The sequence below is a fragment of the Phenylobacterium sp. genome (assembly GCF_025934275.1).
GTDB lineage: Bacteria > Pseudomonadota > Alphaproteobacteria > Caulobacterales > Caulobacteraceae > Phenylobacterium.
On the sequence record NZ_JAICYI010000001.1, the window covers coordinates 1 to 53,241 of the forward strand.

Genomic DNA, 53,241 nt, shown 5'->3' on the forward strand with positions numbered 1-53,241 from the left:
ATCAAGGCGAACTTCCCGACCCGGATCTCCTTCCAGGTCACCTCCAAGATCGATTCCCGCACCATCCTGGGCGAGCAGGGCGCCGAGCAGCTGCTGGGCCAGGGCGACATGCTCTACATGGCCGGCGGCGGCCGCATCACCCGCCTGCACGGCCCGTTCGTCTCCGACGGCGAGGTCGAGGCGGTGGCGAAGTTCCTGCGCGAGCAAGGCCAGCCGTCCTACCTCGACGAGGTCACGGCCGGGGGCGAGGAAGACGCCGAGACGGGCGACTTCGCCTTCGGCGGCGACGCCGAGGGCAACGACCTCTACGACCGCGCGGTCGCCGTTGTCACCCGCGACGGCAAGGCCTCCACCAGCTACATCCAGCGCCGGCTGCAGATCGGCTACAACCGCGCCGCCTCGCTGATCGAGCGGATGGAGCAGGAAGGCGTCGTCGGCCCCGCCAACCACGCCGGCAAGCGCGAGATCCTGGTCTCCGCCGCCCCTTGACCTGCGCGGATTCAGCCCTATTGCCGCCGCCTGAGCCTGCAAGAACGCCCGCATGAGCCTCACCCGCCGCACGATCTCACTCAGCCTGGCCGCCGCCGTCCTGGGCTCCGGCGCCCTCGCCGCGCCCGCCCAGCTCCCGCCCGCCGACCAGGCCCTGGTCGACCAGGCGACGGCCTACCTTCAGGGCCTCGACGAGGCCAAGGCGCGGTTCACCCAGACCGACTCGGCGGGCCACGTCACCCGGGGGACCGTCTGGCTGAAGCGGCCCGGCAAGGCGCGATTCCAGTACGATCCGCCGTCCGAGCTGGTCGTGATCTCGGACGGCGCGGCGGTGACGGTGGCCGACTTCAGGCTGCGCTCCTTCACGCGCTATCCGCTCGGGGCCACGCCGCTGTCGCTGTTCCTGGCGCGCACCATCCGGCTTGACCGGGGCGTGGCGATCACCGCGGTCGACCACACCGCCGACGGGTTCACCATCGTGGCGCGCGACGGCCGCGGCAAGACGGCGGGGCGGCTCGCGCTCGACTTCGCCGAGTCGCCGCTGCGGCTGACCGGCTGGACGGTGATCGATGCGCAGGGCCGCACGACCCGCGTCCGCCTCGAGGGGCTGGCGCGAGTCTCCGGCCTGGATGCGGCGCTGTTCCTGCCGAAGAAACCGACCCCGACCGAGCGGCCGCTGTGAGACTCGATTGTGATAATATAGCAACAGGCAAGCCGCATAACGGAAGTCTTTGACTCCTGCGCGCCCGCGTGACGATAATGCCACTACGTCGTCTGTGCGGACTCCGCGCGGACGTCCCCGTGCCGGAACATCCCCTCCCGGCGGCGGCATGAGAGACGACTGACGCCCGGGCGGCCAACCGCCCGGGCTTCTTTTGCCGCGTTCCAGCGAGGCGCTGCGGCCGCTATTGGAACGCCATGCGCCTTCGTCTCTGCACGTGGAACGTCAACTCGATCCGCCTGCGGGCGGCGCAGGCGGCGAAGTTCGTCGCCGAGCAGGCGCCGGACGTGCTCTGCCTGCAGGAGATCAAGTGCCGGGAGGGCGAGTTTCCGGCCGAGGCCTTCGTCGAGATGGGGCTGCCGCACCTGCGGATCGCGGGCCAGAAGGGCTGGCACGGCGTGGCCATCGCCTCGCGCCTGCCGATCGAGGACGCGCCCAGGCTGGACGTCTGCCGCGAAGGCCACGCGCGCTGCGTCAGCGGCAAGGTCGCCGGCATCGAGATCCACAACTTCTATGTGCCGGCCGGCGGCGACCTGCCGGATCGGGCGGCGAACCCCAAGTTCGACCACAAGCTCGACTTCTACGAGAAGCTCACCGCCGAGCTGTCCGCCCGCGACCCGGCGGCGCCGCTGGCGGTCATGGGCGACCTCAACGTCGCGCCCGGCGAGCACGACGTCTGGAACCACAAGTTCATGTCGAAGGTGGTGAGCCATACGCCGGCGGAGGTGGCGGCCTTCGCTGCGCTGAAGGCCTCGCTCGGCTTCATCGACCTGCCGCGGGAGAGCCGGCCGGAGCCGGAGAAGATGTTCTCCTGGTGGAGCTACCGCGCGCTCGATTTCCGCGCCTCCAACCGCGGGCTAAGGCTCGACCATATCCTGGTGACGCCGGGCCTGAAGGAAGCCGCCTTCCGACTGGGCTGCGCAGCCGCGCGCGTGCACGACGACGTGCGCGCCTGGGAACGTCCCTCCGACCACGCCCCGGTGACCGCCGACCTGGTGCTGTAACCCCTCTCCTGCGAGGGAGCGGGTCGCTACGGCGCCAGCTTGTAGCCGCCGGCCTCGGTCAGCAGCAGCTTGGCGTTGGCGGGGTCGGTCTCGATCTTCTGGCGCAGGCGATAGACGTGGGTCTCCAGCGTGTGGGTGGTGACGCCGGCGTTGTAGCCCCAGACCTCGGCCAGGAGCTCCTCGCGGCTCACCGGCTTCTCGCCCGCCCGGTAAAGGTACTTGAGGATGTTGGTCTCCTTCTCGGTCAGGCGGACCTTCTTCTGGTTCTGGTCGATCAGCAGCTTGGCGGCGGGGCGGAACTCGTAGGTCCCCAGCCGGAAGACCGCGCCCTCCGAATGCTCGTGGCTGCGCAGCTGCGCGCGGATGCGGGCCAGGAGCACCGCGAACTTGTAGGGCTTGGTCACGTAGTCGTTGGCGCCGGCCTCGAGCCCCTGGACGGTGTCCTCGTCGGCGGTGGCGGCGGTCAGCATGATGATCGGCGCGGCGACGCCGGCGGCGCGCATCTGTCGGCAGGCCTCGCGGCCGTCGAGATCCGGCAGGTCGACGTCGAGCAGGACCAGGTCGGGCTTGCGGTCGCGGGCCGCCTCGACGCCGGCGCGGCCGGTCCCGGCCTCGAGCGTCGCGAAGTCTTCGGCCTGCAGCTGTTCGGCGACCGCTCCGCGAAGGTCCGCGTCATCGTCGACGATGAGGAGCGTCTTGCGTTGAGCCATCGGCAAGAACATGCACCGTATGACGGGGCGCGGGCAAAAGGATTTGAGGCGGGAAGTGAACTTCGTCGCCGCCGCTGACGGGACCTTCGAGCTGGCCGGCCGGCGGGTGCGCTGCGCCCTGGGCCGCGCCGGGGTGACGCCCGCTGCGCTCAAGCGCGAAGGCGACGGCGCCTCGCCGGCTGGCGTGTGGCCGATCCGCAAGGTGCTCTATCGTCCCGACAAGGGGCCGCCGGCGACGGCGCTCCCCGCCGAGCCCATCGCGCGCGACGAGATCTGGTGCGACGACCCGACCGACCCGGCCCGCTACAACCGCCCGGCCAAGCTCCCGTACCGCGGCTCGTTCGAGAAGCTCTGGCGCGACGACGACCTCTACGACGTGGTCGTGGTCCTGGGGCACAACGACGACCCGCCAGTGGCGGGCATGGGCTCGTGCATCTTCCTGCACCGGGCGCGGCCCGGCTACGAGCCGACCCTTGGCTGCGTGGCGCTCGGCTGGGACGACCTGCAGGCCTTTCTGGACGCCGCCAAGCCCGGCGACACCGTCGAGATCGCCGCCGCGCGCAGCTAGATGGCCGGGCGCGCGCCGAAGATCGCCGAGCCGACGCGCACGCTGGTGGCCCCGAACCGTATGGCGGTCTCGAAGTCGTCGCTCATCCCCATCGAGAGCCCCGAGAGGCCGTTGCGCGCAGCGATCCTGGCCAGCAGCGCGAAATGCGGGCCGGGCGGCTCGGCCACGGGCGGGATGCACATCAGCCCCTCGGGCTCGAGGCCGTAGACCCCGCGGCAGGCCGCGATGAAGGCGTCGGCTTCGGCCGGGGCGATCCCCGCCTTCTGCGGCTCCTCGCCGGTGTTCACCTGGACGTAGAGCCTGGGCCGCTTGCCCTGCCTGGCCATCTCCTCGGCGAGCACCCGGGCGAGCTTCTCGCGGTCCAGCGTCTCGATCACGTCGAAGAAGTCGACGGCTTCCTTCGCCTTGTTGGTCTGCAGGGGCCCGATGAGATGCAGCTCCAGCTCCTCGGTCTTGCCCGACCAGCGGGCTATCGCCTCCTGCACGCGGTTCTCGCCGAACACGCGCTGGCCGGCCGCCAACACCGGTTCGATCGCCGCCCGCGGCTGCAGCTTGGAGACCGCGACCAGGGTCACGGACGACGGCTCGCGGCCGCAGGCTTGCGCCGCGCGGGCGATCCGTGCTGCGACGTCGCGATAGCCCTGGGCGGTGTGGGAAGGCTCGGCCATTCCGATGAGCTTCTGGACCCTCGAGCGGACCGCGGCGGTGATAAATCGCGACGCCCGCGCGCGAAAGGGGCTTCCCTCGCTGCTGTTCTTCACCGATCCGGTCCGCACGCCGGACGCGGAGGCGCTGGCGGAGCGCCTCCCGCGCGGCGCGGCGATCGTCTTTCGGGCGTTCGGCGCGCCCGACGCCGCGGCCCAGGGCCTGCGGCTCGCCGCCATCGCCCGCCGTCGCGGGCTCGAGCTGCTGGCCGGCGCCGATCCGCGGCTGGCGGCGGCGATCGGCGCCCACGGCGTCCACCTGCCGGAGCGGCTGGGCCATCGGGCCGGCCCGCTGCGCCGGGCGCGCCCGGACTGGATCGTGACCGCCGCGGCGCACTCCCTTCGCGCCGCCCGGGCGGCCAAGGCCTCTGGGGCTCATGCGGCCGTGTTCTCGACGGTGTTTGCGAGCCGCAGCCCCTCGGGGGGCGCGCCGATCGGGCCGGTGCGACTCGCGCGGCTGGTCCGCCAGGCCGGCCTGCCGGTCTACGGACTGGGCGGGATCGACAACAAAACGGCCCGCCGTCTGCGGGACGCGGGCCTGGTCGGTCTGGCGGCGGTTGACGGGTTCAGAACTTGAACTGGGTCTCCAGCCGGACGCGCGGCTGACCCTCGTCTGGCGTCATCTTCTTCGGTCCGGTCTGCAGCTGCTGGTCGCCCAGCGCCACCGCCCCGCCGACCCGCAGCGAGGGCGTGATGTGGTAGTAGGCGCCGGCTTCGACGTCGTTCCAGTTGGATTCCCGGGTGTCCGGCTGCTGCAGGTTGAGCGTCACCCCCCAGCGGCCGCGGCGGGCGTCCAGCCTCAGGGCCTTGGGGCCCACCGGCGCGACGGCCGCGGCGGGGTCGGGGCGAACGGTGAAGTCGACCGGCTTGGCCGGGGCGTCGGCAGCCTGCGCGGCGCCGGCCGCCGCCGAAATCGCAGCAGCGCCGATCAGGATCGCGATCTGGCGGCTGTACATGCCCACTACCTTGTCCCTCGTGGCCCTAATGGCGGCTGAAGACAAAGGCTCCGCACAGGCCGGAGGTCGATTAAAATCCTGCTCCCGTCCGGGTCAACCGCAACTGGCGCTGCGGGCGGCCAGCGTGAGCATAAGGTTCCCGGCTGTGGCGATTGGGCCACGTGATTCCTGTTTGGCCTCGCCAACCGCATTGTTATAGAGGGCGCGGCGCGGGGGGCGCCGTGGCGGTTCCTGCCGGAAGCCGGCGGCCGCGGAAGAGATCTGTTGGAGACGGATGGATATGCCGTTTGTGCGCGGAGTCTGGATGCGGCGCGTGGCGGCCGGTGCGGGTCTCGTGGCCGCGGCGGGCCTGAGCGCCTGCTCGGCCCCCCGCCTGCTGGGGCGCGGCGCCCCGCCGGGTCCGGCGAGCGCGGCGACCGTGGCGGTGAACGGTTACCTGTGGCGCGCCAGCCTCGACACGCTTTCCTTCATGCCGCTGGCGTCGGCCGATCCGTACGGCGGGACGATCATCACCGACTGGTACATCAATCCGGAGAAGCCGGACGAGCGCTTCAAGTGCACCGTCTACATCCTGGATTCGCGGCTGCGCGCCGACGGGCTGAACGTCTCGGTGTTCAAGCAGACGAAGGACGCCTCCGGCAACTGGGTCGATTCCCCCACGGCCAGCCAGACCGAGATCGACCTGGAGAACGCCATCCTGACCCGCGCGCGGCAGCTTCGACTTTCGAACATCAAGGGCTGAGGCCCCGACTGCTCCCCCAAAGGGGGGGAGCTCCGCCGAAGGCGGTGAGAGGGTCTCCGCTCAGTCGCCGCGGATGAAACCCCCTCCGGTCCGTCGGACCGCCTGCCCCTCAGGGGGAGGAACGGTTGACCGGGCTCCCAACTCAAGTCCAAAGGCCGCCTGACATGGCCCGCTACGATCCCAAGGAAACCGAGCCCAAGTGGCGCCAGCGCTGGGAGGCTGCGCAGGCGTTCCGCGCCGAGCCGCGGGCCGGCCAGCCCAAGTACTACGTGCTGGAGATGTTCCCCTATCCGTCCGGGCGGCTGCACATGGGCCACGTGCGCAACTATTCCCTGGGCGACGTGATCGCCCGCTTCAAGCGCGCCCGCGGCTTCTCTGTGCTGCACCCGATGGGCTGGGACGCCTTCGGCCTGCCGGCCGAGAACGCCGCCATGGAGCGCGGCGTCGACCCGCGCGCCTGGACCTACGAGAACATCGATCGCATGCGCGGCGAGCTGAAACAGCTGGGCCTGGCGATCGACTGGTCACGGGAATTCGCGACCTGCGACGTCGAGTATTACGGCCAGCAGCAGGCGCTGTTCCTGGAGCTCTACAAGCGCGGCCTGGTCTACCGCCGCGAGGCGCTGGTGAACTGGGATCCGGTCGACCAGACGGTGCTGGCCAACGAGCAGGTCGTCGACGGCCTGGGCTGGCGCTCCGGCGCGGTGGTTGAGAAGCGCAAGCTGAACCAGTGGTTCTTCCGGATCACCGACTACGCCGACCAGCTGGTCGACGATCTCGAGGCGCTCGACCGCTGGCCCGAGAAGGTCAGGGTCATGCAGGAGAATTGGATCGGCCGGTCCAAGGGCCTGCGGCTCGCCTTCCGGTTCGCGGGCGCGCCGCCGGAGGGGTTCGAGCGCGGCCTGGAGGTCTACACCACCCGGCCCGACACCCTGTTCGGCGCCTCGTTCGTGGGCGTCGCGCCCGACCATCCGCTGGCCGAGCTGGCGGCGCGCTCGGATCCGAAGGCGGCCGCCTTCATCGAGAAATGCCGCCGCGGCGCGGTGTCGGAAGCCGACATCGAGACCCAGGAGAAGGAAGGCTACGCCACCGGCCTCTTCGTGGCCCATCCGTTCGATCCCGACTGGAAGCTGGAGGTCTGGATCGCGAACTTCATCCTGATGGACTACGGGACGGGGGCGATCTTCGCCTGCCCGGCGCACGATCAGCGCGACCTGGACTTCTCGCGGAAATACGGGCTGCCCGTGAAGCCGGTCGTCCTGCCCCCCGGAGCCGATCCCGCGACTTTCGAGGTGGCCGATGAGGCCTATGTGGGCCCAGGCACTATCTACAACTCCGGCTTCCTGGACGGCCTGGACGTGGAGGCCGCCAAGGCCGCCGCGGTCGCTCGGGTGGAAGCGCAGGGGCAGGGCGAAGGCGCGACGGTCTACCGGCTGCGCGACTGGGGCGTGGCGCGTCAGCGCGGCTGGGGCTGCCCGATCCCGGTGGTGCATTGCGCCCGGTGCGGCGTCGTCCCGCTGCCGACCAGCGCGCTGCCCATCGAGCTGCCCCGGGACCTGGATTTCGGCCGGCCGGGCAATGCGCTGGCGCGCCATCCGAGCTGGAAGCAGACGACCTGCCCGGGCTGCGGCGGCCCGGCGGAGCGCGAGACCGACACGCTCGACACCTTCGTCGACTCGTCCTGGTACTTCGCCCGCTTCACCGACCCGCACGCGGCCGAACCGATCGACAAGCAGGCCGCCGACTACTGGATGCCGGTCGATCAGTACATCGGCGGCATCGAACACGCCGTGCTGCACCTGCTCTACGCCCGCTTCATGGCCAAGGCGCTGGCCGACGAAGGGCGGCTGTCGATCCGCGAGCCGTTCGTGGGCCTGTTCACCCAGGGCATGGTCACCCACGAGACCTATCGCCGGCAGTCGGGGGAGTGGCTGGAGCCCTCGGAGATCGAGGTGATCGTGGAGGGCGGGACGCGGCGCGCCCGGCTGATCGCGTCCGGCGAGCCGGTGGTGATCGGCGACATCGAGAAGATGTCGAAGTCCAAGCGCAACACCGTCGCCCCGGAGGAGATCTTCGACGACTACGGCGTCGACGCCGCGCGGCTGTTCGTGCTCTCCGACTCGCCGCCGGAGCGCGACGCCCAATGGACGACCGGCGGCGTCCAGGGCGCCTGGCGGTTCGTCAATCGCGTCTGGGAGGAGTTCGACAGCCAGCCCCAGGACGCTTCCGGATCGGCCGCCGGCGACGAGGCCGCCGAGCGCCTGCGCATCGCCACCCACAAACTGATCAAGGCGGTGACGGAGGCGATCGAGACCTTCCACTTCAACTCCGGCATCGCGCGGTTCTACGAGTTCCTGAACCTGCTGAGGGCCCATCCGGCCGCCGGCGCGAGTCCCGGAGTGCAGGCCGCGCGGCAGGAAGCGCTATCGGCGTTCGCGCGGCTGATCGGCCCCTTCACGCCGCACCTGGCCGAGGAGTGCTGGGCGCGGATCGGTGGCGCGGGCATGGTGGTCGAGGCGTCCTGGCCGGAGTTCGATCCGGCGCTCACCGAGGACGCGCTGAAGGTGCTGCCCGTGCAGGTCAACGGCAAGCGGCGCGGCGAGATCACCGCGCCCGCCGGGGCCGAAGCCCACGAGATCGAAAAGATCGTGCTTGACGATCCCGACATCGCACGGCGCCTTGAAGGCCTGACCGTTCGCAAGGTGATTGTCGTGAAGGACCGCATCGTGAACATCGTGGCCGCCTGACATGCGCGCCGCGCAGATTGAAACCACGGATCGCACGGATGGATCACCGCCGCTGGTCCGTGGAATCCGGGGTTCCCTATTGACGCTCGCCGCCTGCGCGGCGCTGGCGGGCTGCGGGTTCGCGCCGCTCTACGCCCAGCCGGGCGTGGTCGGTAACCTGGCCGCCATCGACGTCGAGGCCCCGGAGGGCCGCACCGGGTTCCTGATCCGCGAGCACCTGGACGACGCGTTCGCCAAGAACCGCGCGGCGCCGGCGGCCTACCGCATGCACCTGCAGCTCTATGAGACGCGCTATCCGCGCGGCATCCGGGTCGACAACGTCGCCACGCGATTCGAATACGTGCTGACCGCCGACTACACCCTGACCTCGATCGCCTCCGGCGCGCCGGCCAAGAACGGCCGGGTGCGGGTCGAGCTGACCTACAATTCCGCCGACCAGCCCTACGCCTCGGTCACCGCCCAGCAGGACGCCCAGGACCGCGCCGCGGAAGAGGCCGCCCGCCGCATCCAGCTCGAGCTTGCGGCCTGGCTCGCCAACGGGGCGAAGCCCGGCGGGGCATGATCCTCGGCCGTCGCCAGGAGATCGAGCGCTTCCTGAAGGCGCCGCAAGCGGGCGTCCGCGCGGCGTTGATCTACGGCCGCGACCTGGGCGTGGTGCGCGAGCGCGCCCACGAGCTCGCCCAGCGGATCGCCAAGGACCCGGACGATCCGTTCGACGTCGCGCAGCTCACCGACGGCGACCTGGAGGCCGACCCTGCGCGGCTGGAGAGCGAGCTCGCCGCGCAGTCGCTGATGGGCGGTCGGCGGCTGGTGCGCCTGCGCCTCGGCGCCGACAAGGCGGGGCCGGACAAGGCCGCGGCCGAATCCCTCGCCCGGCATGCTGCGGGCGAGCTCAACCCCGACGCCTTCCTGCTCGTCGAGGCCGGTGCCCTCGGCCGCGATTCGGCGCTCCGGCGCTCGGCGGAGAAGGCCGAGGGCGCGGTCGCCATCCCCTGCTACGAGGACGAGCCCGGCGACGTCGCCCGCCTGGTCCGCGACAGCCTGGCCCGGGACAATGTCAGCCTCTCGAGCGAGGCTCTGACCCTGCTGGTCGCGCGGCTGCCCCGCGAGCGCGGCGTCGCCCGCCAGGAGATCGAGCGGCTGGCGTTGTTCCTCGGCCCCGGCAGCGGCGCGATCGGCTCGCCCGCCGACCTCGAGGCGTTCTTCGGCGTCGAGCCGGAAGCGTCGCTGGCCGACGCGGCGGCGGACGCCTTCGGCGGTCGGCTGGCCGAAGCGCAGGCGGGCCTGCGCCGCGCCGGGCAGGAAGGGGAGGGCGGTCCGGCGGCCGTGCGGGCGCTGGGCCTCCACCTCGGGCGCCTGCGTCGGACGCTGACGCTCGCGAAGGCCGGCGCCGGCCTGCAGGAGGCGGCCAAGGCCTCCGGTGTCTTCTGGAAGCAGGAGCGGGAGTTCCTCCGCCAGGCGCGCGCCTGGTCGCTGGACGAGATCGAGCGCCTGCAGCCGGAGATCCTCGCCGCCGACATCGCCTGCAAGACCACCGGCGCCCCGGATCAGCTCATCGCCCAGCGCCTGGCGCTGACCATCGCCGGCCGGGCGCGGCGGCTGGGGCTATGACCCCGTCCCGAGAGGGAGGGGGTTACCGCACCCGCGAATAGACCCAGACGTCGGGCGGGTCGGCGACGTCGGAGTAGCCGCCCTTGCGCAGGATTCCCTCGCGCGCGTAGCCGCAGGCCTCGGCCAGGCGCGCGGAGGCTTCGTTCCAGGTCTCGATGATCAGCTGCAGCCGATGGCAGCCGGGCCGCTCGGCGAACAGGTAGTCGCCGAGCAGGCGCAGCCCCTCCGAGGCGTAGCCTTTGCCGCGGTCGGCTTCGGAATGCAGGATGTAGCCGATCTCGTAGCCGTGGATGCAGGCGCCGGAGCGGTACAACTGCATGGTCCCGACCATCCGGCCCTCGGCCTCGACGACCACCGCGCCGGCGTCCTCGGTCCAGAACCCGGTCTGGTCGAAGACGTCGGTCAGTCGGGCGATCTGGGTCAGCGGCTCCAGGATCGAGAGCGTGTGCTGGAAGCCTGCCGCGCCCTCCAGGTCGCCCCGCTCGATGCGGCGCAGGCGCACCCGGTCGCCCTCGATCAGGGTCACGGCGCGCGAGTCAGGCGACGGCAGAGGTCGTCGAGCTGCTCCAGGGTGGCGTAGCGCACCTTGATCTCGCCGGCGCCGCCGCGGTCGTTGATCTCCACCCCCATGCCCAGCACCTCCTCCAGGTCGGCCTCCAGCGCCTGGGTGTCGGCGTCCTTGGCGCGGCGCGGCCCGGACGCCTTCTTCGGCCGCTCGGCCTTGGTCTTCGCCAGCGCCTCCGCCTCGCGCACCGAAAGCCCTTTCGCCACGACGACGTCGGCGAGCGCTTCGGGATTCTCGGCGGTGGCGATGGCGCGGGCGTGACCGGCGGTGAGCCGCCCCGCCATCAGGTGCTCCTGGATGCTCGGCGGCAGGGTCGCCAGGCGCAGGGTGTTGGCCACGTGGCTGCGGCTCTTGCCCACCACCTTGGCGGTCTCGTCCTGCGTGTACTGCATGCGCCCCATCAGGGCGCCGTAGGCCTTGGCCTCCTCCAGCGGGTTCAGGTCGGCGCGCTGGACGTTCTCGACGATGGCGATCTCGAAGGCCTGGTTGTCACCCATCTCGCGGATCAGCGCGGGGACCGAGCCGAGGCCGGCCGTCTGCGCCGCGCGCCAGCGCCGCTCGCCGGCGACGATCTGGTATTCGCCGGGCTGCAGGCGCGAGGGGCGCACCAGGATCGGCTGCAGCACGCCCTTCTCTCGGATCGAGTCCGCCAGCTCCGCGAGCTCGGCTTCCCGGAACAGGGTGCGGGGCTGCTCGGGGTTGCGGTGGATCAGCTCGATCGGGATCTCGCGGGCGCCCTCGCCGGACGACGCCGCGCCGGGCGCGCCCGCCTCGGCCTCGCCCAGCAGGGCCGAAAGGCCGCGTCCCAAGCCTCTGCGGTTCTCCGCCATCTCGCCTCCCTCAGGCCGCCGCGCGCCGCTCGCGCTCGCGCAGCACCACCTCGCGCGCGAGCTTTAGGTAGGCCTGGCTGCCTGCGCACTTCAGATCATAGACCAGGGCGGGCTTGCCGAACGAGGGCGCCTCGGAGACCCGGACGTTGCGAGGGATCACCGTCTGGTAGACCGTCTCGCCGAAGTGCGCGCGCACGTCGTTCGCCACCTGAGCGGAGAGCGAATTGCGGCGGTCGTACATGGTCAGCACCACGCCCTGGATCTCCAGCCGCGGATTGAGGCTCCCCTTGACCAGGTCGATGGTGCGCAGCAGCTGGCTCAGCCCCTCCAGCGCGAAGAACTCGCACTGCAGCGGCACCAGCACCGCGTCGGCCGCCGCCATGGCGTTGACCGTCAGGAGGTTGAGCGAGGGGGGGCAGTCGATCAGCACATAGGTGTACTCGCCCGGCTCGCGGATCGCGGAGAGGGCGTCGCGCAGCTTGTAGGATCGCCGCGGGGCGTGGCCGAGCTCCAGCTCGATGCCGGAGAGGTCCGGATCCGACGGCGTCAGGTCGAGCCCCGGCACGGCGGTGCGGACCACGGCCTCGCTGAGCCGCCGCTCGCCCATCAGCACGTCATAGAGGGTGGTGGTGCGCTGCGCGCGGCCGATCCCCAGGCCGGTCGAAGCGTTGCCCTGGGGGTCGGAATCGATCAGCAGCACGCGCTCGCCGACCGCGGCCAGCGCCGTGCCGAGGTTGATCGCCGTCGTCGTCTTTCCGACGCCGCCCTTCTGGTTGGCGACGACCAGGACGCGGAGGCCCCGGTCAGGCTCGGCGGGCACGGCGCAACCTCCTCAGCTTCACGATCCGGCCGCGCTCGTCGCTCAACGACGGCACGACCTCCGCCTCGAATTCCCAATATCTTGTAGCCTCTTCCAGCTCGGACGCAACATCTTGCCCTTTGAGGAACAGACCGATCGCGCCCTGCTGGAGATACGGCCGGGCGTAGCCGAGCAGGCGCGCAAGCGGGGCGCAAGCGCGCGCAGTGACGCTGTCCACCTTGAGGTCGAGGGCCTCGGCCCGCGCATGATGCACGGTGGCGGGGAGTCCGAGTTCGCGCACGGCCTCCGCCAGGAAGCGGCTGCGCTTGGCCCTGCTCTCCACGAGATGGACGTGGAAGCCCGCGCGGCCCTTGCCGAGCACGGCCAGGACGACGCCGGGCAGACCGGCGCCCGCGCCCAGATCGGCCCAGGTCAGCGCCTCGGGCGCCAGCCGCAGAAGCTGCGCGGAATCCCAGGCGTGGCGGTTCCAGAAGTCGGGCAGCGTGGCCGGCCCGACCAGGTTCATCCGCGCGTTCCACTCAGCGAGGAGCTGTCGGTAGCGCTCGAGCTCGCCGACCTGCGCCGCGGTCGCGCCGCTGACCGCGGCGAAGCTCCCGGCGTCGACGACCGGCGTCACCTCACGCTGCGCGGCGACGGACATGGGCCAGCAGGGCGGTGAGCGCGCCGGGGGTGACACCCTCGATTCTGGCCGCCTGGCCGAGCGTCAATGGCTTGATCTCACTCAGTTTTTCCCGCACCTCGTGGGACAGGCCGCCGACCTTGGCGTAGTCGAGCGCGGGCGGCAGGCGAAGATCCTCGTCGCGCCGGAAGGCCGCGGCGTCCGCCGCCTGCCGGTCGAGATAGCCGGCGTAGGCCGCGTCGATCTCGACCTGCTCGCGCACCTCCGGCGTCCAGGCGGAAAGCTCCGGCCAGAGGCGGGAGAGGTCATCGAAGCCGATCGATGGGTAGGCGAGGAGCTGCGTCAGGTCGCGTCGCTGGCCGTCGGCGTTCACCGGCAGGCCGGCCCGGGCCGCCTCGGCGGGCGTCAGGGAGAGCGCCCGCGCCCGCTCGCGCGCCGCCGCCAGCGCGTCCGCCTTGAGCGCAAAGACCCGCGCGCGCTCCGCGCCGACCAGGCCCAGCGCGAGCCCCCGCGGCGTCAGCCGCTGGTCGGCGTTGTCCGCGCGCAGGCTGAGGCGGAATTCCGCGCGCGAGGTGAACATGCGATAGGGCTCGGTGACGCCGCGGGTGACGAGGTCGTCGATCAGCACGCCGACATAGCCCTCGTCGCGGGCGAACACCGCCGGCTCCGCGCCGGAGGCCGCGCGCGCGGCGTTGAGGCCGGCGACCAGCCCCTGGGCGGCCGCCTCCTCGTAGCCGGTGGTGCCGTTGATCTGGCCGGCCAGGTAGAGGCCCGGCAGCCGCTTGGCCTCCAGCGTCGGGTAGAGCTCGCGCGGATCGACGTAGTCGTACTCGATGGCGTAGCCGTAGCGGCGCACCTCGGCCTGCTCGAGGCCCGGAATGGTGCGCAGGAAGGCGTCCTGGGTCTCGGCCGAGACCGAGGTGGAGATCCCGTTCGGATAGACGGTGTCGTCGTCGAGCCCCTCCGGCTCGAGGAAGATCTGGTGGCTCGCCTTGTCCTTGAAGCGAACCACCTTGTCCTCGATCGAGGGACAGTAGCGCGGTCCGCGACTCGTCACGCGCCCGCCATAAACCGCTGATTCGGCGAGCTTTTCGACGATGATCCGGTGCGTTTCCGCGGTCGTGTGGGTGACCCCGCAGGCGATCTGGGGGTTGCAGATCGCCGCCGTCAGGAACGAGAAGGGATAGGGTTCCGCATCAGCGTCCTGCCGTTCCACGCGGTCCCAGGCGATCGTCCGCCCGTCCAGCCGGGCGGGGGTGCCGGTCTTCAGCCGCCCCATCCGGAAGTCCAACCCGTAGAGCCGGTCGGAGAGGCCGACGGCCGGGGCGTCGCCGACGCGGCCGGCGGGAATCCGCTCGTCGCCGCGGTGGATGACGCCCTTCAGGAAGGTGCCGGTGGTGAGCACCACGCAGGCCGCGCGGTGCTCTTCGCCCGAGGCGCCCACGACCCCCACCGCCCGTCCGGCCTCGACGATCAGGTCCTCGACGGCTTCGGCCCTGACGGTGAGATTCGGCGTCGCGCCCATCTCGGCCTGCATGGCCGCGCGATAGATCCGGCGGTCGATCTGGCTGCGCGGGCCGCGCACGGCGGCGCCTTTCGAGCGGTTGAGCAGCCGGAACTGGATGCCCGCCCGGTCCGCGAGCCGGCCCATCACCCCGTCCAGCGCGTCGATCTCACGCACCAGGTGGCCCTTGCCCAGTCCGCCGATCGCCGGGTTGCAGCTCATCTCGCCGATCGTCTCGAGCTTGTGGGTGAGCAGCAGCGTGCGCGCGCCCAACCGAGCCGCCGCCGCGGCGGCCTCGCAGCCGGCGTGCCCGCCGCCGATGATGATCACGTCGAAGGTCGTCATGTGAGCGCGCTCATATAGAGGATCGGCAGCGGTGTTTCACGTGAAACAAGGCGCCCTCTGGATCCTCCTTTTCACGGGGATGACTCCGCGTCGCGGGTCACTTGCCGATGCAGAAGGTCGCAAAGATGCGGCCGAGCACGGCCTCCGGGTCGATCCGGCCGGTGATGCGGTCGAGCGCCCGGGCCGCGAGGCGGACGTCCTCGGCGGCGAGCTCGAGCCGGTCAGCCTCGGCCAGCGCCTGGCGCAGCCGCGCAGCGGCCTCCTGCAGCAGCTCGCGATGCCGCAGGCGGGTGGCCGCGGCCGGCTCGGCGCCGGCCAGCGCCTCGACCACGCGCTCGGCGAGCAGGGACTTCAGCCAGGCGATGTCGTTCGGGCTGCGGGCGGTGACGCTCGCCGTCGCAATCCCACGCCGCCGCGCGTCCTCGGCGGCTGTCCAGCCGGCCTCGCCCTCGGGCAGGTCGCGCTTGGTGAGGATCAAGAGGTCGTTCGGCTGCAGCTCGCGCGGCGGCTCGGGCGGCGCATCGGCGGCGGCATCCACCAGCCACAGCCGCAAATCCGCAGAGTCCGCCCAGGCGCGGGCGCGGCGCACGCCCTCCGCCTCGATCTCGTTCTCGGCCTCCCGCAGCCCGGCCGTGTCGGCAAGCAGCAGCTTGTAGCCGGCCAGCACGATCGGGGCCTCAATGACGTCCCGGGTCGTCCCGGGCGTGGCGGTGACGATCGCGGCGTCGCGGCCGGCCAGCGCATTGAGCAGCGTGCTCTTGCCGGCGTTCGGCGCGCCCAGCAGGGCGATGCGATAGCCCTCGCGCACGCGCTCGCCGCGGGTCACGTCCTCGGCGGCGGCCTCGATCTCGCCGGCCAGCGCCTCGAGCACCGGCCTCGCGCGGGCGGAGACGTCGGCGGGCAGCTCCTCGTCGGGGAAGTCGACGGCGGCCTCGAACAGCGCCAGCGCCTCGGTCAGCGCCTCGGTCCAGCGCGCCTGCGCCTGCGAGAGGCGGCCGCCGACCTGCGCCAGCGCCTGCCGGCGCTGCTGGTCCGTCTCCGCCTCGATCAGATCGGCGATCCCCTCCGCCTGGGCGAGGTCCAGCTTGCCGTTCTCGAAGGCGCGGCGGGTGAACTCGCCGGGCTCGGCGAGCCTCAGGCCCAGACCCGTGAGCGCCTCGAGCAGGGCCCCCACCACCGCCGGGCCGCCGTGCAGGTGAAACTCGCCGCAGTCCTCGCCGGTGTAGCTGGCGGGCGCGGGGAACCATAGCACCAGCGCCTGGTCGATCTCGCGGCCGGCGGCATCGAAGACCCGCCGCAGCGACGCGCGCCTCGCCTCGGGGACGTCGCCCGCCAGCGCGCCCAAAGCCATCGCCGCCCGCGGCCCGGAGAGGCGCACCACCGCCACCGCGGCGCGGCCTGCGGCCGTGGCCGGCGCGAAGATGGTGTCGCTCATCCCTTGGCGGAGGCGGAGAGCCCGGCCTCCATCAGCTTGCGAAACTGCTCCTGGGCGCCGGCGCCGAACGCCATCCAGCTTTTCATCAGCTCGTCCGTCGCCAGCGCCGGGAGGTTGGCGCTCATCCGCGCCTGCATCTCCTTGGCCAGCTGCTCGTTGAGCGCGCTCACGTCCGGAAGGCCCAGGAAACGGCGGGCCTCCTCCGGCGTGCAATCCACCTCGAGGGTCATCTTCATGGGCAGGTCTCCATGATTCCATATGGCCGTGCGGCGGCTTGTCGCGCTAGTAGCCGCATGGCAGTCCCCAGCAATCCTCGGAGGCCGATCCATGGGCGAGCGCACCACCATCACCACCCCCGACGGCCCGTTTTCGGCCTATGTGGCGCGGCCGAAGGGGGCCTCCGCGCCGGCCGTGGTGGTCATCCAGGAGATCTTCGGGGTCAACCAGGTGATGCGCGACATCACCGACGGCCTGGCGGGCCAGGGATATCTGGCGATCTGCCCGGACCTGTTCTGGCGCATCGAGCCGGGGATCGACATCACCGACAAGTCCGAGGCCGAGTGGAAGAGGGCGTTCGAGCTGTTCAACGCCTTCGACGTCGACCAGGGCGTCAAGGACATCGCCGCCACCATCGCGGCGATCCGCAGGGATCCCGGCTGCAACGGCAAGGTGGGCGCGGTGGGCTTCTGCCTCGGCGGGCTCCTGGCCTTCCTCACCGCCACCCGCACCGACGCGGACGCTTCCGCCGCCTACTACGGCGTCGGCATCGAGAACCGGGTGGGCGAGGCCGAGAAGCTGGTGAAGCCGCTGCTCATGCACATCGCCGAGGAGGACCAGTTCGTGCCAAAGCCGGCGCAGGCGGTGATCCTGCAGGCGCTGAAGAACCACCCGAACATCGAGATCCACACCTATCCGGGGCGCAACCACGCCTTCGCCCGGCCGGGCGGCGAGCACTACGACGAAGCCGACGCCAAGCTCGCCGGCGGCCGCACCCTGCAGTTCTTCAAGAAGCACCTGGGCTGATCCGCGATGCGCGCGATCCGCTTCGAGACCACCGGCGGGCCTGAGGTGCTGCAGCTCGCCGACGTCGAAACCCCCAAGCCCGGGCCGGGTCAGGTGCTGGTCCGCCACGAGGCGATCGGGATCAACTTCATCGACACCTACCACCGCACCGGGCTCTATCCCGTGAAGCTGCCCTGCACGCCGGGCGGCGAGGCGGCCGGCGTGGTTGAGGCGGTGGGCGAGGGGGTGACCCGATTCAAGCCGGGCGACCCGGTGGCCTACTTGGGCGGCTTCGGCGCTTACGCCGAGGCCAACGCGGTCCGCGCCGACCGGGCGGTGCGGGTCCCCGACGGCGTCGACGCCCGCACCGCGGCGGCTTCCCTGCTGAAGGGCATGACCGTCGAGGCCCTGCTCAACCACACCTACCGGGTGAGCGGCGGCGAGATCATCCTGGTGCACGCGGCGGCCGGCGGGGTCGGCCAGATCATGACCCAGTGGGCCAAGGCGATCGGCGCGGTGGTGATCGCCACCGTCGGCTCGGAAGCCAAGGCGGTGCGCGTGCGCGAGCTGGGCGCCGATCACGTCATCCTTTACCGCGAACAGGATGTCGCCGAGGAGGTGCGGCGGATCACCGGCGGGCGCGGGGTGCCCGTCGCATATGATTCGGTGGGAAAAGATACCTTCGAGGGCACGTTGAAGAGCCTGGCCCGCCGCGGCCTCTTCGTCTCGTTCGGCAACGCGTCCGGCCCGCCCGACCCGGTGCCCCCCGGCCGCCTCGCCCAGGCCGGCTCGCTGTACCTCACCCGGCCGACGCTGTTCGACTATGTCGTCACCACCGAGCAGCTCGACGCCAGCGCCGCGGCGGTGTTCGAGATGATCCGCTCCGGCACGGTGGCGGTCGAAATCGGTCAGACCTTCCCGCTCGACCGGGCCGGCAAGGCCCACGAGGCGCTGGAGAGCCGCGCCACCATCGGCGCGAGCCTGCTGATTCCCTGAGCTCGCGCTGTTTCACGTGAAACAGTGGCGGCTTGTCATCGGCTCGCGCAGCGAGGGAATATCCCGCCCGGGGGAGGGACGCAGTATGCCCATCACGCGGCGAGAAGTGGCGTTCGGCGCGGTCATTGGAGGCGCGGGCCTAGCCGCGAAAGCCCAGCCTCCGCCCGCGTGGGTCACGCCCGACGACGAGACCATCCGCCGGATCCTGATTGAGCGGATCGACACGCAGAAGGACGGGGTCGCCGCCGTGGTCGGCGTCGTCGATGCGGCGGGCCGGCGCTTCGTGAGCTACGGCCCGCGTTCGAAGGCTGCTCCCGCGCCGGTGGACGCCGACACGGTCTTCGAGATCGGCTCGATGACGAAGGTCTTCACCAGCCTGCTGCTGGCCCTGGCCGTCCAGCGCGGCGAGGTGACGCTGGATGAGCCGATCCAGAAGCTGCTGCCTGCATCGGTCCATGCGCCTGAGCGGAACGGCCACCAGATCACCTTGATCGACCTTGCGACCCACACGTCCGGGCTCCCCCGGCTGCCGACCAATCTGAAGCCGAAGGATCCGCTAAACCCCTACGCCGACTATACGGTCGAGGACCTCTATGCCTTCCTGAACGGCTATCAGCTGACCCGTGATCCGGGGTCCCATTACGAGTACTCCAACCTCGGCGGCGGCCTGCTCGGGCATCTGCTCGCGCGCCGCGCTGGGGCGGACTACGAAACGCTGGTGCGGACGCGGATCACGGGCCCGCTCGGCATGACCAGCACGGCGATCACGCTGACGCCGGCGCTGAGAGCGCGCATGGCGCAGGGCTACACGGCGGCGCTCGAGCCCACGCCCAACTGGGACCTCCCGACGCTGGCCGGCGCAGGCGCCCTCAGATCCACCGCAGCCGACATCGCCACCTTCCTGGCCGCCGAATTGGGTTTCAAGCCGACGCCCCTGAAGGCCGCGATGGAGGCGCAACTCGCCCCGCGTCGGCCCGGCCCCGCCCCGAACATGCAGACGGCGCTCGCCTGGCTCATCTCTTCGATCAGGGGCCGGCAGATCGTCTGGCACAACGGCGGCACGGGCGGCTTCCGCACGTTCATGGGTTTCGATCCGCAGGCGAGGGTGGGGGTGGTGGTGATGACCAACGCCGCCACCAGCCGGGGCGGGGACGATATCGGACTCCACCTCCTCTCGGGCTACCCGCTGATGCCCGCGCCGCCGCCGCGGAGCATACATCACGAGATCACGCTTCCGCCCGAGGCTCTGCAGGCCTTCGTGGGCCAGTACGACTTCGCCCCGACCGCCTCGGTCTTCGTGACGCGGGACGGCGATCAGCTCTTCGCCCAGCTCACCGGCCAGGGCAAGGCTCGGATCTTCCCGGAAACTGCGAACAACTTCTTCTACAAGATCGTCGACGCCCAGCTGACCTTCGAACGCGGCCCCGACGGACGCGTAACCGGCCTCGTCTTGCATCAGTCCGGCCGCACGCTGCGCGCGGTCCGGGTCGAGTCCTGAGATCCTGTTTCACGTGAAACGCTACCGCGCGTAGGCCCGCTGACAGGCGGGACGGCCGCCGAGCCGCTTGCGGTAGGCCATGACTTCCGCCGGGATCAGGTCGGCGAGCTCAAGGCCGGGCGCCACGATCAGCGGGAATCCCACGGAGATGTCGGCGAGGGTGAAGCGCTCGCCCATCAGCCAGGCGCGGCCGTCGGCCAGCGCCTTGCCGACCGCTTCCACGCGGATTGCGAAGGCTTCGCGCGCATGATCCACGGCCGCCTGGGCGAGCGGGCCGAACCGCCGTGTCCACGCGAGCGTCGGCTGCAGCGTCGCTTCGCCGAACTGGCACAACTCCAGGTAACGCCAGTAGCCCGCCTCGCCGGGCTCGAGGATCAGCTCCGGCTTGTGGCGGCGCGCCACGTACTCGCAGATCGCCAGGCTTTCGCTGAGGGTGAGGTCGCCGTCGCGCATCGCCGGCACGGTCCCCGCGGGATTGATCGCCAGGTATCCCGGCTGCGCCGACGGCGGCCAGGCGAGCTCGACGATCTCGTAAGGCGCCTCGGCCTCCTCGCAGGCCCACAGCACCCGGCGGGAGCGGCTCATGGCCGATGCGTAGACCGTGATCATGGCCGCGCGGCCCCCGCCGGCGGCCTAGGTGTTCATCGACTGGTAGAACTCGTCGTTGTTTTTCGACTGGCGGAGCTTGTCGAGCAGGAACTCGATCGCATCCTGGGCGCCCATGGGATTGAGGATCCGGCGCAGGATGTAGGTCTTCTGCAGGTGCTCCTTCGGCGTGATCAGCTCCTCCTTGCGGGTGCCGGACTTGAGCACGTCGATGGCCGGGAAGATGCGCTTGTCGGCGACCTTGCGGTCCAGGATGATCTCGGAATTGCCGGTGCCCTTGAACTCCTCGAAGATCACCTCGTCCATCCGGCTGCCGGTGTCGATCAGGGCGGTGGCGATGACGGTCAGCGAGCCGCCCTCCTCGATGTTCCTCGCCGCGCCGAAGAAGCGTTTCGGCCGCTGCAGGGCGTTGGCGTCGACGCCGCCCGTGAGCACCTTGCCGGAGGAGGGGACGACGGTGTTGTAGGCGCGGCCGAGGCGCGTCACGGAATCCAGCAGGATCACCACGTCGCGCTTGTGCTCGACCCGGCGTTTGGCCTTTTCGATAACCATTTCAGCCACTTGCACGTGGCGCGTGGCCGGCTCGTCGAAGGTCGAGGAGATCACCTCGCCCTTCACCGTGCGCTGCATGTCGGTGACTTCCTCGGGCCGCTCGTCGATCAGCAGCACGATCAGGTAGCACTCCGGGTGGTTGGTCTCGATCGACTTGGCGATGTTCTGCAGCATCACCGTCTTGCCGACCCGCGGCGGTGAGGTGATCAGGCAGCGCTGGCCCTTGCCGAGCGGCGCCACGATGTCGATCACCCGGCCCGACCGGTCCTTCAAGGTGGGATCGTCGATCTCCATCTTCAGCCGCTCGTCCGGATAGAGCGGCGTCAGGTTGTCGAACAGCACCTTGTGGCGGACGTTTTCCGGATTCTCGAAGTTGGTCTGGTCGACCTTGACCAGGGCGAAGTAGCGCTCGCCTTCGCGCGGCGCACGGACCGCGCCGTCGACGGAATCGCCGGTCCGAAGGCCGAACTTCCGGATCTGCGAGGGGGAGACGTAGATGTCGTCGGGCCCGGGGAGGTAGTTGGCTTCGGGGCTGCGCAGGAAGCCGAAGCCGTCCTGCACCACCTCGAGCGTGCCGGAGCCCGAGATCTCGACGCCTTCCTCGGCGAGCGTCTTCAGGATCGCGAACATCATGTCCTGCTTGCGCATGGAGTTGGCGTTCTCGATCTCCAGCGTCTCGGCGAAGGCCAGGAGGTCGGCGGGCGACTTGTCCTTCAGCTCCTGCAGGCTCATCCGCGCCAGGCCCATGGCGGCGATCGCCTTGGCGGCCTCGGAGGGCTCCTCTGGGCCGGTGTCGGCCTCTTCGGCCGGAGCCGCGGCGGCCGCGGGCTCCAGGACCTCGGCATTGAACGCCTCGGGCGCTTCGCCGAGCGGGGGTGCGGGATTGTCGTCTTGCATGGGGATTTACTCGGATTCGCGTCCGGGCCGGACGGAGTCCAGGCGCGGACTTCTAGAACGTGTAGGCGCGGGACTTCGCGCCGATGATGTTGTCTCTCTGGGGACCGGTCGGCTCACGCAGCGTCGGAGCGGCCGGGAAAAGGCGGGGCGCGCCCGGTCTCGGGCGCGTGGGGTGATCGGAACCACAGTCGTCGGCGCCGGTCAAGCGTCGCCGGCGCCGCGGCTCAGCCGCCGAACTCGGTGGTGACGGCCAGGACCATGACGACGGCCGCGAGGACTGGCAGCTCGTTGGTCATCCGCCAGAACCTCGCCGACCTGGGCCGCTCGCCGCGGGCGATCTGCTTGCGGGCGCGGGCCAGATAGCCGTGCCAGGCGGACAGGAAGACGATGCCGGCGATCTTGGTCAGCATCCAGGGGGTGAGCAGGAAGCCCCAGCCCAGGCGCTGCGCGCCGTCTACATATATGAGCGCGAAGCCGAAAATGAAGGTGGCGATCATCGCCGGGTTGACGATGATCCGCAGGAGCTTGGCTTCCCACACCTTGAAGTGCGCGTCGAACTCCGAGCCGGGCGGCGCCGTCTCGGTGTGATAGGCGAAGAGCCTGGGCAGGTAGAGCATGCCGGCCATCCAGGCGATGACCGCGATGATGTGCAGCCCTCGCAGCAGGTCGTACCACCTCATGGGACGCCGCCTCCCCCGTCATGGGCCGCCGCGTGGACGCCGCCCGTCTCGGACGATCCCTCGGGCCGGCATGCGCATTTGGCAAGGCCCGCGGGGCAGAGCCAGGGTCCGTAAGGGCCCGGGCCGCCGATCCGCCCCAGGCTGACCAGCACGGCTTCGGCCAGGTCGGCGATGAACGCCGGCCGCACGCCCGGCGTCGGCGTGCGCAGATAGGGCGCGCATCCCGCCTCGGCGGCGACCTTGGCGTAGTCGCGGTCGAGCTCGACGAGCGTCTCGACATGCTCGGAGACGAAGGCGATCGGGGCGACGATCACGCCTTTGCCCTCGGCCCCGGCCTGGCGGATCTCGGCATCGGTCGCCGGCTCCAGCCACCTGAGCGGCCCGACCCGGCTCTGGAAGCAGACCCGCCGGTCCGGCAGCTCGGGCAGCTCGGCGGCGATCGCCGCGGCGGTGGCCTCGACCTGGGCGCGGTAGGGATCGCCGGCCGCGACGACTTTCTGCGGCAGCCCGTGCGCGGAGAACAAGAGCCGCATATTGCTGGGCTTTCCGGCGGTCTTCCAGGTTTCGCGGATGGCCTCGGCGTGAGCGCCGGCGAGGCCCCGCGTCGTGGGATAGCAGCAGATCTCTCGGCTGCGGCCGGGCCCTTTGTAGGCCCGACGCCAGTCCTTCAGCGACGAGGCCGTCGTGGTCGTCGAAAACTGCGGATAGAGCGGCAGCAGCACGATCTCGTCGGGCGCGAAGGCGGCCACCTCGCGCGCCGTCTCCGCCGCCCGCGGCGCCCAGTAGCGCATGGCGATGAACACCTTGGCCTCGAAATCCGGCGCGAGCGCCGCGAGCGTCTCGGCCAGCGCGCGCGCCTGCGCCTCGGTCTCGCTGAGCAGGGGCGAGGCGCCGCCGATCAGCTCGTAGCTGGCGCGGGCGAGCGCCTCACGCCGACGGGAGATGAGCGAGGCCGCGGGCAGCCGCAGCATCGCCGGCAGCGCGATGATCGCGGGGTCCTTGAACAGGTTGTAAAGGAACGGCCGCACCGCCTCGGGCCGGTCCGGCCCGCCGAGGTTGAACAGCACGACCGCGAGTTTCACGAGGAGATGCTCCCCCTCGGGAGGAGCTGCCGGGGAGCGACCGAGGGGGTTGGGACCCGTCGAGGTGGTGGGTCACCCCTCCGGCCCGCTGGGACGCCTCCCCCAGAGCGGGGGAATCTGGGCGCTTTGGCCGTCACGCCGCAGCCTTCGCCGGCTTGCCGGTCACCTGCGCGACGACGCGGCCGATATGCTCGATCGGCGTGTCGGGCAGGACTCCGTGGCCGAGGTTGAACACATAGGGGCCGCCGCCCCACTGCTGGAGGAGCTGCGCCACGCGCGCGTCGAGCGCCGGGCCGCCGGCGCGCAGCAGGAGGTTGTCGAGCGCGCCCTGGATCGTCTTGCCCTGAGCCTGCAGGCGCCGGCCGAGCGCGGCGGGGGCCTGGGTGTCGAGCCCCACGCAGTCCACCGGCGCGGCCTCGGCGTAGATCTCCACCAGCGCGCCGGCGCCGCGCGGAAAGCCAATGAAGGGCGCAGTGACCCCGGCGGCGCGGACCTTCTCGATGATCGCCGTATGCGGCCGGATCACGACGCGCTCGAACACGTCCTCAGCCAGGTTCTCGGCCCAGCTCTCGAAGATCTGCAACGCCTGGGCCCCGGACCTTGCCTGCAGGACCAGGTAACGCGCCGTGGCCTCCACCAGCACATCCAGGAGCGCATCGAGCTCGTCCCGGTGAACGTAGGCGTAGGCGCGGGCGGCCTCACGCTGCGAGCCGCGGCCCTCGATCATGTAGGTGGCGACCGTCCAGGGCCCTCCGGCGAAGCCGATCAGCGCCCGCTCCGGCTCCAGCTCGGCGCGCACGCGCGCGACGGTCTCGCCCACCGGCGAGAGCCGCTCGGTCGAGGCAGCGACCTCGTCCGCCAGCGCCCGGATCGGGGGCAACGGCCCAAGGCGCGGTCCTTCACCGGGTTCAAACCACAGCTCCTGGCCAAGTGCGCGGGGGATCAGAAGGATGTCGGCGAAGATGATGGCGGCGTCGAACGGGAATCGCCGGACCGGCTGCAAGGTGACCTCGGCCGCCATCTCGGGGTTCATCGCCAGGCTGATGAAGTCGCCCGCCCGGGCCCGCAGCTCGCGATATTCCGGCAGGCTACGTCCGGCCTGGCGCATGAACCAGACCGGCGGCCGCTCGAGCGTCTCGCCGGCGAGGGCGCGGAGCAGGCGGGGCGCTTGGGCATTGATCATGGGCGAGCCTTAAAGCGCCTAGGTCGGCCCGGCTCAAGCCCACAGCCCTAAAGCGCCTTCGTTCGCTTCCCTGCTTCCTTCCTTAAGAGTTCGAAAAGGGTAGGGAAAAGAGAAGAAGGGCCTGTCGAGGGCGTGCAAAACCGGTCTGTCCCTGCGACGTTGCGAACCTTGTCCCCAGGTTATCCGAACTCGCAAGCGGCAGGGCGCGCGGTCTGTGGAACGCGGGGAGAACCGTCTTGGGCCTTTCGCCGCCTTAAGGTTTCGTTAATCCTTCGGGGGAGCGCGGCGTCCCGGCGACGAGCGGCGCCCGGCATGTCGAAAAGCCGAGCCGGAGCCTTGCCCCGCCGCGCGGCCGGTGGATTAAGGAAACGTAAACGTCCTGTCTTATCCCGGTCATTCTTTGCCGAGGTCGGCGGCGCCGGGTCAACGGCGATCCATCCCCATCCCAGGGGCGTTTCGCCAAGCGAGGGTCCACAGAACTTGTCCCCAGATTTTTCGGGCTCCCCCGCGACCAACGCCCAAAACAGCCCCGCGCCGCCGCGGCTGGCGACCTACTTCCACATCCACCTCGTGTCGGATTCCACCGGCGAGACGCTGAATGCCATGGCGCGCGCGGTCTGCGCGCGTTTCGACGACGTCCTGCCGATCGAGCACATCTACGCCCTGGTGCGCTCCAAGCGTCAGCTCGATCGGGCGCTGGGCGACATCGAGGAGGCGCCGGGCATCGTCTTCCACACCATTGTCGAGCCGGGGCTGCGCGAGGCGCTGGAGGAAGGCTGCCGCAAGCTGGACATGCCGTGCTTCCCGGCGCTCGACCCACTGGTCTCGGTCCTGTCGCGCTATCTGGGTGCTTCGACGACGACGCGGGTCGGCGCGCATCTGCGGCTCGATAACGACTATTTCAACCGCATGGACGCGCTGAACTATGCGATCGGCCACGACGACGGCCAGGGCGGGCAGGACCTGGACCGCGCCGACGTGGTTCTGGTCGGCGTCTCGCGCACCTCCAAGACTCCGACCTGCATCTACCTGGCGCATCGTGGCGTGCGGGCGGCCAACGTCCCCCTGGTGCCGGGCCGGCCGGCGCCAGATCGCCTCGCGCACCTGAAGAACGCCCTGGTCGTCGGCCTCACCATCTCGCCCGACCGGCTGATCCAGATCCGCCGCAACCGCCTGCTCTCGCTGAAGGAGCAGCGGGAATCCAGCTACATCGACCTGGATGCCGTGCGCGAAGAGATCGTCCACGCCCGCCGGCTCTATGAGCGGCACGGCTGGCCGACCATCGACGTGACCCGCCGTTCGGTGGAGGAAACGGCCGCGGCGATCCTCAACCTGCTGCATGGCGGCCACGGCCAGGTCGAGGTGCTCGGGTGAGCGCGCCCATCGTGCTCGCCTCGAAAAGCCTCGCCCGCCGCGCGGTGCTGGAGGCGGCAGGCGTGCCGATCGAGGTGGCGGGCGCAGCGGTCGACGAGGCGGCGCTGAAAGCCGGGCTGTTGGCCAAGGGCGCGAGCCCGAAGGAGGTCGCGCAGGCGCTGGCGGCGGCGAAGGCCGCTGCGCTCGCCGGGCCCGCCTATGTGGTGGGCGCCGACCAGACGCTGGAGCTCGAGGGGCGGCTCTACGACAAAGTGACCTCGCGCGACGCGGCCCGCGAGCGGCTGAAAATCCTGCGCGGGCGGGCGCACCAGCTGCACTCGGCCGTCGCCGTCGCCCGCGAGGGACGCGTGCTGTGGCGCGAGTTGGAGAGCGCGACGCTCACCATGCGGGACTTCTCCGACGGCTTCCTGGAGGACTACCTCGCCTTGGAGGGCGCGGCGGCGCTGGGTTCGGTCGGCTGCTACCGGCTGGAAGGGCCGGGCGCGCAGCTGTTCGCCGCGATCGAGGGCGACTATTTCGCGATCCTCGGCCTGCCGCTGCTGGGCCTGCTGGAATTCCTGCGCGGGCAGGGGGCGCTGCCGTCATGAGCCAGCGCATCACCGGAGCGACCATCGTCGCCGGCGTAGCGGGCCATCCGGTGCGCCATTCGCTTAGCCCGCTGCTGCACAACGCCTGGCTGGACGCGGCCGGGATCGACGGCGTGTATGCGCCGTTCGCGCCGCCGGCCGACGCCTTCCAGAGATTCGCCGAAGGCCTGCGCGGCGCCGCGGTGCGCGGCCTCAACGTCACCCTGCCGTTCAAGGAGGCGGCGCTGTCGGTCGCCGACCGGGCGACCGAGCGGGCCGTAGCCGCGGAGGCCGCCAACCTGCTGCTGTTCGAGCCGGAGGGGGAGATCATCGCCGACAACACCGACGGCGTGGGCCTGCTCGCCGCCTTCGCCGCCCAGGCGCCGGAGTTCGACCCGCGCTCCGGGCCGGTGGTCATCCTGGGCGCCGGCGGCGCCGCGCGCGGCGCCGCGGCGGCGTTCAAGGCGGCCGGCGCGCCGCAGATCCGGATCGTCAACCGCACGCTCGCCAAGGCCGAGTTCGTCGCCGGCGCGCTGGGCCAGGCGGCCTTCGCCTATTCGCTGGACGAGGCCAAGCGGGCGCTGGACGGGGCCGCGGCGGTGATCAACGCCACCTCGGCCGGCATCTCCAACGGCGGCCGGCTGGAGATCCCGCTCTGGTCGACGCCGAACGAGGCCGTGGTGATGGACATGATCTACACCCCGCTCGACACCGATTTCCTGCAGGAAGCCCGGGCGCTCGGCCGCAAGACGGTGGATGGGCTCGGCATGCTGGTCGGCCAGGCGCGGCCGTCGTTCGAGGCCTTCTACGGGCGGGCGCCGCCGGACGATGTCGACGTGCGGGCGCTCGCCGTCAGGGCGCTGGAGGCGCGCCGATGATCCTGCTGGGCCTTACCGGCTCGATCGGCATGGGCAAGTCGACGACCGCGGCGATGTTCCGCGAAGCCGGCGTGCCCGTCTATGACGCCGACGCCGCCGTGGCGGACCTCTACGTCAGGGGCGGGGCGGCCGTCCGGCCGGTGGGCGAGGCCTTTCCGGGCGTGGTCAAGGACGGCGCTATCGACCGGGAGGCGCTGCGCCAGCGCGTCCTGGGCGACCCCGAGGCGCTGAAGCGGCTGAACGCCATCGTCCATCCGCTGGTCGGCCGCGACCGCGGAAAGTTCTTCGAAGGCGCGCAGGCGATGGGCGCCGACATGGTCGTGCTGGACATCCCGCTGCTGTTCGAGACTGGCGGCCACGCCAATGTCGACGCCGTGGTGGTCGCCTCGGCGCCGCCGGAGATGCAGCGCGAGCGCGTGCTGGCGCGGCCCGGCATGACGCCCGAACGGCTGGACGCCATCCTCGCCCAGCAGACCCCCGACCCCGAGAAGCGGGCGCGCGCCCACTTCGTCGTCGACACTGGCCGGGGCCTGGAGCATGCCCGACTTCAGGTGGGCGAGATCATCGCCATCATGCGCGACCCGCAGCGCCGGCCCTCCCGCGACCGCACGCCGGCTTGATGCTGGCGGCCGAAGCACCGCAGAACTGACCCATGGCGCGCGAGATCGTCCTCGACACCGAGACCACCGGCTTCGAGCCGCAGGCGGGGCACCGGCTGGTTGAGCTCGCCTGCCTGGAGATCGAGGACTTCGTCCCGACCGGGCGCAGCTTCCACACCTACATCGACCCCTGCCGGGACATGCCGGCGGAGGCCGAGCGCGTCCACGGCCTCTCCGCGACGTTCCTGGCCGGCAAGCCGCGCTTCGAGCATTCCGGCGTCGTGGACGCCTTCCTGGAGTTCGTGGGCGAGGCCCCGCTGGTCGCGCACAACGCCGGCTTCGACCGGGCCTTCGTGAACTGGGAGCTGGAGCGGGTCGGCCGCGAGGCGATCCACGAGCGCCGCTGGGTGGACACCCTGGAGCTCGCCAAGCGGCGCTTCCCGGGCATGCACAACTCGCTCGATGCGCTCTGCAAGCGCTTCCGGATCTCGCTGTCGGAGCGGGAGAAGCACGGCGCGCTGGTGGACGCCAAGCTGCTCGCCGCCGTCTACCTGGAGCTGAAGGGCGGTCGCGAGCGGCGGCTCGAGCTCACCTCGACCGCTGCGGTGACGGCGGTCGCGGCGGCGGCCCGCAACGCCTACGGGGCGCGGCCGCGTCCGCTCGCGCTCCGGGCCACGGAGGCGGAGCGCCTGATCCACGCGGCCTTCATCCGCGGCAAGCTGAAGAGCGAGACGCTCTGGGCGCGTTTCGGCCTCTAGCGCCGGGGTCAGGCGTGGCCGACTTCCTGCTCGGCCTGCGCCTTGCGGGTCGTGTAGACGCCGGCGAAGTCGATCGGATCCAGCAGGAACGGCGGAAAACCGCCTTCGGAGGTCACGTCGGCGATCACCCGGCGCGCGAACGGGAAGAGGTAGCGCGGGCACTCGATGAGCAGCACCGGCTCCATGTCCTCGGCCGCGACGCCGCCGATCTGGAACAGCCCGCCGTAGAGCAGCTCGACCACGAACAGGGCCCCGTCCTCGCGCTGGGCGGTGGCGGAGAGTTTCAGGTCCACCTCGTAGAGCCCGTCGTCGCGGCCGCGGGCGTTCATCTCGACGCCGAGGTCGATCTGCGGCTGGGCGGCCCCCGTGCGCAGCGATTCCGGGGCCCGCGGATTCTCGAACGAAAGGTCGCGGATGAACTGGGCGAGGATGCGGATCCCCTCGCCCTCGGCCTGCGACTCAACGCCTTGGCCGGCGACGTCGGTGTCGGTCATGGTTCCGCTTCAAATCCGTGGTGAACCGCGCTCAAAACGCGCGCTCTTGGGCCGGCGGGCTATCACGCACACCTGATCGATGCAACGCCGCCCCTGACGGGGGCGTTCCGAGGGCATATATAGGCGAAAACGACCCTTCGAATCCCCGTCTGCGGAAACCGCGTCCTTGCAAGTCCTCGAGTTGATCATCTTCGCCGGCCTGGCCGGCATCGTGCTCTACCAGCTCTATTCGGTGCTGGGGCGGCGCGTCGGCCGTCAGCCGGAGGATGCGCCCGCGGCGCCGGCCCGCCCGGGCGTCGTGGCCCCCGACCGGCCCGCCCAGCCAGCCGACGAAGGCGTCGCCCTCTCCGGCCTCGCGGCGGTGAAGGCCCGCGACCCCGGGTTCGACCTCAGCCACTTCCTGAACGGCGCCAAGTCGGCCTACCAGATGATCGTCAAGGCCTTCGCCGAAGGGGACCGGGCGACCCTGAAGAACCTCCTGGCCCCGCCGGTGATGGCCAGCTTCGATGCCGTGATCGCCCAGCGTGAATCCGAAGGCCGCACCGAGACGCTCGAGTTCCTGCATCCGCCGCGCGCCGATCTCGACAAGGTCGAGCTCAAGGCGGGCGACCTGGCGCGGATGACGGTGCGCTTCCTGGCGGAATTCCGCTCCCGCTCCAAGGGCCCGGAAGGCGAGGCGGTCGACGACCGCCGCACCGCGGAGCTCTGGACCTTCGAACGCAATCTTAAGAGCCGCGACCCCAACTGGATGCTGGTCCACGTCGACGCCGCGGAGGCTTGAATCCCGTGACATGGCGAGGTGCGGGGGCGGGGATCGCCCTGACGCTCTTGGCTGCGCCCGCTCTGGCGCAAGCGCCGCGCGCGGCGAGCTTCGCCGACCTGCCAGGCTGGGCTTCGGAAGACCACGCCGCGGCCTTCGCGGCCTTCCGTGCGACCTGCGGCGTGGCGCGTGACCCGGCGCTGGCGCGAGCCTGCGAGCGCGCCAGGGCGGCGGGCCCGCTGACGGATGCCGCCGCGCGCTCGTTCTTCGAAGACAGCTTCAGCCTCGATGCGGCGTCCGGCTCCGGCGTGCTGACCGCCTACTTCGCGCCCGAGTACCCGGCGCGGCCGCGCCCCGAGGCCGAGTTCTCCGCCCCCGTGCGGCCGGCGCCCGCGAACTCCGGTCCGCAGCCGGAGCGCGCGACGATCGAGGCCAGCCCCGCACCGGACGCGCTCGCCTGGATGCGCCCCGAGGAGCTGTTCTTCCTGCAGGTGCAGGGCTCCGGCGTGCTCGTCTTCCCCGACGGGCGGCGGATGAAGGCGCTCTACGCGGGCGCCAATGGACGGCCCTATCTCGCGATCGGCGGCCCGATGCGCGCGCGAGGCCTGCTGCCGGGCGAGGTCTCGGCGGGCGCGATCCGCGCCTGGCTCGCGGCCCATCGGGGGCCCGAGGCCGACGCGGTGATGCGGCTCAATCCGCGCTACGGCTATTTCCGCCTGGTCCCGGACGACGGCCGCGCGCCGGCCGGCTCGGCGCATATCCCGCTTCCGGCCGGCCGGGCGGTGGCGGTCGATCTGGCGTTCCACCCGATGGGCGAGCTCCTCTGGATCGACGCCGACAAGCCGGTGCTGCCGGGCGCGAAGCCGGCCTACCGCCGGCTGGTCGTGGCGCTCGACACCGGCGCGGCGATCCGGGGACCGGTGCGCGCCGACCTCTACCTCGGGGAGGGCGATGCCGCCGGCGAGGAGGCCGGCCTGGTGCGCCATGCGCTGCGGCTCTACCGACTTGCGCCGAAATGAAGCGGCCGCTGAAACCCGAGGAGCTGCGGCTGTGGGGTCTGGTGGCCGGGACGGCGCATCCGCTGCCGGGCCGCAGCACTCCCGAGACGCCTTCCCCTCCCCCTCGCGGGGAGGGTCCAGGGGTGCGGGCGCCGGCGCAGGGCCAGGCGGTCAGGCTCGCGAAGGGTGCGAAGCTGGGATCGCCGCCTTCGACGCCTCCGCTCCCAACCCCCTCCCCGCGAGGGGGAGAGGGCTTTCGCGACATCGAGCCGCGCCGCAAGCACCGGATCGCCAAGGCGCGCGACCCGATCGGCGCCCGGCTCGACTTGCATGGCCTGGATCAGGATCGGGCGCGCGCGGCGCTCGAAGCCTTCCTGCGCCGCGCCTGGGACGAGGGATACCGCGCCGTCCTGGTGATCACCGGCAAGGGCGTGACGGGCGACGGGATCCTGCGCCGCCGCACGCCCGAGTGGCTGGCCGCGCCCTATCTCGCCGAAATCGTCGCCGGCGTCTCCGAAGCCCACCGCCGCCACGGCGGCGAAGGCGCGCTCTACGTGGCGCTCAAGCGCAAGCCGCGGGGGTAGCTAGGCGCTGGGGAAGGAACCGCGTCCCGCCTTCTCGTCGAGGCCGCTCGTCCCTTCGCGGGCTTCCAGCTGAGCGGCCACCTCATCCAGGCTGACGCCGGCGGCGGCCAGCACCACCAGCCAGTGGTAGATCAAGTCGGCGCTTTCGGCGGCGAGCGCGGCCCGGTCACCGGAAAGCGCGGCCACCACCGCCTCGACGGCTTCCTCGCCGAGCTTCTTGGCGGCGCGGTCGGGCTGGCCCATCAGCTGGGCGGTGTAGGAGCCGGCGGGATCGGCTCCCTTGCGGCTCTCGATGGTCGCGGACAAGCGCGCGAGGGCCTCGGCGAAGCGGCTCATGCGAAGGACTCCGTTCGGCGAACCGGGATGCCGGCGGCGGCCATCGCGGCCTTGACCTGCGCAATCGAGACCTCGCCGAAGTGGAAGATGGAGGCGGCCAGCACGGCGTCGGCCCCGCCGGTCTTCACCGCATCCACCATGTGCCTGGCGTTCCCCGCGCCGCCCGAGGCGATCACCGGCACGGTCACGGCCGAGGTGACCGCCTTCAGCAGGTCGAGGTCATAGCCGGTCTTGGCGCCGTCACGGTCCATGGAGGTGAGCAGGATCTCGCCGGCCCCACGCGCGACGGCCTCGGCGGCATAGGTCACGACATCGAGGCCGGTCGGCTTGCGCCCGCCGTAGGTGTAGACCTCCCAGCCGTCGTTGCGGCCGCCTGCCCCGGCGCGCGCGCTGCCGTGCTTGGCGTCGATGGCGACCACCGTCGCCTGGCTGCCGAAGGCGTCGGCGCAGGCCGAGATCAGATCGCGGTTCTCAACCGCCGCGGTGTTGATCGAGATCTTGTCGGCGCCCGCGAGCAGCAGCCGCCGAGCGTCTTCCACCGTGCGGATCCCGCCGCCCACGGAGAGCGGCATGAAGCAGACGTCGGCGGCGCGGGCCACCACGTCAAGGATGATCCCACGGTTCTCATGGCTGGCGGTGATGTCGAGGAACATCAACTCGTCGGCGCCGGCGGCGTCGTAGGCGCGGGCCTGCTCGACCGGATCGCCGGCGTCGCGCAGTGAGACGAACTGCACGCCCTTGACCACGCGGCCGTCCTTCACGTCCAGGCAGGGTATGACGCGGACCGACAGCATACCTAGGCCGCCGCCTTCAGGGCTTCGGAGGGCGCGATTGCGCCGTTGTAGAGGGCCCGGCCGAGCACGGCGCCGGCGATCGGCACGCCGGGCCGGCCCTTCAGGCGGACGATGTCCTCCAGGTTCGCGAGGCCGCCGGCGGCGATCACCGGGATGGTGACTCGATCGGCGATCTCGCCGAACGCCTCCACGTGGAAGCCCAAGGTGGTGCCGTCGCGGTCGATGTCGGTGATGATCAAGGCCGAGACGCCGGCGTCCTCGAACCGGCGGGCGACCGAGATGGCGTCGAGGTCGCTGTCCTCCGTCCACCCCTGCACCGCGACCTTGCCGGCGCGGACGTCGACGCTGACGGCGATCTGCTCGGGGAACCGCGCCGCGGCGGCGCGCACCACCTCCGGCTCGCGCACCGCGACGGTGCCCAGGATCACGCGGCTGACCCCCGCCTCGATCCAGCGCTCGATGTCGGCCATGGCGCGCACGCCGCCGCCGAGCTGCACCGGCACCGAGACGGCCTGCAGGATCGCCTCGACGGCGGCGGCGTTGGCCGCGCGCCCCTCGACGGCGCCGTTCAGATCGACCACGTGCAGCCAGTGGAAACCCTGGGCGGCCCAGGTGCGCGCCTGGTCGGCGGGGTCGGGATTGAACACCGTCGCCTGGCCGAGGTCGCCCCGCACCACCCGCACGCACTCGCCGTCCTTCAGGTCGATGGCCGGGTAGAGGATCACGCGCGCCACTCCAGGAATCGCGCCAACAGCGCAAGGCCCGGCTTTTGCGACTTTTCGGGGTGGAACTGAACCCCCGCGATGTTGCCGCGCGCGACCGCCGCAGGAAACCGCCCGCCGTGCTCCACGGACGCGGCCACATCGGCCGGGTCCTCGGGGAAGAACGCGAAGGAGTGGGTGAAGTAGACCGCATCGCCATTGCGGAACGGCGCGAACAGCGGATGGTCGGCGACGTGGGTCAGGGCGTTCCAGCCCATATGCGGGACCTTGATGGCCGGATCGGCCGGGTCGAGCTTGCGGACCTCGCCCTCGATCCAGTCCAGCCCCGGCGTCTCGCCGAATTCCAGGCCGCGCGAGGCCAAGAGCTGCATGCCGACGCAGATGCCGAGGAACGGCGCGCCCCGGCCGCGGACCGCTTGCTCCATGGCCTCGATCACGCCGGGGCGGCCCGCCAGCGCCGACATGCAGGCCGCGAACGCGCCCACGCCCGGCAGCACGATGCGGTCGGCGCGGGCGATCACGTCGGGATCGCAGGTGACCGCGACCTCGGCCCCGCCCTCGGCGACCTTGACGAGGGCCTTCTCGGCCGAGCGCAGATTGCCCGACCCGTAGTCGATCAGGGCGACACGCTGCATCGGGAATGTCCTTACAGCACGCCCTTGGTGGAGGGGGCGTGGCCGAGGCTCTTGGGGTCGAGCTCGACGGCCTGGCGCAGCGCGCGGGCGAGCGCCTTGAAGCCGCTCTCGGCGACGTGGTGCGAATTGACCCCATAGAGGGTCTCCAGGTGCACGCAGGCGCCGGCGTTCATGGCGAACGCGTGGTGGAACTCCTTGAAGAGCTCGGTGTCCATGTCGCCCACCTTGGGCGTCCTGAACTCCACCCTCCAGATCAGGTACGGGCGGTTCGAGAAATCGATGGCGCAGCGGGTCAGCGTCTCGTCCATGGGGATGTAGGCATGGCCGAAGCGGCGGATGCTCGTGAAGCCGTCCAGCGCCTGCCTCACCGCCTGGCCGATGACGATGCCGGTGTCCTCCACCGTGTGGTGCATGTCGATGTGCAGATCGCCCTTGGTCGCGACCTTCAGGTCGAGGCCCCCATGGCGGGCGAAGCTCTCCAGCATGTGGTCGAAGAAGCCGATGCCGGTGGCGACCTCGCACACGCCGGCGCCGTCGAGGTCGACGGCGACGCGGACCTTCGTCTCCTTGGTGTCGCGGGCGATCTCCGCCGTTCGGCTCATAGGCAGCCTTTCGAGGCCGCGAGCTCCCTCAGCGAGACCTGCGGCCTGGGACCATAGTGTGAGATCACCTCCGCCGCGGCGATCGAGCCGAGCCGGCCGCAGACCTGCAGCGGCTTGCCCCTCGCCAGGCCGAACATGAACCCGGCGGCGTATTGGTCGCCCGCGCCGGTCGTGTCCACGACTTTTTCCAGCGGCTCCGCGGCGACGGAGAGCCGCTCGCCGCGGTCGAGGACGACCGAACCCCGCGGGCCGCGCGTCACGGCGGCGAGGCGGACGTGCGGCCGAAGCGCCTCCACGGCGGCCTCGAAGTTGGCGGTCTCGAAGAGCGCGGTGATCTCGCTCTCGTTGGCGAACAGGAGGTCCACCTGGCTCTCGATGAAACCCTTGAGCGCGGCCCGGTGGCGCTCGACCACGAAACCGTCGGACAGCGTAAGCGCGATCATCCTCCCGGCGCCATGCGCCAATCCGGCCGCCTTGGCGAAAGCCCGCCGCGCCGGCTCGGCGTCGAACAGGTAGCCCTCCAGGTAGACGATCCGCGCCGCCTCGATCACCGCCGGGTCCACGTCGTCGTCGGTGAACATCACCGAGGCGCCCAGGTAGGTGCACATGGTCCGTTGGCCGTCGGGGGTGACGTTGATCATCGAGACTGCGGTGGCGGGCCCCTGCTCCAGCGGGGCGTTGGCGTAGTGCGCGCCGATCGCGGCCAGGTCGTGGGCGAACACCCGGCCCAGCTGGTCGTTGGCCACCTTGCCCAGGAAGGCCCCGCGGCCGCCAAGGCTCGCCAGCCCCGCGATGGTGTTGGCCGCCGAGCCGCCGGAGGCCTCGAGGCCCGGCTGCATCTTGGAATAGAGAGCCGCGGATTGCTCGGCGTCCACCAGCATCATCGCGCCCTTGGTGAGCCCGTGCGCGTCCAGGAACTCGTCGGTCGCGGGGCAGATCACGTCGACGATGGCGTTGCCGATCGCGGCCACGTCATGAAGCTCGGGCATCTTCGAGGGGCTTTCCGTTGACTGGCAGGCGACTTAGAGGAATCCGCCGCGCCTCGCCAGCCTGAGCCCCGGAGCGTGAAGTTCCAGCCGTCCGGCAGCGTGGCCCTGTCCACATCCTGCAGCACCATCTGGTCGCCGGCGCCCATGTCGATGACCGTATCGGCGCCGACCTGGGCCACCGTGGAGGTGGCGCCCGCGTCGATCTGGACGCTCAGGCTGTCGTCCGCTTGGCCGCCGCCGACGATCTCCCGACCTATCGAGGCGCGAACAGATGTCGTGAGGGGCAGAGGTCGGCGACGGGACAATCGTCGCACTTCGGCCGGCGCGCCGTGCAGGTGTAGCGGCCGTGCAGGATCAGCCAGTGGTGGGCGCGGGTGAGGTAGGGCTCGGGCACGATGCGCAGCAGATCCTGCTCCACCAGTTCCGGCGTCTTGCCGCTCGACAGCCCCAGCCGGTGGGCGACGCGGAAGACGTGGGTGTCGACGGCGATGGCGGGCTCGACGCCGAGCTCGTTCAGCACCACGGAGGCGGTCTTGCGGCCGACGCCGGGCAAGGCTTGCAGCTTCGTGCGCTCCAGCGGGACCTGGCCGCCATAGTCCTCTACCAGGATGCGGGAGAGCGCGATGACGTTCTTGGCCTTGGTGTTGAAGAGCCCGATGGAGGCGATGAAGGGTTTCAGGCCCGCCTCGCCCAGCGCCAGCATCTTCTGCGGCGTGTCGGCGACCTTGAAGAGCCTCTCCGTCGCCTTGTTCACCGAAACGTCGGTCGCCTGGGCCGAGAGCGCGACGGCTACCACCAGGGTGAATGGGCTCTCGTAGTCAAGCTCGGTGGCCGGATCGCCCTCCTCAGCTTCGAAACGGGCGAAGATCTCACCGACTCGGGCCCGCTCGGCCGGCGACAGCCGCATGCGCGAGGGCTTGTTCCGGGCTCGCTTGCGGGCGGGCTTGGCCATACAGCGCGTGTAACCGACCCGGAGCAAGGCGCCAGCGCTTTCGTGCGTTCCGTGCGTTTCGCGGTTGCTCTATTTTCCAGGCGCGATGAGCGAGCCCGTCTACATGGACGCCGAGATCCGGCCGAACCGGTCGCTGTCCGAGCGCGGCTTCATCGTGCTGATCTCGATCGTGACCGCGGCCAACGTGGCGAGCGCGGCGGTGTTCGTGAAGCTGGGCGCCACCTTCGTGCCGATCTTCCTGGGCGTCGACCTGCTGGCGGTGCTGGTCGCCTTCCTGGTCAGCTTCCAGGCCGGCAAGCGCATCGAACGCGTGCGGGTGACCAGCCGCGACGTCCGGGTCTTACAGGAGACGCCGAAGTGGTCGCGAGTGATCTGGGAGAGCCCGACGGCGTTCACCCGGGTGCGCGTTGAGAAGGACGAGGGCCGCGCAGTGGCCTTGAAGCTGGCGCTCTCGGGCCGCGAGCTCGATGTCGCCGTGGCGCTCAGCCCGCGCGAACGCGCCGAGTTCGCCCAGGCCCTCGAGCGCGCCATCTGGCGCGCCAAGCGCGAGCGGGCGTGACTCCCTAAGATGCTCCCCCAGGGAGAGCTGTCGCGGAGCGGCCGAGGGAGTTTCCGCTCAGAACGCGCAGCCGCGAAACCCCCCGGCCCTCTCGGCCACCTCCCCCTCAAGGGAGGAATCCAGGGCTAAAGGATGAACCTCGACAGGTCGGCGTTCTGGGCGAGCTCGCCGACGCGGACGGCGACGTAGTCGGCGTCGATGGTGAGGGTCTCGCCGGCGCGGTCGGCGGCGGCGAAGCTGATCTCCTCCAGCACCTTCTCGAGCACCGTCTGCAGGCGGCGCGCGCCGATGTTCTCGACCGCCCCGTTGACCTGCACCGCGGCGTCGGCCAGCGCGTCGATCGCCTGCTCGGTGAAGCCCAGCGTCACCCCCTCGGTGGCCAGCAGCGCCTGGTGCTGGCGGATCAGGTTGGCTTCGGGCTCGGTCAGGATGCGGCGGAAATCCTCGCGGGTGAGCGCCTTCAGCTCCACGCGGATCGGCAGACGCCCCTGCAGCTCGGGCAACAGATCCGAGGGCTTGGCGACATGGAAGGCGCCCGAGGCGATGAACAGCATGTAGTCGGTCTTCACCTGGCCGTACTTGGTGGCCACGGTCGTGCCCTCGATCAGCGGCAGCAGGTCGCGCTGCACGCCTTCGCGGGAGACGTCGGCGCCGGCGTGCTCGCGGCTGCCAGCCACCTTGTCGATCTCGTCGATGAACACGATGCCCTGCTGCTCGGCGAGCTCGAGCGCCTCCTGGGTCAGCGCCTCCTGGTCCAGGAGCTTGTCGCTCTCCTCGGCGATCAGCGGCGCCCAGGCGCCGGCGACGGTGGTCTTGTGGGTCTTGGTGCGGCCGCCGAACGCCTTGCCGAGCATGTCGCCGAGGTTCAGCACGCCCATCGCCGCGCCGGGCTGGCCGGGGATCTCCATCATCGGCAGGGCCGGGCCCGAATCGGCGACGGTGAGCTCGACCTCCTTGTCGTCCAGCTCCCCGGCCCGCAGCTTCTTGCGGAACGCGTCGCGGGCGGCGACCGAGCCGGGCCCCGTGAGGGCGTCGAGGATGCGCTCCTCGGCCGCGGCCTCGGCCCGGGCGCGCACCGCGGCGCGGCGCTTCTCGCGGACCATGGCCAGGCTGTTCTCCACCAGGTCGCGTACGATCTGGTCGACGTCGCGGCCGACGTAGCCCACCTCGGTGAACTTGGTGGCCTCGACCTTCAGGAACGGCGCCTGGGCGAGCCGCGCGAGCCGGCGGGCGATCTCGGTCTTGCCCACCCCGGTCGGGCCGATCATCAGGATGTTCTTCGGCGTGACCTCGTCGCGCAGGTCCTCGGGCACATGGCGGCGACGCCAGCGGTTGCGCAGCGCCACGGCCACCGCGCGCTTGGCCTCCGGGTGGCCGACGATGAAACGGTCGAGCTCGGAGACGATCTCGCGGGGAGAGAACTCGGTCATCGCTTCAGACGATTTCCACGACCAGCTCGCGGTTGGTGTAGACGCAGATGTCGGCGGCGATGGCCATGGCCTTGCGGGCGATCGCTTCGGCGTCCAGTTCGCCTTCCAGCAGCGCGCGGGCGGCGGCGAGCGCGAAGTTGCCGCCGGAGCCGATGGCGGCGACCCCGCTCTCCGGCTCCAGCACATCGCCCATGCCGGTGACGGTGTAGATCTCGGTGCGGCTGGCGACGATCAGCATGGCCTCCAGCCGGCGCAGGTAGCGGTCGGTGCGCCAGTCCTTCGCGAGATCGACGCAGGCCCGCGCCAGCTGCTCGGGATACTGCTCGAGCTTGGTCTCCAGGCGCTCGATCAAGGTGAAGGCGTCGGCGGTCGCGCCGGCGAAGCCCGCGACCACCTTGCCGCCGGCCAGGCGGCGCACCTTGCGGGCGTTGCCTTTCACGATCGTCTGGCCCATCGAGACCTGGCCGTCGCCGGCGATCACCGTCTTGTCCGCCTTGCGGACGGCCAGGATGGTGGTGCCATGCCAGGCGGGCGGGGCGGTCGGATCGTTCGCCATGGCGGCGCATGTGGCCAGGGCGAGGTGAGAGGTCAAGCCGGATGGTGTTCACCGACGTCGAGATCGAGCGCTACGCCAGGCACCTCGTGTTGCGCGAGGTGGGCGGTCCCGGCCAGCAGAAGCTGAAGGCGGGCAGCGCGCTGATTGTCGGCGCCGGCGGCCTGGGCTCGCCGGCGGCGCTGTACCTCGCCGCCGCCGGGCTCGGCACCCTGATCCTCGCCGATCCTGACGACGTCGACCTCTCCAACCTGCAGCGGCAGGTGATCTACACCGAGGATGATCTCGGGCGACCCAAGCCGGAGGCGGCGGCCGACCGGCTGGCGGCGCTGAACCCGCACATCTTCGTGGCCGGCTACAACGGCGCGTTCACGGAGGAGACGGCCGAGGAGCTGGTCACCGGCGTCGACGTGGTGCTCGACGGCACCGACGACTTCGCCACCCGCTTTGCGGTGAACGCGGCCTGCGTGCGGATGGGCAAGCCGCTGGTCACGGGCGCCATCGGCCGCTGGACCGGGCAGGCCGGGGTGTTCGCCGGCCGCCCATGCTACCGTTGCCTGGTGCCGGAGATCCCGCCGGAGGCCGAGACCTGCTCGGTGGTGGGCGTGGTGGGAGCGCTCGCCGGCGTCATCGGCTCGCTGATGGCGCTGGAGGCGATCAAGCTGGTCACCGGCGCGGGCGAGCCGCTGACCGGCCGGCTGATGATCTATGATGCGCTGGCCGGCGAGACGCGCACGGTGCGCGTCGCCGCCGACCCGGAATGTCCCGTGTGCGGAGGAGCCTGATGGACCAGGACGCATTCACCGCCGTCGACGCCTACCTCGTCGAGGCGCTGATCGACCGCGACGAGATCCTCGACCAGGCGCTGTCCGACGCGCGCGCCGCCGGGCTGCCGATGATCAACGTCGCCCCCAACCAGGGCAAGCTGCTGGCGATGCTGGCCGAGCTGGTCGGCGCCCGACGGATCCTGGAGATCGGCACGCTGGCCGGCTATTCGGCGATCTGGATGGCGCGGGCGCTGCCGCCGGACGGCCAGCTGGTCACCCTGGAGTACGAGCCGAAGCACGCCGAGGTGGCGCGCCGCAACATCGAGCGCGCCGGCCTGGCCGGGCGCATCGAGATCAGGGTGGGCGCCGCGCTCGAGACCCTGCCGCACCTGAGAGGGCCGTTCGACCTCGTGTTCATCGACGCCGACAAGCCTTCGAACCCCGACTACTTCGAGTGGGCGCTGAAGCTCTCGCGGCCCGGCGGGCTGATCGTGGTCGACAACGTCGTCCGCAGCGGCGGGGTCGCCAACCCGAAGGGTGACGCCTCGGCGCGCGGCACGCGGCGGATGTTCGAGATCATCGCCGCCGAGCCCCGCGTCACCGCCACGGCCGTGCAGACCGTGGGCTCCAAGGGCTGGGACGGGTTCTGCTTGGTGCGGGTGGTCAGATAGTCCCCCCCATTAAGGGAGGGAGTCACAGCATCTGCGGGAGGATGCGGTCGGGGGGCTTGTGGCCGTCCATCCAGGTGCGGATGTTGATGATCACCTTCTCGCCCATGTCGATGCGACCCTCGAGCGTCGCCGAACCCATGTGCGGCAAGAGGACGGCGTTGGGCAGCTTCAGCAGCTTGGCGTTGATGGTCGGCTCGAACTCGAAGACGTCGAGGCCGGCGCCGGCGATCTTGCCCTGCGCCAGCAGGTCGGCCAACGCCTGCTCGTCGATGATCTCGCCGCGGGCGGTGTTGATCACGATGGCGTGCGGCTGCAGCAGCTTCAGCCGGCGGGCGGAGAGCAGGTGGTAGGTCGCCGGCGTATGCGGCGAGTGCACCGAGACGATATCCACCCGGGCCAGCATCTGGTCGAGGCTTTCCCAGTAGGTCGCCTCCAGCTCCTCGGCGATGCGCGAGGAGACGGGCTTGCGGTTGTGGTAGTGGATCTGCAGGCCGAACGCCTTGGCGCGGCGGGCGACCGCCTGCCCGATCCGGCCCATGCCGATGATGCCCAGCCGCTTGCCGGTGACGCGCCGGCCCATCATCCAGGTGGGCGTCCAGCCGGTGAAGGTCCCGGCCTGCACGGCCTGCGCGCCCTCCAGGATGCGGCGCGCTACGGCCATGATCAGCGCCATGGTGAGGTCGGCGGTGTCCTCGGTGAGGACGCCGGGCGTGTTGGTGACCGCGATGCCCTTCGCCAGCGCTGCGGGGATGTCGATGTGGTCGACCCCCACCCCGAAGTTGGCGATCAGCTTCAGCTTCTCGCCGGCCCCGGCGATCAGCTCGGCGTCGATCTTGTCCGTGATGGTCGGGGCAAGCACGTCGGCGCGGGCGAGCGCGTCCGCCAGCCGGGCGCGGGTGAACGGAACGTCGTCCACGTTGAGCTCGGCGTCGAACAGCTCCCGCATCCGGGTCTCGACCGGATCCGGAAGTTTGCGCGTGACGATGACTTTCGGCTTGCGGGCGACCATGGCGGACTTGAAAAGGGGCGTCGGGCTTCGCGCCGCTTGCCGTGGCGCGCTGTGGTTCAAGCACCTCTAGCAAAGGGTCCATGGGCGGCCAAGGCGAGGCTGGTGTGAAGCATCGGGAGTCGCGGCGCCGGCGCGCCGCGCTCGCAGCCGCCGTGCTGACGCTCTTCGGGGCGGCGCAGGCGACAGCTCGGGAGGAGCGCAGCACGCCTTCGGGTCTGCCGGTGCCGCGCTATGTATCGCTGAAGTTCGACCGGGTGAACGCCCGCGCCGGCCCCGGCGACGACCACCGGCTGCTGTTCGTCTACCGCGTAAAGGGGCTGCCGCTGCAGGTCGTGGCGGAGACCTCCGAGTGGCGACGCGTCTGCGATCCCGACGGGGCGCTGGTCTGGGTCCACAAGCGCACCACGGACGGGCGGCGGACCGCGATGAACATCGGGGCGCGGCCGGCCCCGCTCGTGCGGCGGCCGCGTCCCGGCTCGGCCACGGTGGGCTATCTGAACCCGCGCGCGCTCGCCGCGCTCGACCGCTGCGACAGGGGCTGGTGCCGCGTGCACGTGGACGGCGTCTCGGGCTGGGCCCCGGAAGGCGAGCTCTGGGGGACGGCGCCCGCGCCGCAATGCCGTTGAGGGGCTTTGGCCGCTCGTGGTAAGGCCCGCCGCTCACGACGGAAGAGCGCGATGACCGCGGCCAGGGCCAAGGATCACTACACCTACGAGGAGCTGCTCGCTTGCGCCCGCGGCGAGATGTTCGGGCCGGGCAACGCCCAGCTGCCGGCCCCGCCGATGCTGCTGTTCGACCGCATCACTCAGATCAACGACGACGGCGGCGCCCATGGCCTGGGGTACATCGAGGCCGAGTTCGACATCCGGCCGGACCTCTGGTTCTTCGACTGCCATTTCCTGGGCGATCCGGTCATGCCCGGCAGCCTGGGGCTGGATGCGCTCTGGCAGCTGGTCGGCTTCTACCTGGGCTGGATCGGCGGCAAGGGCCGTGGCCGCGCGCTGGGCTGCGGGGCGGTGAAGTTCGCCGGCGAGGTGACGCCGGATAAAAAGAAGGTCGTCTACAAGATCGACATGAAGCGGGTTATCAATAGGCGCCTCGTGCTGGGGATCGGCGACGGTGTCCTGGAAGCCGACGGCGAGCCGTTTTATGTGGCCGAGGACCTGCGCGTGGGCCTCAAGAGCCAACTGGGAACCTAAGACATGCGCCGCGTGGTGGTGACCGGAATCGGGATCGTCTCCTCGATCGGCAACAACGCCAACGAGGTGCTGGCCGCGCTGCGCGAAGCCAGGTCGGGGATCATCGCCGCGCCGGAGTACGCCGAGCTGGGCTTCCGCTGCCAGGTGCACGCCGCGCCGCAGATCGACTGGGAATCGATGATCGACCGCCGCGCCGCGCGGTTCCTGGCCCAGGGCGCGGCCTTCGCGCACATCGCCATGGAGCAGGCGATCGCCGACTCCGGCCTGGGAGAGGCGGAAGTCTCCCACGAACAGACCGGGCTGATCGTCGGCTCCGGCGGGCCCTCCACCCGCTCGATCGTCGAGGCCGCCGAGATCACCAAGACCAAGGGGCCGAAGCGCGTCGGGCCGTTCGCGGTGCCCAAGGCGATGAGCTCGGGCGTCTCGGCGACGCTCGCCACCTGGTTCAAGATCCGCGGCCTCAACTTCTCCATCTCGTCGGCCTGCGCGACCTCCACCCACTGCATCGGCGTCGCCTACGAGCAGATCTCCGCCGGCAAGCAGGACGTGGTCTTCGCCGGCGGCGCGGAGGAGCTCGACTGGACTTTGTCGGTGCTGTTCGACGCGATGGGGGCGATGTCGACGGGCTTCAACGATCGGCCGGCCGTCGCCTCGCGCGCCTACGACAAGGATCGGGACGGTTTCGTGATCGCCGGCGGCGCGGGGATCGTCGTGCTGGAGGAATACGAGCGGGCCAAGGCGCGAGGCGCGAAGATCTACGGCGAGATCGTGGGATATGCGGCGAATTCCGACGGCTTCGACATGGTGGCGCCCTCGGGCGAGGGCGCGGCCCGTTGCATGCGGCTCGCCATGCCGCCCGACGGCCGCAGGATCGACTACCTCAACACCCACGGCACCTCGACGCCGGTCGGCGACGCCAAGGAGATGGAGGCCGTTCGCGCGGTGTTCGGCGGGCGCCCGCCGATGATCTCGTCGACCAAGTCGCTCACCGGCCACAGCCTGGGCGCGGCCGGCGCGCAGGAGGCCATCTACTGCCTCTTGATGCTCAACAACGGCTTCGTCGCCGAGAGCGCTCACATCGAGACCCTCGACCCCGCGTTCGAAGGCCTGCCGATCCTGCGCCGGCGCCACGACGGCGCGATCGAGACGGCGATGTCGAACAGCTTCGGATTCGGCGGAACGAACGGCTGCCTGGTGATGAGCCGGGTCTGACGAGGGCGTTACAGCTTCGCTTCGCCGTAGAGGTCGAGGTGCTGGCGCTCGAGCTCGCTGGCGTAGCGGCGGGTGACATAAGCCTCGCCGACCAGGCCCAGCACGCGGCCCTCTTCGTCGACGACGGCGAGATCCTCAGCTTCGGCGGCGTCGAAGGCGCGCATGATCGCCTCGATGTCCTGCTCGGAGCGGAGCGTCGCGTCCTTGTTGATCGCCAGGTCGAGCACCTTGCCTTCGGGCGGGACGTCGTCGGCGAACGCGGCGGCGGTGAGCACGATGCCGGCGTAGCGGCCGGTCGCATCGATCAGGATCACGCGGGTGGTCGAACCAAGTGGGAAACGGGCGCGGAACTCGGCGACCGTGCCGTCGGCGGCGAAGGTTCGCACGTCGAGCCGCATCATCCGCCCGGCGGTGAGCGAACGCATCCAGCCGACGTCGCGCGCCGAGCGGATGCTCTCGCCGCGAAGGTGCAGCCGCCAGGTGGAGAAGGAGTAGCCGAACCGCTCGCGGACCACCGTCGAGGCGATCAGGGCGGCCGCGAGCGTCGCGGCGGCGACGCCGAAGTCGCGCGTCGATTCGAGCACAAGGAAGCTCATGGTGAGCGGGCCGCCGATGATCGCGACGGCCAGCGCGCCCATGCCGACCAGGGCGGCGTTCTGGGTCGAGAGGTGCTCGGCGAGCGGCGTAAAGGCCAGGAGCTTGGCGTAGATCTGTCCCAGGAGGGTGCCCAGGAACAGGGAGGCGAAGAACAGCCCGCCCCGGAAGCCGAAGCCGAGCGCGGTCATCGAGGCCAGCGTCTTGAGGACGAAGATGGTGGCCAGGAAGCTGATGGTCGCGCCGCCGAACGAGAGGTCGAGGTGCAGCGCGCCGTGTCCGGCCGACATGGTCTGCGGCGACCAGAGCGCGTAGGCCGCAAGCAGGAATCCGCCGATCATCGGACGCAGGTAGCCGGGGAACGGCAGGCTGCGGACCGCCTGATCCACCCGCGCGGTGATGTGCATGATGGCGATGCCGATCATCGCGCAGACCAGACCCAGGCCGCCGTAGAGCATGTAGGCCGCCACGTCGGGCGCGCGTTCGGTCTGGATCTGGATGGAGTAGGGGATGCCGCCCAGCGCCTGGGAGGAGACCACGCTGGCCAGGCACGCCGCGGCCACCGGCGCGATGGCCGAAGGCGTGTAGGAGCCGATGACGATCTCGAAGGCGTAGAAGGCGCCGGTGAGCGGAGCGCCGAACGCAGCTCCGATCGCCGCCCCGGCGCCGGCCCCCACCAGGATGCGCATGTCGTGCCGGCGGAGCTTCAGCTTCCGTCCCAGGAAGGAGGCGGCCGCGCCGCCCGCCTGGGCGTAGGCGGCTTCCAGGCCCACAGAGCCGCCAACCCCGTTGGAGATCAGCGTCTGGCCGCAGACGATCGCCGAATCCACCAGCGGCAGCGCTCCGCCATGCAGGGCGTTGGCCTCGACGACGTCGACCAGCGGCGCGGATCGGCGTCGCGCCACCGCCCAGGAGAGCACGCCCAGCGCCACCCCGCCCGCAGGAAGCCACAGGCTCTCGAGCAGCGTGATCCGCGCGCTGGCCGAAAGGTGCTCCTCGAAGTCGATGTGGTAGATCAGCATCTGCACCGTGTGGGAGATCCGCACCTGCAGCACGGCGAGCCCGCCGGCCATCGCCCCGACCCCGACCGAAAGGACGATCAGCCACAGCTCGCTGACCCTCAGGCGCCGGCGCAGGTCCGCCAGGATGCGGGCGGGCCTTGGGCGGAACACATGGGTGAGGTCGGCCATGGACATCCGGTGCGCCCGGCGCGATTCGGCCGGCGCGGTCCGGCCATATCGCACTGATCCGCCCCGGAATTGAAGCGGCGCCGAGGCTTGCCTTACCAAGCCCGCCCGTCCACAAACCCGCGCTTACGCAATTCAGCGGCCAAGGGAGAGCCGAGGTGGCGGACGAGATGAACCTGCCCAGGGGCGAGCTGATGAAGGGCAAGAAGGGGATCGTCACCGGGGTGGCGAACCACAACTCCATCGCCTGGGGCATCGCCTCGCAGCTGGCCGCTCAGGGCGCCGAGCTCGCCCTCTTCTACCTGCCGGACATGGAGAAGCGCGTCCGGCCGCTGGGCGAGAGCCTCGGTGTCGCGACCATGGCGCCGGCCGACGTCAGCGACGACGCCTCCATGCAGGCCGCCTTCGACACGGTCGGAAACGCGTTCGGCAGCATCGACTTCTTCGTCCACGCCATCGCGTTTGCGCCGCGAGATCAGATCTCCGGCTCGTTCGTGGAGAACGCCACGCGGCAGGGTTTCCTCACCGCCATGGAGATCTCGGCCTTCTCGTTCGTCGACTGCGCTCGGCGCTCGGCGCAGCTGATGCCGAACGGCGGCTCGATCATCACGCTCACCTACATGGGCTCGGAGCGGGCGATCCCGAACTACAACACCATGGGGGTGGCCAAGGCGGCGCTGGAGGCGTCGGTGCGCTACGCCGCCCGCGACCTGGGCCCCAGGGGCATCCGCGTGAACGCCGTCTCGCCGGGCGCCATGCGCACCCTGTCGCTGGCCGGCATCCAGGGCGGGCGCGCCATGCTCGCCAAGGGCCGCACGCTCTCGGCGATGAAGGAGGACACTTCCATAGAGGGGGTGGCCGGCTGCGCGTTGTGGCTGCTCTCCGACCTCGGCCGCTCGACCACCGGCGAGGTGGTCCACGTCGACGCCGGCTTTCACATCATGGGCTTCGTCGAGGACGAGGAGGGGTAGGAATTCCTCCGTCGGCGGAGCTTCCCGCCCCATACAGCTTCAGGAACTGCGCCGCGGCCGTACGGGCGATGCGCTCGTTTTCCGCCTCGTCGGGTTCGGGCGGGGCGCCGAACAGGGCGGCGACCTGGCGGGTTGCGACCACCAGTCCGGAGAACACCTCCGCGGCCGCCAGCGGGTCGGGGCAGTTGAGGCGGCCGGCGCAGGTCTCAGCGTCGACGAAGCTCGCGAAACGGCGGCGATTGGCGAGCGGCCCGGCCTCGTAGATCGCCGCCGGCACCTCGGGCAGTTCGGCGGCGTGCGCCATGGCGGTGCGCATCAAGGCGATGGTCCGCGGGTTGAGCACGCCGCGCATCATGGCCCGTGCGTAGGCGGCGAGCGTCTCCTCGATCTGCTCCAGCGCGCCGGGCGCCTCCAAGGGCGCGGTCATCTCGCTGACGCGTCTGGCGCACATCGCTCGGACCAGGTCGGCCTTGGAGCCGTAGTGGTTGTAGATCGTCTGCTTGGAGACGCCCGCCCGCCGGGCGATCTCCTCCATCGAGGCGGCGGCCCCCCGTTCCGCGAGAACCTCGAGCGCGGCGTCGAGGATGGCCTCGTTCTTGGCGACGTCGATCTGGCCGGCGAGCCTGGGCATCAGTGCGCCCCCTCGAGCTGCGGCGCGGGAATCCCGCGGGCGGCCTTGGAGACGAAGACGGTGAGCCCCACGGCCAGCCAGCAGGCCAGCGACAGGAAGGTGAACGCATCGCCGAACGCCAGCACGGCGGCCTGCTTGTGCATCAGGAAGCCCAGCGCCTTGCGGGCCGCGCCCTCGGGGTCGGCGAGGCCGGAGGCTCCCATCATCTGGGTCAGGCCGTCCAGCATGTCCTGGCTCTGCGGGTTGGCGACCGAGGCGGCGCTGGCGATGTCGGCGTAGTGGACCGCCTGCTGGTCGGTGAGGATGGTGGTGAGTCCCGCCAGCCCGATCGCCCCGGCCACGTTGCGCACCAGATTGATGAGCCCTGAGGCGTCCTTCATCAGGGTCACCGGGAGGGTGGTGATGGTCATCTGCTGAGCGGCGATCAGCGCGATCATGCTGCCGACGCCGCGCACGATCTGCAGGGTCAGGAACTCCCCGAAGCCCCACTGGTCGGTGATCCGGCCGCCGAGCCCGATGCTCCAGGCGCAGAGCCCGAAACCGACCGCCAGGCACAGCCGCGGGTCGGCCTGGCGGACGAAGCGGCCGATGGTCGGCGCGCACAAGAACATGCTGAGCCCGGAGACCAGCATGGTCGTGCCGACCTGGGCGGCGGAGTAGCCGCGGATCTGCCCCAGGAACAGGGGCAGCAGGAAGGTGCCGCCGAAAAGGCTCATGCCGGAGACGAAGGTCATCAGGATGCCGAGCGTGAAGTTGCGGTCCGCGAACGGCCTCAGCGAGACGATGGGCTGGCGGTAGGCGAGCTGGCGCCAGACGAAGGCGACGCCCGCGATGGCCGAGGTGACCGTCAGCCACAGGATCGCGTCGTCATCGAACCAGCCGTCCTTGGAGCCCTCCTCCAGCACATACTGCAGCGACAGCAGGAAGATCGCCATCAGCGCCAGCCCCCACCAGTCGATGCCCTTGGCGAGCTTCGGGTCGCCCTTGTCGAAGCCGCCGTAGCGGCCGACCAGGAACACCACGAGAGCGCCCACCGGGACGTTGATGAAGAACAGCCAGCGCCAGGAGAGCATCTCGGTCAGGTGGCCGCCCAGGGTCGGGCCGATGGTGGGGGCGAGCGTCACGATGGAGCCCACCACGACGTTCGCGGTCACCCGCCGCTCCGGCGGGAAGACGGTCATCGCTGTGGCGAAGATCGGCGGAATCATCGCGCCGGCGGCGAGGCCCTGCAGGGCGCGCGTGACGATCATCATCCCGACGCTGGTCGAAAGCCCGGTGGCCACGGAGGTCGCCACGAAGCAGAGCGAGGCGGCGACATAGAACATCCGCGTGCCCCACATCTTGGTGAGGTAGGCGGTCAGCGGCATGATCACCACCTCGGCCAGCAGGTAGATGGTCTGCACCCAGCTGATCTCGTCGTTGGTGGCGCTGATGCCGGCCTGGATCTGCACCAGGGACGAGGCCACGATCTGGATGTCCAGCATGGCCATGAACTGGCCCACCACCATGCCGCCGAAGCCAAGGAAGATGCGGGTCCAGTTCACCTCCGCGCCGTCCGCACCGATGTAGCCGGGGGCGGGCGCTGCGGCCGGGATCGCGGCGGTCAGCGGCGCGCGCGGGCCGGAGTCGTCGGGGGCCATGGCCTAGCGCCGCGCATAGCGGACGGGCGCGTCGGCCGCCTCTGCGAAGCTCGGGCCGGTATTGCGCCGCACGTCGACCTTGACGGTGACCGAGAGGCCGGGGCGCAGCGCCCCGGCGTAGGGCTGGGCGCGGTCGACAGCGATCTTCACCGGCAGCCGCTGGGCGATCTTGGTGAAGTTTCCGACGGCGTTCTCCACCGGGATAAGGGCGAACTCCTGGCCGGTTGCGGGCGCGAAACTCTGCACGCGCCCACGGATCGTCTTGTCGCCGAACGCGTCGGCGCGGATCTCCACCGGCTGGCCGACCCGCAGGCGTGCGACCTGGGTCTCCTTGAAGTTGGCCACCACATAGGCATCCGCCAGGGGCACGACGGTCATCAGCGCCCCGCCCGGCCGCACGTACTGCCCGAGACGGACGCCGCGGGCGCCGATCACGCCCGCCACGGGGGCGCGGATCTCGGTGCGGGAGAGGTCGATCCTGGCCTGTTCGACAGCGGCGCGGGCGGCCTGCAACTGGGCCACTGTCTGGGCGCGGGCCGAGCCGAGCGATTCCGACGTGCGCCGCTCAGCTTCCAGCGTCGCCTGCGCCTGGGCGACCCCGGCCGCGGCCTCGTCGTCGGCGGCCTTGGCGCTCTGCGCGCGCTGCGGAGGGACCCAGCCCTTGGCGGCGAGCGCGCCGTAGCGGTCCATTTCGGCGCGCGCGAAGGTGGCCTGCGCCCGGGCGCTCTGCACGCTCGCGGCGCGCTCCCCGATCATCGCTTGCTCAAGCCGGGCCTTGTCGTCGACCTGCCGGACCGCGGCCTGCAGCGCTTCCGCATTCGCCTCGGCCTGCGCCAGCCGCGCCCGGATGGGGGCCGGATCGATGCGGACCAGCAGCTGGCCGGGCTGCACCGCCTCGTTGTCGGACACGGGCAGATCGGCCACGTAGCCGTCCACCTGCGGAGCGACGGTCACTTTGTCGGCCTCGACGAAGGCGTTGTCGGTCTGCTCGAAGTGCTGGCGCTCGAGCCACCAGAAGCCGCCGCCGACGGCCACCGCGAGCGTCGCCGCGCCGCCGGCCAGGACCGGTATCCAATGACCTCTCGGCAATGCCGCCATAGCCGCACCCAGCTTCCAAGGGCCCTTCGTTCTCGAGAATGGGCGCGGGCCAGCCTGGCCGCAAGTGAAAAATGGACGGAACGGTCTAAAAAACATCCGCTGGACGTGCGGACGCGATCGTGGCTCATCGCGGGACATGAGCGACGAGGCCGATGTGATCATCGCCGGCGCCGGCATCGCCGGGGCGACCCTGGCGCTGGCCCTGGCCAAGGCCGGGCTGAGGCCGGTGCTGATCGATCCGGTGGTGTTCGATGCGCAGGTCGCGCCGACCTTCGACGGCCGCGCCTCGGCGATCGCCTTTGCGGCCTACCGGCAGTGGCGGGCGCTGGACGTCGCCCCGGCGCTCGATCCGCACGCCCAGCGTATCGAGCAGATCCTGGTCACCGACGGGCGCGCGCCCGGCGCTGCGGCCGGGGCGCCGCCGCCGTTCTTCCTCCGCTTCGACGCCGCCGAGATCGCCGATCGCTCGGAGGGCGAGCCGCTCGGCTACCTGCTCGAGAACCGGCATATCCGCGCCGGCCTCGCCGAGGCGGTGCGTCGCGCCGGGATCGAGGTGCTGGCGCCGGCGCGGGTGGCCGGGCTGGAGAGCGGTCCGCGCGGCGCGAGCGTGCGCCTGGCTGACGGACGCACTCTCGCCGCGCCCCTGGTGGTGGGCGCCGAGGGGCGTGGCTCGGTGGTGCGCGAGCAGGCCGGCGTCGGGGTGATCGGCTGGGACTACCGGCAGACCGGCCTGGTGGCGACGGTGAAGCTCGAGCGGCCGCATCACGGCGTCGCCTACGAGTTCTTCCTGCCGTCGGGGCCATTCGCCATCCTGCCGCTCACGGCGGACCGCGCGAGCCTGGTCTGGACCGAGAGCGTGCGGCGCGGGGCGGCGCTGAAGGCCGCGCGCCCGGAGATCTTCCACGCCCACCTGCAGCGGCGGTTCGGCGAGGCCGTGGGCGAGGCCCGCGTCGAGGGGCCGGTTTTCACCTATCCCTTGGGCCTGCAGCTCGCCGAGCGGCTCACCGCGTCCAGGGTGGCGCTGCTGGGCGATGCGGCGCACGCGGTGCATCCGATCGCCGGCCAGGGCCTGAACCTCGGGCTGAAGGGGGCGGCGGCGCTCGCCGAGACCCTCGTCGAGGCAAGCCGGCTGGGCGAAGACATCGGTTCCGACGCCGTGCTCGAGCGCTACGCCCGCTGGCGGCGCTTCGACGTCGCGACGCTCTCGGCCGGCATGGACCTGTTCGTGCGGCTGTTCTCCAACGACCATCCGCTGCTGCGCGCCGCGCGCGGCGCCGGCATGGCGGCGGTGAACCGCATGGGTCCCGCGCGCCGCTTCTTCATGCAGGAAGCCGGGGGCGCCGCGGGCGACCTGCCGAAGCTGCTGAAGGGGGAGGCGCTGTAACTCCCTCCCTTTATGGGAGGGAAGCTCGCCGCCAGGCGAGCTGGGCGGGGAGGCCACGATCAAGCTCCGAGGCTGCCGGTCGGCGTCCTCCATTAGGAACAGTCGCCGAGGCTGGCCCGCATGTCCCGCCCTGACCGCTTCGCGGTCTGTGCCCCCCGTTCAGGGAGAAACCTACTCCAGCTCCCGCGCTTCTTCCGGCAGCATGATCGGCACGCCGTCGCGGATCGGGTAGGCGAGCTTGGCCGAGCGGCTGACGAGCTCGCCCTTTTCGCGGTCAAAGATCAGCGGGCCGTGGGTCACCGGGCAGACCAGCACCTCCAGGAGGCGCGGATCGACCTCGACCTGCGGGCCGGCCTCGGGGGCGGGATCGGCGGCGTCGCTCATGGGCTGCCTCTACTGCACCGAATGGCTCTCGTCATCGCCATCTTCCATGCAGTCGATCTCCAGGAGCGTGGTGAGCGCCTCGAAGCGGCCGGCCAGGTCGGGGGCCTCCAGAAGCGCCTGCTTCTCGGCCGGCTCGAAGGGCAGCCCCATGGCCAGCGAATTGACCAGCGGCTCCAGCGGCGCGGTGGTCGCGGTCTCCCAGTCGATGTCGAGCTCGCGGCGGTTCAGGTAGCGCTTCAGCGCGCGGCCGAAGCGCTCGCGGACGCCGTCCGGCGCCAGCGTCAACTCGTCCCGCGCCAGATCGTTCTCGAAGCGATCATAGCGGGCGCGCACCTGGCGGTAGGGCGTACTGATGGCGATCTCCTCGCCCGGCTCGAAGCGGCAGACGCCGGTCAGCGTGATGAGGTAGCGGCCGTCGGCCGTCTCGGCGTAGCTGGTGATGCGCCCGACACAGCCGACGCGAGCCAGGATCGGCCGCGAGCGGTCGCCGCCCTTGGTCTGGATCATGCCGACGACCCGGTCGCCGGCCATGACGTCGTCGACCATGTTCAGGTAACGCGGCTCGAAGATCTGCAACGGCAGTTCGCCGCCCGGCAGCAGCAGCGCGCCGTCGAGCGGGAACACCGGGATCACCTGCGGCAGCTCGGCCGCCCGTCGATAGCCCGGCATTCTCGCGTCTCCTCTCGAAGGGAGGTCAGCTGAACAGTATGGCCGAAAGCCGGCGGCGCCCCTGTTTCGCCACCTCCGACATCGGCCCAGCCGCTTCGAACACCTTCAGGAGCTGCTTGCGGGCGGCTTCATCGTTCCACTCGCGGTCGCGCTCGATGATGTAGAGCAGGTTGTCGGCCGCCGCGTCCAGGCGCCCGGCGCCGGCCAGCGCCGCGGCCAGCTCGAAGCGCGCCTGGTGGTCGTCCGGATCCTTGGCCAGGCGCTGCTCGAAGGCGGCGGTGTCGGCGGGCGCGGCTTCGGCCAGCGCCAACGCGGCGCGGACGCTGTCGAGGTCGGGGTCCTTGGCGTCCGGCGGGGCCATGGCCAGGACCTCGCG

61 protein-coding genes (1 of these 61 only partly in view) are annotated in these 53,241 nt (G+C 71.0%); 28 read left to right on the forward strand and 33 right to left on the reverse strand.

Annotation, left to right across the window (positions count from 1 at the left end):
• The 3 genes from Q0W60_RS00005 to xth all read left to right on the forward strand — a co-directional run.
• The coding region (locus Q0W60_RS00005) for a DNA translocase FtsK (RefSeq protein ID WP_297691260.1) at positions 1-489 on the forward strand (489 nt) is incomplete at its 5' end.
• A 52-nt stretch (positions 490-541) separates the two neighbouring features.
• Positions 542-1,171, forward strand: coding sequence for an outer-membrane lipoprotein carrier protein LolA (locus Q0W60_RS00010; RefSeq protein WP_297691262.1), 630 nt, complete (start codon positions 542-544; stop codon positions 1,169-1,171).
• A gap of 236 nt (positions 1,172-1,407) precedes the next feature.
• A complete protein-coding gene (gene xth, locus Q0W60_RS00015) occupies positions 1,408-2,214 on the forward strand; it encodes an exodeoxyribonuclease III (RefSeq protein WP_297691264.1) in 807 nt (268 codons plus the stop codon).
• 26 nt (positions 2,215-2,240) lie between these two features.
• On the opposite strand, the gene Q0W60_RS00020 is transcribed toward xth, so the two are convergent.
• On the reverse strand, positions 2,241-2,924 hold the full coding sequence (locus Q0W60_RS00020; RefSeq protein ID WP_297691265.1) for a response regulator transcription factor: 684 nt from the start codon (positions 2,922-2,924) through the stop codon (positions 2,241-2,243).
• Between the two features lie 55 nt (positions 2,925-2,979).
• Between Q0W60_RS00020 and Q0W60_RS00025 the strand changes: the two genes are divergently transcribed.
• Positions 2,980-3,492, forward strand: a complete 513-nt coding sequence (locus Q0W60_RS00025) for a L,D-transpeptidase family protein (protein ID WP_297691267.1) — start codon at positions 2,980-2,982, stop codon at positions 3,490-3,492.
• Here Q0W60_RS00025 and Q0W60_RS00030 read toward each other — a convergent pair.
• The gene (locus Q0W60_RS00030) at positions 3,489-4,160 is read right to left on the reverse strand and encodes a YggS family pyridoxal phosphate-dependent enzyme (RefSeq protein WP_297691269.1); all 672 of its coding nucleotides are present in this window, start codon (positions 4,158-4,160) and stop codon (positions 3,489-3,491) included. The genes Q0W60_RS00025 and Q0W60_RS00030 overlap by 4 nt on opposite strands.
• 4 nt (positions 4,161-4,164) lie before the next feature.
• Between Q0W60_RS00030 and Q0W60_RS00035 the strand changes: the two genes are divergently transcribed.
• Positions 4,165-4,773, forward strand: a complete 609-nt coding sequence (locus Q0W60_RS00035) for a thiamine phosphate synthase (RefSeq protein ID WP_297691271.1) — start codon at positions 4,165-4,167, stop codon at positions 4,771-4,773.
• Here Q0W60_RS00035 and Q0W60_RS00040 read toward each other — a convergent pair.
• Positions 4,763-5,152: an NtrZ family periplasmic regulatory protein gene (locus Q0W60_RS00040; protein ID WP_297691273.1), complete on the reverse strand. Its 390-nt coding sequence runs from the start codon at positions 5,150-5,152 to the stop codon at positions 4,763-4,765. The two genes, Q0W60_RS00035 and Q0W60_RS00040, sit on opposite strands and share 11 nt — an antisense overlap.
• A 280-nt stretch (positions 5,153-5,432) precedes the next feature.
• On the opposite strand from Q0W60_RS00040, the gene Q0W60_RS00045 reads away from it, so the two are divergent.
• The 4 genes from Q0W60_RS00045 to holA all read left to right on the forward strand — a co-directional run bounded on the left by Q0W60_RS00045 (position 5,433) and on the right by holA (position 10,252).
• On the forward strand, positions 5,433-5,894 hold the full coding sequence (locus tag Q0W60_RS00045; RefSeq protein WP_297691582.1) for a DUF3576 domain-containing protein: 462 nt from the start codon (positions 5,433-5,435) through the stop codon (positions 5,892-5,894).
• Positions 5,895-6,058: 164 nt separating this feature from the next.
• The gene (gene leuS, locus Q0W60_RS00050; RefSeq protein WP_297691275.1) at positions 6,059-8,641 is read left to right on the forward strand and encodes a leucine--tRNA ligase; all 2,583 of its coding nucleotides are present in this window, start codon (positions 6,059-6,061) and stop codon (positions 8,639-8,641) included.
• A gap of 79 nt (positions 8,642-8,720) precedes the next feature.
• Positions 8,721-9,203, forward strand: coding sequence for an LPS assembly lipoprotein LptE (gene lptE / locus Q0W60_RS00055; protein ID WP_297691276.1), 483 nt, complete (start codon positions 8,721-8,723; stop codon positions 9,201-9,203).
• Positions 9,200-10,252 (forward strand): DNA polymerase III subunit delta, encoded by a 1,053-nt coding sequence (holA, locus tag Q0W60_RS00060; protein WP_297691278.1) that lies wholly within the window; start codon positions 9,200-9,202, stop codon positions 10,250-10,252. The genes lptE and holA overlap by 4 nt, the downstream gene beginning before the upstream one ends.
• Before the next feature lie 22 nt (positions 10,253-10,274).
• Here the strand turns inward: holA and Q0W60_RS00065 are convergent, their stop codons facing one another.
• The 7 genes from Q0W60_RS00065 to Q0W60_RS00095 form a co-directional block, all read right to left on the reverse strand.
• Positions 10,275-10,778 carry a GNAT family N-acetyltransferase gene (locus Q0W60_RS00065; RefSeq protein ID WP_297691280.1) on the reverse strand — a complete coding sequence of 168 codons (504 nt, stop codon included), beginning with the start codon at positions 10,776-10,778 and terminating at the stop codon, positions 10,275-10,277.
• A complete protein-coding gene (locus Q0W60_RS00070; RefSeq protein WP_297691282.1) occupies positions 10,775-11,647 on the reverse strand; it encodes a ParB/RepB/Spo0J family partition protein in 873 nt (290 codons plus the stop codon). The genes Q0W60_RS00065 and Q0W60_RS00070 overlap by 4 nt, the downstream gene beginning before the upstream one ends.
• Positions 11,648-11,657: 10 nt before the next feature.
• A complete protein-coding gene (locus Q0W60_RS00075; protein WP_297691283.1) occupies positions 11,658-12,467 on the reverse strand; it encodes an AAA family ATPase in 810 nt (269 codons plus the stop codon).
• Positions 12,451-13,107 (reverse strand): 16S rRNA (guanine(527)-N(7))-methyltransferase RsmG, encoded by a 657-nt coding sequence (gene rsmG / locus Q0W60_RS00080; protein WP_297691285.1) that lies wholly within the window; start codon positions 13,105-13,107, stop codon positions 12,451-12,453. Before rsmG ends, Q0W60_RS00075 begins: the two co-directional genes overlap by 17 nt.
• Positions 13,085-14,935 (reverse strand): tRNA uridine-5-carboxymethylaminomethyl(34) synthesis enzyme MnmG, encoded by a 1,851-nt coding sequence (mnmG, locus tag Q0W60_RS00085; RefSeq protein ID WP_297691287.1) that lies wholly within the window; start codon positions 14,933-14,935, stop codon positions 13,085-13,087. The genes rsmG and mnmG overlap by 23 nt, the downstream gene beginning before the upstream one ends.
• A gap of 97 nt (positions 14,936-15,032) precedes the next feature.
• A complete protein-coding gene (gene mnmE / locus Q0W60_RS00090; RefSeq protein ID WP_297691289.1) occupies positions 15,033-16,370 on the reverse strand; it encodes a tRNA uridine-5-carboxymethylaminomethyl(34) synthesis GTPase MnmE in 1,338 nt (445 codons plus the stop codon).
• Positions 16,367-16,606 (reverse strand): DUF6489 family protein, encoded by a 240-nt coding sequence (locus tag Q0W60_RS00095; protein WP_297691291.1) that lies wholly within the window; start codon positions 16,604-16,606, stop codon positions 16,367-16,369. Before Q0W60_RS00095 ends, mnmE begins: the two co-directional genes overlap by 4 nt.
• A 91-nt stretch (positions 16,607-16,697) precedes the next feature.
• Between Q0W60_RS00095 and Q0W60_RS00100 the strand changes: the two genes are divergently transcribed.
• From Q0W60_RS00100 to Q0W60_RS00110, 3 genes are all read left to right on the forward strand, one after another.
• A complete protein-coding gene (locus tag Q0W60_RS00100; protein WP_297691294.1) occupies positions 16,698-17,393 on the forward strand; it encodes a dienelactone hydrolase family protein in 696 nt (231 codons plus the stop codon).
• 6 nt (positions 17,394-17,399) lie between these two features.
• The gene (locus Q0W60_RS00105) at positions 17,400-18,368 is read left to right on the forward strand and encodes a quinone oxidoreductase (RefSeq protein WP_297691296.1); all 969 of its coding nucleotides are present in this window, start codon (positions 17,400-17,402) and stop codon (positions 18,366-18,368) included.
• Positions 18,369-18,453: 85 nt separating this feature from the next.
• Complete coding sequence (locus tag Q0W60_RS00110; RefSeq protein ID WP_297691298.1) at positions 18,454-19,866, forward strand: serine hydrolase; 1,413 nt, start codon at positions 18,454-18,456, stop codon at positions 19,864-19,866.
• 21 nt (positions 19,867-19,887) lie between these two features.
• On the opposite strand, the gene Q0W60_RS00115 is transcribed toward Q0W60_RS00110, so the two are convergent.
• The 5 genes from Q0W60_RS00115 to hemE form a co-directional block, all read right to left on the reverse strand.
• The gene (locus tag Q0W60_RS00115) at positions 19,888-20,475 is read right to left on the reverse strand and encodes a glutathione S-transferase (protein ID WP_297691300.1); all 588 of its coding nucleotides are present in this window, start codon (positions 20,473-20,475) and stop codon (positions 19,888-19,890) included.
• A gap of 24 nt (positions 20,476-20,499) precedes the next feature.
• Positions 20,500-21,921 (reverse strand): transcription termination factor Rho, encoded by a 1,422-nt coding sequence (gene rho / locus Q0W60_RS00120; protein ID WP_297691302.1) that lies wholly within the window; start codon positions 21,919-21,921, stop codon positions 20,500-20,502.
• A gap of 224 nt (positions 21,922-22,145) precedes the next feature.
• Positions 22,146-22,601, reverse strand: a complete 456-nt coding sequence (locus Q0W60_RS00125) for a CopD family protein (RefSeq protein ID WP_297691304.1) — start codon at positions 22,599-22,601, stop codon at positions 22,146-22,148.
• On the reverse strand, positions 22,598-23,683 hold the full coding sequence (gene hemH / locus Q0W60_RS00130; RefSeq protein WP_297691306.1) for a ferrochelatase: 1,086 nt from the start codon (positions 23,681-23,683) through the stop codon (positions 22,598-22,600). Before hemH ends, Q0W60_RS00125 begins: the two co-directional genes overlap by 4 nt.
• Before the next feature lie 133 nt (positions 23,684-23,816).
• A complete protein-coding gene (gene hemE, locus Q0W60_RS00135; protein WP_297691308.1) occupies positions 23,817-24,866 on the reverse strand; it encodes a uroporphyrinogen decarboxylase in 1,050 nt (349 codons plus the stop codon).
• A gap of 480 nt (positions 24,867-25,346) precedes the next feature.
• Between hemE and Q0W60_RS00140 the strand changes: the two genes are divergently transcribed.
• The 5 genes from Q0W60_RS00140 to dnaQ are packed head-to-tail and all read left to right on the forward strand — an operon-like array spanning position 25,347 to position 29,041.
• Positions 25,347-26,240, forward strand: coding sequence for a pyruvate, water dikinase regulatory protein (locus tag Q0W60_RS00140; protein ID WP_297691310.1), 894 nt, complete (start codon positions 25,347-25,349; stop codon positions 26,238-26,240).
• Positions 26,237-26,827 (forward strand): Maf family protein, encoded by a 591-nt coding sequence (locus Q0W60_RS00145; protein ID WP_297691312.1) that lies wholly within the window; start codon positions 26,237-26,239, stop codon positions 26,825-26,827. Before Q0W60_RS00140 ends, Q0W60_RS00145 begins: the two co-directional genes overlap by 4 nt.
• Positions 26,824-27,684, forward strand: coding sequence for a shikimate dehydrogenase (aroE, locus tag Q0W60_RS00150; RefSeq protein WP_297691314.1), 861 nt, complete (start codon positions 26,824-26,826; stop codon positions 27,682-27,684). The genes Q0W60_RS00145 and aroE overlap by 4 nt, the downstream gene beginning before the upstream one ends.
• Positions 27,681-28,304: a dephospho-CoA kinase gene (coaE, locus tag Q0W60_RS00155; protein ID WP_297691317.1), complete on the forward strand. Its 624-nt coding sequence runs from the start codon at positions 27,681-27,683 to the stop codon at positions 28,302-28,304. Before aroE ends, coaE begins: the two co-directional genes overlap by 4 nt.
• 32 nt (positions 28,305-28,336) lie before the next feature.
• Complete coding sequence (gene dnaQ / locus Q0W60_RS00160) at positions 28,337-29,041, forward strand: DNA polymerase III subunit epsilon (RefSeq protein WP_297691319.1); 705 nt, start codon at positions 28,337-28,339, stop codon at positions 29,039-29,041.
• An 8-nt stretch (positions 29,042-29,049) separates the two neighbouring features.
• On the opposite strand, the gene secB is transcribed toward dnaQ, so the two are convergent.
• Complete coding sequence (secB, locus tag Q0W60_RS00165) at positions 29,050-29,535, reverse strand: protein-export chaperone SecB (protein WP_297691321.1); 486 nt, start codon at positions 29,533-29,535, stop codon at positions 29,050-29,052.
• Positions 29,536-29,701: 166 nt separating this feature from the next.
• Between secB and timA the strand changes: the two genes are divergently transcribed.
• The 3 genes from timA to Q0W60_RS00180 are packed head-to-tail and all read left to right on the forward strand — an operon-like array spanning position 29,702 to position 31,877.
• Entirely contained in the window at positions 29,702-30,316 is a 615-nt protein-coding gene (timA, locus tag Q0W60_RS00170) for a TIM44-related membrane protein TimA (RefSeq protein WP_297691323.1), read from the forward strand.
• A gap of 5 nt (positions 30,317-30,321) precedes the next feature.
• Positions 30,322-31,314, forward strand: coding sequence for an MltA domain-containing protein (locus Q0W60_RS00175; RefSeq protein WP_297691325.1), 993 nt, complete (start codon positions 30,322-30,324; stop codon positions 31,312-31,314).
• Positions 31,311-31,877, forward strand: a complete 567-nt coding sequence (locus Q0W60_RS00180; protein ID WP_297691327.1) for a Smr/MutS family protein — start codon at positions 31,311-31,313, stop codon at positions 31,875-31,877. The genes Q0W60_RS00175 and Q0W60_RS00180 overlap by 4 nt, the downstream gene beginning before the upstream one ends.
• Here Q0W60_RS00180 and Q0W60_RS00185 read toward each other — a convergent pair whose 3' ends face one another.
• The 7 genes from Q0W60_RS00185 to nth all read right to left on the reverse strand — a co-directional run bounded on the left by Q0W60_RS00185 (position 31,878) and on the right by nth (position 36,907).
• Positions 31,878-32,213, reverse strand: coding sequence for a phosphoribosyl-ATP diphosphatase (locus tag Q0W60_RS00185; RefSeq protein ID WP_297691329.1), 336 nt, complete (start codon positions 32,211-32,213; stop codon positions 31,878-31,880).
• Entirely contained in the window at positions 32,210-33,007 is a 798-nt protein-coding gene (gene hisF / locus Q0W60_RS00190) for an imidazole glycerol phosphate synthase subunit HisF (RefSeq protein WP_297691331.1), read from the reverse strand. Before hisF ends, Q0W60_RS00185 begins: the two co-directional genes overlap by 4 nt.
• A 2-nt stretch (positions 33,008-33,009) precedes the next feature.
• Positions 33,010-33,732 carry a 1-(5-phosphoribosyl)-5-[(5-phosphoribosylamino)methylideneamino]imidazole-4-carboxamide isomerase gene (gene hisA, locus Q0W60_RS00195; RefSeq protein ID WP_297691333.1) on the reverse strand — a complete coding sequence of 241 codons (723 nt, stop codon included), beginning with the start codon at positions 33,730-33,732 and terminating at the stop codon, positions 33,010-33,012.
• Positions 33,729-34,364 carry an imidazole glycerol phosphate synthase subunit HisH gene (hisH, locus tag Q0W60_RS00200; protein WP_297691335.1) on the reverse strand — a complete coding sequence of 212 codons (636 nt, stop codon included), beginning with the start codon at positions 34,362-34,364 and terminating at the stop codon, positions 33,729-33,731. The genes hisA and hisH overlap by 4 nt, the downstream gene beginning before the upstream one ends.
• Before the next feature lie 11 nt (positions 34,365-34,375).
• Positions 34,376-34,966, reverse strand: a complete 591-nt coding sequence (hisB, locus tag Q0W60_RS00205; RefSeq protein ID WP_297691337.1) for an imidazoleglycerol-phosphate dehydratase HisB — start codon at positions 34,964-34,966, stop codon at positions 34,376-34,378.
• Positions 34,963-35,955, reverse strand: coding sequence for an adenosine kinase (locus tag Q0W60_RS00210; protein WP_297691339.1), 993 nt, complete (start codon positions 35,953-35,955; stop codon positions 34,963-34,965). Before Q0W60_RS00210 ends, hisB begins: the two co-directional genes overlap by 4 nt.
• A 253-nt stretch (positions 35,956-36,208) precedes the next feature.
• A complete protein-coding gene (gene nth, locus Q0W60_RS00215; RefSeq protein ID WP_297691341.1) occupies positions 36,209-36,907 on the reverse strand; it encodes an endonuclease III in 699 nt (232 codons plus the stop codon).
• A gap of 85 nt (positions 36,908-36,992) precedes the next feature.
• Between nth and Q0W60_RS00220 the strand changes: the two genes are divergently transcribed.
• A complete protein-coding gene (locus tag Q0W60_RS00220; RefSeq protein WP_297691343.1) occupies positions 36,993-37,466 on the forward strand; it encodes a DUF2244 domain-containing protein in 474 nt (157 codons plus the stop codon).
• Between the two features lie 125 nt (positions 37,467-37,591).
• On the opposite strand, the gene hslU is transcribed toward Q0W60_RS00220, so the two are convergent.
• Both hslU and hslV read right to left on the reverse strand, forming a co-directional pair.
• The gene (gene hslU / locus Q0W60_RS00225; protein WP_297691345.1) at positions 37,592-38,896 is read right to left on the reverse strand and encodes an ATP-dependent protease ATPase subunit HslU; all 1,305 of its coding nucleotides are present in this window, start codon (positions 38,894-38,896) and stop codon (positions 37,592-37,594) included.
• A 4-nt stretch (positions 38,897-38,900) separates the two neighbouring features.
• Complete coding sequence (gene hslV, locus Q0W60_RS00230) at positions 38,901-39,452, reverse strand: ATP-dependent protease subunit HslV (RefSeq protein ID WP_297691347.1); 552 nt, start codon at positions 39,450-39,452, stop codon at positions 38,901-38,903.
• Positions 39,453-39,493: 41 nt separating this feature from the next.
• Between hslV and Q0W60_RS00235 the strand changes: the two genes are divergently transcribed.
• Complete coding sequence (locus Q0W60_RS00235; protein ID WP_297691349.1) at positions 39,494-40,234, forward strand: HesA/MoeB/ThiF family protein; 741 nt, start codon at positions 39,494-39,496, stop codon at positions 40,232-40,234.
• Positions 40,234-40,887: an O-methyltransferase gene (locus Q0W60_RS00240; protein WP_297691352.1), complete on the forward strand. Its 654-nt coding sequence runs from the start codon at positions 40,234-40,236 to the stop codon at positions 40,885-40,887. The genes Q0W60_RS00235 and Q0W60_RS00240 overlap by 1 nt, the downstream gene beginning before the upstream one ends.
• A gap of 22 nt (positions 40,888-40,909) precedes the next feature.
• Here Q0W60_RS00240 and Q0W60_RS00245 read toward each other — a convergent pair whose 3' ends face one another.
• Positions 40,910-41,896, reverse strand: a complete 987-nt coding sequence (locus Q0W60_RS00245; protein WP_297691354.1) for a D-glycerate dehydrogenase — start codon at positions 41,894-41,896, stop codon at positions 40,910-40,912.
• An 80-nt stretch (positions 41,897-41,976) separates the two neighbouring features.
• Between Q0W60_RS00245 and Q0W60_RS00250 the strand changes: the two genes are divergently transcribed.
• The 3 genes from Q0W60_RS00250 to fabB are packed head-to-tail and all read left to right on the forward strand — an operon-like array spanning position 41,977 to position 44,307.
• Complete coding sequence (locus tag Q0W60_RS00250; RefSeq protein WP_297691356.1) at positions 41,977-42,522, forward strand: SH3 domain-containing protein; 546 nt, start codon at positions 41,977-41,979, stop codon at positions 42,520-42,522.
• A gap of 51 nt (positions 42,523-42,573) precedes the next feature.
• Positions 42,574-43,095 carry a 3-hydroxyacyl-[acyl-carrier-protein] dehydratase FabA gene (fabA, locus tag Q0W60_RS00255; RefSeq protein ID WP_297691358.1) on the forward strand — a complete coding sequence of 174 codons (522 nt, stop codon included), beginning with the start codon at positions 42,574-42,576 and terminating at the stop codon, positions 43,093-43,095.
• Positions 43,096-43,098: 3 nt separating this feature from the next.
• Positions 43,099-44,307 (forward strand): beta-ketoacyl-ACP synthase I, encoded by a 1,209-nt coding sequence (gene fabB, locus Q0W60_RS00260; RefSeq protein WP_297691360.1) that lies wholly within the window; start codon positions 43,099-43,101, stop codon positions 44,305-44,307.
• 8 nt (positions 44,308-44,315) lie between these two features.
• Here fabB and Q0W60_RS00265 read toward each other — a convergent pair whose 3' ends face one another.
• Positions 44,316-46,097 (reverse strand): chloride channel protein, encoded by a 1,782-nt coding sequence (locus Q0W60_RS00265; protein WP_297691362.1) that lies wholly within the window; start codon positions 46,095-46,097, stop codon positions 44,316-44,318.
• A 149-nt stretch (positions 46,098-46,246) separates the two neighbouring features.
• Between Q0W60_RS00265 and Q0W60_RS00270 the strand changes: the two genes are divergently transcribed.
• Positions 46,247-47,059, forward strand: coding sequence for an enoyl-ACP reductase (locus Q0W60_RS00270; RefSeq protein WP_297691364.1), 813 nt, complete (start codon positions 46,247-46,249; stop codon positions 47,057-47,059).
• Here the strand turns inward: Q0W60_RS00270 and Q0W60_RS00275 are convergent.
• Genes Q0W60_RS00275 through Q0W60_RS00285 form a run of 3 tightly spaced genes read right to left on the reverse strand, consistent with a single transcriptional unit; the run spans position 47,028 to position 50,428 of the window.
• The gene (locus Q0W60_RS00275; RefSeq protein WP_297691366.1) at positions 47,028-47,690 is read right to left on the reverse strand and encodes a TetR/AcrR family transcriptional regulator; all 663 of its coding nucleotides are present in this window, start codon (positions 47,688-47,690) and stop codon (positions 47,028-47,030) included. The two genes, Q0W60_RS00270 and Q0W60_RS00275, sit on opposite strands and share 32 nt — an antisense overlap.
• Positions 47,690-49,330 carry a DHA2 family efflux MFS transporter permease subunit gene (locus Q0W60_RS00280; RefSeq protein WP_297691368.1) on the reverse strand — a complete coding sequence of 547 codons (1,641 nt, stop codon included), beginning with the start codon at positions 49,328-49,330 and terminating at the stop codon, positions 47,690-47,692. The genes Q0W60_RS00275 and Q0W60_RS00280 overlap by 1 nt, the downstream gene beginning before the upstream one ends.
• Before the next feature lie 3 nt (positions 49,331-49,333).
• Entirely contained in the window at positions 49,334-50,428 is a 1,095-nt protein-coding gene (locus Q0W60_RS00285; RefSeq protein WP_297691370.1) for an HlyD family secretion protein, read from the reverse strand.
• Positions 50,429-50,564: 136 nt separating this feature from the next.
• On the opposite strand from Q0W60_RS00285, the gene Q0W60_RS00290 reads away from it, so the two are divergent.
• Entirely contained in the window at positions 50,565-51,812 is a 1,248-nt protein-coding gene (locus Q0W60_RS00290) for an FAD-dependent monooxygenase (RefSeq protein ID WP_297691372.1), read from the forward strand.
• Between the two features lie 171 nt (positions 51,813-51,983).
• On the opposite strand, the gene Q0W60_RS00295 is transcribed toward Q0W60_RS00290, so the two are convergent.
• The 3 genes in view from Q0W60_RS00295 to Q0W60_RS00305 are tightly spaced (at most 25 nt apart) and all read right to left on the reverse strand, a layout consistent with a single transcriptional unit that may run on beyond the window.
• The gene (locus Q0W60_RS00295) at positions 51,984-52,196 is read right to left on the reverse strand and encodes a Trm112 family protein (protein ID WP_297691374.1); all 213 of its coding nucleotides are present in this window, start codon (positions 52,194-52,196) and stop codon (positions 51,984-51,986) included.
• Between the two features lie 9 nt (positions 52,197-52,205).
• The gene (locus Q0W60_RS00300; protein ID WP_297691376.1) at positions 52,206-52,865 is read right to left on the reverse strand and encodes an LON peptidase substrate-binding domain-containing protein; all 660 of its coding nucleotides are present in this window, start codon (positions 52,863-52,865) and stop codon (positions 52,206-52,208) included.
• Between the two features lie 25 nt (positions 52,866-52,890).
• Positions 52,891-53,241: the 3' portion of a co-chaperone YbbN gene (locus tag Q0W60_RS00305; RefSeq protein ID WP_297691379.1), read on the reverse strand. It continues 570 nt past the right edge of the window; the window shows 351 of its 921 coding nt (coding positions 571-921); its start codon lies off the right edge, out of view; its stop codon occupies positions 52,891-52,893.

Coding starts and splice junctions, on each gene's coding strand:
- Q0W60_RS00040 (WP_297691273.1), bottom strand. CDS start 5,152: ATGTACAGCCGCCAGATCGCGATCCTGATCGGCGCTGCTGCGATTTCG.
- Q0W60_RS00125 (WP_297691304.1), bottom strand. CDS start 22,601: ATGAGGTGGTACGACCTGCTGCGAGGGCTGCACATCATCGCGGTCATC.
- rho (WP_297691302.1), bottom strand. CDS start 21,921: ATGCAAGACGACAATCCCGCACCCCCGCTCGGCGAAGCGCCCGAGGCG.
- coaE (WP_297691317.1), top strand. CDS start 27,681: ATGATCCTGCTGGGCCTTACCGGCTCGATCGGCATGGGCAAGTCGACG.
- Q0W60_RS00045 (WP_297691582.1), top strand. CDS start 5,433: ATGCCGTTTGTGCGCGGAGTCTGGATGCGGCGCGTGGCGGCCGGTGCG.
- Q0W60_RS00115 (WP_297691300.1), bottom strand. CDS start 20,475: ATGATCACGGTCTACGCATCGGCCATGAGCCGCTCCCGCCGGGTGCTG.
- xth (WP_297691264.1), top strand. CDS start 1,408: ATGCGCCTTCGTCTCTGCACGTGGAACGTCAACTCGATCCGCCTGCGG.
- hslU (WP_297691345.1), bottom strand. CDS start 38,896: ATGACCGAGTTCTCTCCCCGCGAGATCGTCTCCGAGCTCGACCGTTTC.
- Q0W60_RS00245 (WP_297691354.1), bottom strand. CDS start 41,896: ATGGTCGCCCGCAAGCCGAAAGTCATCGTCACGCGCAAACTTCCGGAT.
- Q0W60_RS00240 (WP_297691352.1), top strand. CDS start 40,234: ATGGACCAGGACGCATTCACCGCCGTCGACGCCTACCTCGTCGAGGCG.
- dnaQ (WP_297691319.1), top strand. CDS start 28,337: ATGGCGCGCGAGATCGTCCTCGACACCGAGACCACCGGCTTCGAGCCG.
- Q0W60_RS00220 (WP_297691343.1), top strand. CDS start 36,993: ATGAGCGAGCCCGTCTACATGGACGCCGAGATCCGGCCGAACCGGTCG.
- Q0W60_RS00070 (WP_297691282.1), bottom strand. CDS start 11,647: ATGGCGGAGAACCGCAGAGGCTTGGGACGCGGCCTTTCGGCCCTGCTG.
- Q0W60_RS00295 (WP_297691374.1), bottom strand. CDS start 52,196: ATGAGCGACGCCGCCGATCCCGCCCCCGAGGCCGGCCCGCAGGTCGAG.
- Q0W60_RS00275 (WP_297691366.1), bottom strand. CDS start 47,690: ATGCCCAGGCTCGCCGGCCAGATCGACGTCGCCAAGAACGAGGCCATC.
- mnmE (WP_297691289.1), bottom strand. CDS start 16,370: ATGAGCGACACCATCTTCGCGCCGGCCACGGCCGCAGGCCGCGCCGCG.
- mnmG (WP_297691287.1), bottom strand. CDS start 14,935: ATGACGACCTTCGACGTGATCATCATCGGCGGCGGGCACGCCGGCTGC.
- Q0W60_RS00095 (WP_297691291.1), bottom strand. CDS start 16,606: ATGAAGATGACCCTCGAGGTGGATTGCACGCCGGAGGAGGCCCGCCGT.
- Q0W60_RS00035 (WP_297691271.1), top strand. CDS start 4,165: ATGAGCTTCTGGACCCTCGAGCGGACCGCGGCGGTGATAAATCGCGAC.
- nth (WP_297691341.1), bottom strand. CDS start 36,907: ATGGCCAAGCCCGCCCGCAAGCGAGCCCGGAACAAGCCCTCGCGCATG.
- rsmG (WP_297691285.1), bottom strand. CDS start 13,107: ATGTCCGTCGCCGCGCAGCGTGAGGTGACGCCGGTCGTCGACGCCGGG.
- leuS (WP_297691275.1), top strand. CDS start 6,059: ATGGCCCGCTACGATCCCAAGGAAACCGAGCCCAAGTGGCGCCAGCGC.
- hslV (WP_297691347.1), bottom strand. CDS start 39,452: ATGGCGAACGATCCGACCGCCCCGCCCGCCTGGCATGGCACCACCATC.
- Q0W60_RS00285 (WP_297691370.1), bottom strand. CDS start 50,428: ATGGCGGCATTGCCGAGAGGTCATTGGATACCGGTCCTGGCCGGCGGC.
- Q0W60_RS00250 (WP_297691356.1), top strand. CDS start 41,977: ATGGGCGGCCAAGGCGAGGCTGGTGTGAAGCATCGGGAGTCGCGGCGC.
- hisB (WP_297691337.1), bottom strand. CDS start 34,966: ATGAGCCGAACGGCGGAGATCGCCCGCGACACCAAGGAGACGAAGGTC.
- Q0W60_RS00265 (WP_297691362.1), bottom strand. CDS start 46,097: ATGTCCATGGCCGACCTCACCCATGTGTTCCGCCCAAGGCCCGCCCGC.
- Q0W60_RS00280 (WP_297691368.1), bottom strand. CDS start 49,330: ATGGCCCCCGACGACTCCGGCCCGCGCGCGCCGCTGACCGCCGCGATC.
- holA (WP_297691278.1), top strand. CDS start 9,200: ATGATCCTCGGCCGTCGCCAGGAGATCGAGCGCTTCCTGAAGGCGCCG.
- Q0W60_RS00210 (WP_297691339.1), bottom strand. CDS start 35,955: ATGCCCGAGCTTCATGACGTGGCCGCGATCGGCAACGCCATCGTCGAC.
- Q0W60_RS00185 (WP_297691329.1), bottom strand. CDS start 32,213: ATGAGCCGCTTCGCCGAGGCCCTCGCGCGCTTGTCCGCGACCATCGAG.
- hisH (WP_297691335.1), bottom strand. CDS start 34,364: ATGCAGCGTGTCGCCCTGATCGACTACGGGTCGGGCAATCTGCGCTCG.
- Q0W60_RS00010 (WP_297691262.1), top strand. CDS start 542: ATGAGCCTCACCCGCCGCACGATCTCACTCAGCCTGGCCGCCGCCGTC.
- Q0W60_RS00030 (WP_297691269.1), bottom strand. CDS start 4,160: ATGGCCGAGCCTTCCCACACCGCCCAGGGCTATCGCGACGTCGCAGCA.
- fabA (WP_297691358.1), top strand. CDS start 42,574: ATGACCGCGGCCAGGGCCAAGGATCACTACACCTACGAGGAGCTGCTC.
- Q0W60_RS00235 (WP_297691349.1), top strand. CDS start 39,494: ATGGTGTTCACCGACGTCGAGATCGAGCGCTACGCCAGGCACCTCGTG.
- Q0W60_RS00100 (WP_297691294.1), top strand. CDS start 16,698: ATGGGCGAGCGCACCACCATCACCACCCCCGACGGCCCGTTTTCGGCC.
- fabB (WP_297691360.1), top strand. CDS start 43,099: ATGCGCCGCGTGGTGGTGACCGGAATCGGGATCGTCTCCTCGATCGGC.
- Q0W60_RS00300 (WP_297691376.1), bottom strand. CDS start 52,865: ATGCCGGGCTATCGACGGGCGGCCGAGCTGCCGCAGGTGATCCCGGTG.
- Q0W60_RS00180 (WP_297691327.1), top strand. CDS start 31,311: ATGAAGCGGCCGCTGAAACCCGAGGAGCTGCGGCTGTGGGGTCTGGTG.
- secB (WP_297691321.1), bottom strand. CDS start 29,535: ATGACCGACACCGACGTCGCCGGCCAAGGCGTTGAGTCGCAGGCCGAG.
- hemE (WP_297691308.1), bottom strand. CDS start 24,866: ATGATCAATGCCCAAGCGCCCCGCCTGCTCCGCGCCCTCGCCGGCGAG.
- aroE (WP_297691314.1), top strand. CDS start 26,824: ATGAGCCAGCGCATCACCGGAGCGACCATCGTCGCCGGCGTAGCGGGC.
- Q0W60_RS00105 (WP_297691296.1), top strand. CDS start 17,400: ATGCGCGCGATCCGCTTCGAGACCACCGGCGGGCCTGAGGTGCTGCAG.
- hisF (WP_297691331.1), bottom strand. CDS start 33,007: ATGCTGTCGGTCCGCGTCATACCCTGCCTGGACGTGAAGGACGGCCGC.
- Q0W60_RS00290 (WP_297691372.1), top strand. CDS start 50,565: ATGAGCGACGAGGCCGATGTGATCATCGCCGGCGCCGGCATCGCCGGG.
- Q0W60_RS00020 (WP_297691265.1), bottom strand. CDS start 2,924: ATGGCTCAACGCAAGACGCTCCTCATCGTCGACGATGACGCGGACCTT.
- Q0W60_RS00110 (WP_297691298.1), top strand. CDS start 18,454: ATGCCCATCACGCGGCGAGAAGTGGCGTTCGGCGCGGTCATTGGAGGC.